The sequence below is a fragment of the Bradyrhizobium valentinum genome, from assembly GCF_001440405.1.
Classification (GTDB): Bacteria; Pseudomonadota; Alphaproteobacteria; order Rhizobiales; family Xanthobacteraceae; genus Bradyrhizobium; species Bradyrhizobium valentinum.
The window spans coordinates 6,623-64,293 of the sequence record NZ_LLXX01000153.1 but is presented as its reverse complement, the minus strand read 5'-3'; the positions used below and the strand labels follow the sequence as shown (position 1 = coordinate 64,293).

The 57,671-nt window shown below is 59.4% G+C and carries 43 protein-coding genes and 6 pseudogenes; 21 read left to right on the top strand and 28 right to left on the bottom strand.

Features of this window, described 5'->3' with window-relative positions:
- The first annotated feature begins 97 nt into the window (after positions 1-97).
- Positions 98-2,155, top strand: a complete 2,058-nt coding sequence (locus CP49_RS27240; protein ID WP_156438683.1) for a hypothetical protein — start codon at positions 98-100, stop codon at positions 2,153-2,155.
- Positions 2,156-2,309: 154 nt separating this feature from the next.
- On the opposite strand, the gene CP49_RS27235 is transcribed toward CP49_RS27240, so the two are convergent.
- Complete coding sequence (locus tag CP49_RS27235) at positions 2,310-2,642, bottom strand: pPIWI-associating nuclease domain-containing protein (protein ID WP_057853240.1); 333 nt, start codon at positions 2,640-2,642, stop codon at positions 2,310-2,312.
- A 10-nt stretch (positions 2,643-2,652) separates the two neighbouring features.
- Positions 2,653-3,477 carry an FRG domain-containing protein gene (locus CP49_RS27230; RefSeq protein WP_245310884.1) on the bottom strand — a complete coding sequence of 275 codons (825 nt, stop codon included), beginning with the start codon at positions 3,475-3,477 and terminating at the stop codon, positions 2,653-2,655.
- Positions 3,478-3,682: 205 nt separating this feature from the next.
- Between CP49_RS27230 and CP49_RS43490 the strand changes: the two are divergent.
- Positions 3,683-3,826 (top strand): annotated as a pseudogene (locus tag CP49_RS43490) (IS3 family transposase); the annotation flags it as partial.
- Positions 3,827-4,078: 252 nt separating this feature from the next.
- On the opposite strand, the gene CP49_RS27225 reads toward CP49_RS43490, so the two are convergent.
- The gene (locus CP49_RS27225; protein ID WP_057853239.1) at positions 4,079-4,315 is read right to left on the bottom strand and encodes a hypothetical protein; all 237 of its coding nucleotides are present in this window, start codon (positions 4,313-4,315) and stop codon (positions 4,079-4,081) included.
- A 36-nt stretch (positions 4,316-4,351) separates the two neighbouring features.
- On the opposite strand from CP49_RS27225, the gene CP49_RS27220 reads away from it, so the two are divergent.
- From CP49_RS27220 to CP49_RS27205, 5 genes and pseudogenes are all read left to right on the top strand, one after another.
- Entirely contained in the window at positions 4,352-4,954 is a 603-nt protein-coding gene (locus tag CP49_RS27220; RefSeq protein WP_245310883.1) for an outer membrane protein, read from the top strand.
- A gap of 664 nt (positions 4,955-5,618) precedes the next feature.
- Entirely contained in the window at positions 5,619-7,142 is a 1,524-nt protein-coding gene (istA, locus tag CP49_RS27215) for an IS21 family transposase (RefSeq protein ID WP_082646277.1), read from the top strand.
- A gap of 9 nt (positions 7,143-7,151) precedes the next feature.
- A pseudogene (istB, locus tag CP49_RS43485) lies at positions 7,152-7,891 on the top strand (IS21-like element helper ATPase IstB).
- A gap of 197 nt (positions 7,892-8,088) precedes the next feature.
- A complete protein-coding gene (locus CP49_RS43480; RefSeq protein WP_082646275.1) occupies positions 8,089-9,045 on the top strand; it encodes a type III polyketide synthase in 957 nt (318 codons plus the stop codon).
- 24 nt (positions 9,046-9,069) lie between these two features.
- The gene (locus CP49_RS27205; RefSeq protein ID WP_057853236.1) at positions 9,070-9,273 is read left to right on the top strand and encodes a hypothetical protein; all 204 of its coding nucleotides are present in this window, start codon (positions 9,070-9,072) and stop codon (positions 9,271-9,273) included.
- A gap of 460 nt (positions 9,274-9,733) precedes the next feature.
- Here the strand turns inward: CP49_RS27205 and CP49_RS27200 are convergent.
- Positions 9,734-11,119 (bottom strand): annotated as a pseudogene (locus tag CP49_RS27200) (alpha,alpha-trehalose-phosphate synthase (UDP-forming)); the annotation flags it as partial.
- A gap of 329 nt (positions 11,120-11,448) precedes the next feature.
- A complete protein-coding gene (locus CP49_RS45230; protein WP_108522811.1) occupies positions 11,449-11,694 on the bottom strand; it encodes a hypothetical protein in 246 nt (81 codons plus the stop codon).
- Positions 11,695-11,828: 134 nt separating this feature from the next.
- On the opposite strand from CP49_RS45230, the gene CP49_RS27190 reads away from it, so the two are divergent.
- From CP49_RS27190 to tnpA, 7 genes are all read left to right on the top strand, one after another.
- Positions 11,829-14,981, top strand: a complete 3,153-nt coding sequence (locus CP49_RS27190; RefSeq protein WP_057853234.1) for a DUF2169 family type VI secretion system accessory protein — start codon at positions 11,829-11,831, stop codon at positions 14,979-14,981.
- Complete coding sequence (locus CP49_RS27185; RefSeq protein WP_057853233.1) at positions 14,971-16,047, top strand: pentapeptide repeat-containing protein; 1,077 nt, start codon at positions 14,971-14,973, stop codon at positions 16,045-16,047. The genes CP49_RS27190 and CP49_RS27185 overlap by 11 nt, the downstream gene beginning before the upstream one ends.
- A gap of 4 nt (positions 16,048-16,051) precedes the next feature.
- Positions 16,052-16,459 carry a DUF4150 domain-containing protein gene (locus tag CP49_RS49420; protein ID WP_197423250.1) on the top strand — a complete coding sequence of 136 codons (408 nt, stop codon included), beginning with the start codon at positions 16,052-16,054 and terminating at the stop codon, positions 16,457-16,459.
- Between the two features lie 34 nt (positions 16,460-16,493).
- A complete protein-coding gene (locus CP49_RS27175) occupies positions 16,494-17,450 on the top strand; it encodes a hypothetical protein (protein WP_057853231.1) in 957 nt (318 codons plus the stop codon).
- A 17-nt stretch (positions 17,451-17,467) separates the two neighbouring features.
- Positions 17,468-18,124, top strand: coding sequence for a DUF3540 domain-containing protein (locus tag CP49_RS27170; protein ID WP_057853230.1), 657 nt, complete (start codon positions 17,468-17,470; stop codon positions 18,122-18,124).
- 5 nt (positions 18,125-18,129) lie between these two features.
- A complete protein-coding gene (locus tag CP49_RS27165; RefSeq protein WP_057853229.1) occupies positions 18,130-19,902 on the top strand; it encodes a tetratricopeptide repeat protein in 1,773 nt (590 codons plus the stop codon).
- Positions 19,903-20,780: 878 nt separating this feature from the next.
- On the top strand, positions 20,781-21,245 hold the full coding sequence (tnpA, locus tag CP49_RS27160; RefSeq protein WP_057853322.1) for an IS200/IS605 family transposase: 465 nt from the start codon (positions 20,781-20,783) through the stop codon (positions 21,243-21,245).
- Positions 21,246-21,370: 125 nt separating this feature from the next.
- On the opposite strand, the gene xopAG is transcribed toward tnpA, so the two are convergent.
- The 4 genes from xopAG to CP49_RS27140 all read right to left on the bottom strand — a co-directional run bounded on the left by xopAG (position 21,371) and on the right by CP49_RS27140 (position 26,194).
- Positions 21,371-22,759 carry a XopAG/AvrGf1 family type III secretion system effector gene (gene xopAG, locus CP49_RS27155; RefSeq protein ID WP_197423249.1) on the bottom strand — a complete coding sequence of 463 codons (1,389 nt, stop codon included), beginning with the start codon at positions 22,757-22,759 and terminating at the stop codon, positions 21,371-21,373.
- 863 nt (positions 22,760-23,622) lie between these two features.
- A complete protein-coding gene (locus CP49_RS27150; protein WP_063791791.1) occupies positions 23,623-24,135 on the bottom strand; it encodes an Hcp family type VI secretion system effector in 513 nt (170 codons plus the stop codon).
- Between the two features lie 195 nt (positions 24,136-24,330).
- Entirely contained in the window at positions 24,331-24,690 is a 360-nt protein-coding gene (locus CP49_RS27145; protein WP_057853227.1) for a hypothetical protein, read from the bottom strand.
- Positions 24,691-24,712: 22 nt separating this feature from the next.
- Entirely contained in the window at positions 24,713-26,194 is a 1,482-nt protein-coding gene (locus tag CP49_RS27140) for a type VI secretion system Vgr family protein (protein ID WP_057853226.1), read from the bottom strand.
- An 88-nt stretch (positions 26,195-26,282) separates the two neighbouring features.
- Here CP49_RS27140 and CP49_RS46355 point away from each other — a divergent pair, with 88 nt between their 5' ends.
- From CP49_RS46355 to CP49_RS45225, 4 genes are all read left to right on the top strand, one after another.
- Entirely contained in the window at positions 26,283-26,423 is a 141-nt protein-coding gene (locus CP49_RS46355) for a hypothetical protein (RefSeq protein ID WP_156439760.1), read from the top strand.
- A gap of 1,142 nt (positions 26,424-27,565) precedes the next feature.
- Positions 27,566-27,757, top strand: coding sequence for a hypothetical protein (locus tag CP49_RS27130; protein WP_057853224.1), 192 nt, complete (start codon positions 27,566-27,568; stop codon positions 27,755-27,757).
- A 153-nt stretch (positions 27,758-27,910) separates the two neighbouring features.
- Positions 27,911-29,275 carry a hypothetical protein gene (locus CP49_RS27125; RefSeq protein ID WP_156438682.1) on the top strand — a complete coding sequence of 455 codons (1,365 nt, stop codon included), beginning with the start codon at positions 27,911-27,913 and terminating at the stop codon, positions 29,273-29,275.
- A 1,269-nt stretch (positions 29,276-30,544) separates the two neighbouring features.
- The gene (locus CP49_RS45225) at positions 30,545-30,709 is read left to right on the top strand and encodes a hypothetical protein (RefSeq protein WP_156434009.1); all 165 of its coding nucleotides are present in this window, start codon (positions 30,545-30,547) and stop codon (positions 30,707-30,709) included.
- A gap of 257 nt (positions 30,710-30,966) precedes the next feature.
- Here CP49_RS45225 and CP49_RS45220 read toward each other — a convergent pair.
- From CP49_RS45220 to CP49_RS45215, 16 genes and pseudogenes are all read right to left on the bottom strand, one after another.
- A pseudogene (locus CP49_RS45220) lies at positions 30,967-31,138 on the bottom strand (transposase); the annotation flags it as partial.
- Between the two features lie 781 nt (positions 31,139-31,919).
- Positions 31,920-32,783, bottom strand: a complete 864-nt coding sequence (locus tag CP49_RS27105; protein WP_245310901.1) for a serine/threonine-protein kinase — start codon at positions 32,781-32,783, stop codon at positions 31,920-31,922.
- A 330-nt stretch (positions 32,784-33,113) separates the two neighbouring features.
- Entirely contained in the window at positions 33,114-36,668 is a 3,555-nt protein-coding gene (gene tssM / locus CP49_RS27100; protein ID WP_057853218.1) for a type VI secretion system membrane subunit TssM, read from the bottom strand.
- Between the two features lie 12 nt (positions 36,669-36,680).
- The gene (gene icmH, locus CP49_RS27095; RefSeq protein ID WP_276326585.1) at positions 36,681-37,562 is read right to left on the bottom strand and encodes a type IVB secretion system protein IcmH/DotU; all 882 of its coding nucleotides are present in this window, start codon (positions 37,560-37,562) and stop codon (positions 36,681-36,683) included.
- 14 nt (positions 37,563-37,576) lie between these two features.
- Complete coding sequence (gene tssK / locus CP49_RS27090) at positions 37,577-38,917, bottom strand: type VI secretion system baseplate subunit TssK (RefSeq protein WP_057853216.1); 1,341 nt, start codon at positions 38,915-38,917, stop codon at positions 37,577-37,579.
- Positions 38,918-38,991: 74 nt separating this feature from the next.
- Entirely contained in the window at positions 38,992-39,495 is a 504-nt protein-coding gene (gene tssJ / locus CP49_RS27085; RefSeq protein WP_057853215.1) for a type VI secretion system lipoprotein TssJ, read from the bottom strand.
- Positions 39,495-41,222: a type VI secretion system-associated FHA domain protein TagH gene (gene tagH, locus CP49_RS27080; RefSeq protein WP_057853214.1), complete on the bottom strand. Its 1,728-nt coding sequence runs from the start codon at positions 41,220-41,222 to the stop codon at positions 39,495-39,497. Before tagH ends, tssJ begins: the two co-directional genes overlap by 1 nt.
- Before the next feature lie 1,414 nt (positions 41,223-42,636).
- The gene (locus CP49_RS46350) at positions 42,637-43,104 is read right to left on the bottom strand and encodes a hypothetical protein (RefSeq protein ID WP_197423246.1); all 468 of its coding nucleotides are present in this window, start codon (positions 43,102-43,104) and stop codon (positions 42,637-42,639) included.
- A gap of 213 nt (positions 43,105-43,317) precedes the next feature.
- Positions 43,318-43,764 carry a papain-like cysteine protease family protein gene (locus tag CP49_RS49415; protein ID WP_420807655.1) on the bottom strand — a complete coding sequence of 149 codons (447 nt, stop codon included), beginning with the start codon at positions 43,762-43,764 and terminating at the stop codon, positions 43,318-43,320.
- A 506-nt stretch (positions 43,765-44,270) separates the two neighbouring features.
- Entirely contained in the window at positions 44,271-45,257 is a 987-nt protein-coding gene (gene tssG, locus CP49_RS27055; RefSeq protein ID WP_082646282.1) for a type VI secretion system baseplate subunit TssG, read from the bottom strand.
- Positions 45,221-46,969 (bottom strand): type VI secretion system baseplate subunit TssF, encoded by a 1,749-nt coding sequence (tssF, locus tag CP49_RS27050; protein ID WP_057853209.1) that lies wholly within the window; start codon positions 46,967-46,969, stop codon positions 45,221-45,223. Before tssF ends, tssG begins: the two co-directional genes overlap by 37 nt.
- 4 nt (positions 46,970-46,973) lie before the next feature.
- On the bottom strand, positions 46,974-47,369 hold the full coding sequence (gene tssE / locus CP49_RS27045; protein ID WP_057853208.1) for a type VI secretion system baseplate subunit TssE: 396 nt from the start codon (positions 47,367-47,369) through the stop codon (positions 46,974-46,976).
- A 12-nt stretch (positions 47,370-47,381) separates the two neighbouring features.
- Entirely contained in the window at positions 47,382-48,866 is a 1,485-nt protein-coding gene (gene tssC / locus CP49_RS27040) for a type VI secretion system contractile sheath large subunit (RefSeq protein ID WP_057853207.1), read from the bottom strand.
- Between the two features lie 36 nt (positions 48,867-48,902).
- Positions 48,903-49,394, bottom strand: coding sequence for a type VI secretion system contractile sheath small subunit (gene tssB, locus CP49_RS27035; protein ID WP_057853206.1), 492 nt, complete (start codon positions 49,392-49,394; stop codon positions 48,903-48,905).
- 38 nt (positions 49,395-49,432) lie between these two features.
- Positions 49,433-51,019, bottom strand: a complete 1,587-nt coding sequence (gene tssA, locus CP49_RS27030; RefSeq protein WP_276326858.1) for a type VI secretion system protein TssA — start codon at positions 51,017-51,019, stop codon at positions 49,433-49,435.
- 693 nt (positions 51,020-51,712) lie between these two features.
- The gene (locus tag CP49_RS45215; RefSeq protein ID WP_156438681.1) at positions 51,713-52,051 is read right to left on the bottom strand and encodes a hypothetical protein; all 339 of its coding nucleotides are present in this window, start codon (positions 52,049-52,051) and stop codon (positions 51,713-51,715) included.
- Positions 52,052-52,220: 169 nt separating this feature from the next.
- On the opposite strand from CP49_RS45215, the gene CP49_RS27020 reads away from it, so the two are divergent.
- Positions 52,221-52,442 carry a hypothetical protein gene (locus tag CP49_RS27020; RefSeq protein WP_057853203.1) on the top strand — a complete coding sequence of 74 codons (222 nt, stop codon included), beginning with the start codon at positions 52,221-52,223 and terminating at the stop codon, positions 52,440-52,442.
- A 533-nt stretch (positions 52,443-52,975) separates the two neighbouring features.
- Here CP49_RS27020 and CP49_RS45210 read toward each other — a convergent pair.
- From CP49_RS45210 to CP49_RS45205, 3 genes are all read right to left on the bottom strand, one after another.
- Entirely contained in the window at positions 52,976-53,509 is a 534-nt protein-coding gene (locus tag CP49_RS45210; RefSeq protein ID WP_156438680.1) for a hypothetical protein, read from the bottom strand.
- A 190-nt stretch (positions 53,510-53,699) separates the two neighbouring features.
- Positions 53,700-53,885, bottom strand: coding sequence for a hypothetical protein (locus CP49_RS27005; RefSeq protein ID WP_057853200.1), 186 nt, complete (start codon positions 53,883-53,885; stop codon positions 53,700-53,702).
- 84 nt (positions 53,886-53,969) lie between these two features.
- On the bottom strand, positions 53,970-55,124 hold the full coding sequence (locus CP49_RS45205) for a Ulp1 family isopeptidase (RefSeq protein WP_156438679.1): 1,155 nt from the start codon (positions 55,122-55,124) through the stop codon (positions 53,970-53,972).
- Between the two features lie 861 nt (positions 55,125-55,985).
- Between CP49_RS45205 and CP49_RS49410 the strand changes: the two are divergent.
- Together CP49_RS49410 and CP49_RS48730 are read left to right on the top strand one after the other, a co-directional pair.
- A pseudogene (locus CP49_RS49410) lies at positions 55,986-56,810 on the top strand (isocitrate lyase/phosphoenolpyruvate mutase family protein).
- Between the two features lie 226 nt (positions 56,811-57,036).
- Positions 57,037-57,462 (top strand): annotated as a pseudogene (locus CP49_RS48730) (phosphocholine cytidylyltransferase family protein); the annotation flags it as partial.
- Positions 57,463-57,671 lie beyond the last annotated feature (209 nt).

Here is a 57,671-nt window from a genome sequence, read left to right as displayed (position 1 = left end):
ACCTTCTCAATATCCATAAGCCGCCCCATGTGATTGGGGCGCAATTCTTAGGTGCCAAATGCGACGCGTAGCTTGGGCTGCCTTGAGTGTGGTGGGGTTGGCGGCTGCCGGAGCGGCAACGCTCTATACCACTTATCAGCGCGAATACATTCTGACAGAGACGGCTAAAGCCGAATTTGTCGGCCTGCAGCAAAGCCTTCATGGCCTTCAGAATTTTACGCAGTCGAGCGGCGATGGCGCCTTTATCGCGCTCGACAAGTCGATGTTCGACAAGATGGGCGCTGCACTCACGGGACAGACGGTCACCGTCCATTCGAAGGAGCTCGATGACGATATCCGGCTGACTGTGAGGTCCGTCACGCTTCGTACTGAACCGGGCCGCATGGTGGCTCGGCTCGATCTGACTGCCGCAGATACCAAACGTGGTCTCGCCGCAGGCCTGGATGTCGAGGGCTTCCTGATCTATGCCGGCACGACAGAGGAGAATTCTGTCGCACAGGACAGCCCGACGGACGCTGCCAACTTCAAGTTCATCCCGGTCAAGGTTGCCCCTCAGCTTCAATATGGCTTTCTGAACCTGCGCGGCCGGCAGTTGACCAGCGAGACCATCACCGCCGGCACCCTGTCCTTCCTGTTCGACAAGCTGGCATTGAAGGCAACTTATCGTCCGCATTTCAGCTTCTCGGTCGGCTCGCCCGAGACGATTACGCAGCATTTCGGCGACAACAATTCTGGTACGGTCGAGCTCACGGCAATGCCCTCGCCTTTCCACTTCGATCAATGGCTGACGGTCGTAGCGCCGGTGTTCACTCCCAAGGGAGTTGTCCTCACTGCGACGCTCGCACCGACGCGCCAGGCGCCAAGCGCCGTCGGCGTCGCGCTACCTGACACGGTCAACGCAGACGACCTTTCCCGCGCACGCCAAGAGGTTCAAGCGAAGGCTGGCGTCCTGGACGGGCTTTTCTCGCGCGATGTTGCCGTTACGATCGGGCGTACGGCCTTCACGAAGCTGACCGACCAGCTTGCCAATACCTTGGCTGGCTTTAGCATTTCGGTCCAGGGCAAGGCGATCTCGGGCCGCTTGTTCGACAAAAAGTGGCGCGACAATATCCTGGGTGAAGGCGGCGTCTTTGCCGAGATTCGGGATGCTGGATGGATCAAAGGGCGCGTGAATTTCGCAAAACCGAGCGTTGTGCTCGATCAGGCGCAAGGCCCCTCGCTGTCGCTGCCCGTCAGCGCCTCCTTTATCGCACCCGTGCATGTCCATTTCGACCCGCTGATCGGCGGCGGCATCGGGACGTCGATTGGCATGCAGGGCTCTGCCAGCACGACGCTTCGCGCGTGGTTTGGCACGACGAAATTCCCCTTCGAGGGCCGGACTGTAGCAGTTGCTGGTCCTGTCATGAGCTGCGGACTACTCGATATCGATGCTCGGACGGATGGTAAACTCAAGATCGGCGACGGTGTGGCAACAGTCCCGCAGTTCGGCGCCAAGGTAGGCGTGCTCGTCGGTTCGAAGCCACTTGCGCCCTCCTTCATTGCAGGCGCCCCTATTACGATGACGATTCTGCCGCCGGCCAAACAGGATGAGCGCTCGACGGCGCGTCTGTCGGTTGTCGACGGTCTTTACGCGTCTCTCTCGCTGGATGACTTCGCGGCCGAGCCTAGCTCGGACGGATATCGCCTGTCCTCGAGCTTTAGTGTCGTACTCGGCAATCACCCGTTCCAGCAGCCGTCGTCAGAGTACATGGAGCGGATGCGGAAGGCGGCAATTGATCATTGGAATGCGACCATGCGCCAGTCCTGCCCTAACCTTCCCAGCATTCGGATCGAAGTTGGCGACCTGGAAATTGGTCCGAATGGCGAGATCATGAAGTTCCTGCGAAACGCTTGGAACGACATCACTAAGGGTCCCGGTAAAAACAATGAAGTCGTCAAGCTTCTCGGTCGCATCCAAGCTGCGGCGGGCAGCTACGACGAAGCGACGAAGAAGGCGGCGAACGACGTGGGCGACATGGCCAGGCGAGCATTCCCGACCGACAGCGGGATTGGACACGCGGCCGGTGAGTTGGGCAAGAGCGTCACAATTGCTGTCACCAACCCCGTTGCTGCGGTCACCGGGTTCTTCCGCCAAGCCGGTCGCCTGTGGAGGTAACAGCTGAGCGCCGCGACCACGGATCGCAAATAGCCCTCCCAGGAGTGGCGAAACGTGACTTATAGCGACGATCTTCGGATAGTCGACCGCTCGGGCACGTCAAGCCTCGCCCCCTCCAACAAGCGTCTGTATTCTGCGATTGTCGTCGTGCGTATCAACGCGTGAAGGAACTCGTATCGACGAGCACCCGATCAATCGACGGTGCATCTCCTTCCCACCTCGCCTCGAATCGCCCTGGAAATGTCTCGGAAAGCGTTACGTCTTTGGCGTACTGCAAAGTGACGTGCACATTGATCGGGCCCTCGAATCGAGTACCATCAAAACGTATCTCGTCTCCGAACACTTCGACCGCCTCAACCAGTGTATTGGAAGAAAGCGAATCGAGATCTCGCCACGCTTCGGTGTCCGCGATTTCGACGTTTCTCACCGCTTCGGCTATCTCGTGAGACTGCTTCGACGCAGCCGATGAAGCTCTCTCTTTAGCCATGGCATTTGTCCTAAAGGCCTGCCGCACTTATTCCTAGGCGCCTGTCGTACTGCCATCTCAGCGAGCCGCACACGCCTTCCAGATTTGCCCAAATGTGCGCTGCATCCACGCCCATACGAAACAGCTTTCGTTGAAAAGTATACCGGAATTCTGCTGGAATGATGAACTTATGCTCTTCGATCTCCTTCGGGCGCCAAGGCTCGTCCGGTCGAGGATGGATAGAAAACAATCCACGTTGATTCGAAATCCGCGGAGCAAGGCTAGACGGAAGCATGAACCCCACCTCCTTGAGCTTGAAGGGTGAAGGCCAGGTCTCTGCATCGCTGGGATCGACGATCTGCTTTTCGTTTAATGGATAGGCGTAGACGACCGCACTTTCCTTGTCGTACGACTCGTCCATCAATGCGAAGAAACAAGCCACGAGGGGATTTGTACTCCAATCCAGTAGCCTCGTAGGTAACCCGAAATGCTGGCCTAGGGCGAGCCAATCCCAATCGTTTGTTTCGGGCATATGGGTATGCAGCCGCGCATCCTTCTTGAAGACTCGAAATACGCGCTCTTCGAACAACGGATCATAGCCTGGCTTCCGACCAGCCGATGGACGGAGATCCCAGGCTTCCGAAGACTGCCCTCTGAATATCCATCGGGACGGCATGTGCTGATCTAGAAAGGATAGGAACTCGTGCCACTTCTCCTGAGAACGAACAACTTTGTCGCTCATATCGATCTTCCGGGAGGGCGCAGCGGTAGGTTTGCGATTTCGCAAGCACACGGCAAGGCGCATGGTCGCGCTCTCTATCAGTCGCTGGCGGTCGATGCAGAATTTCGCGCCCATGGCAGGAACCTCACGATTCTGCACGGCCCTGTCGAGAGCCGCCTGCGCCTTTGCGACCGCCTTCTCGCGTCGCTCACGTTCCTGGCCGCCGCGGCCTCTTCGCGCCGGCGCTCGACATCACGCCGTTTCGGCTCTTTGTTTAGCTCCGCTACCGCTGTCCGGGCAGCTTTGTCACTGATCGTCGGCGCCGTACGCTTCTTCGGTCTATCGCCGCGTTCACGTCCTGCTTCGTCGTGAAGGATGGCGCCACGGCCAGAACAAGACCCGGCGCGTCTACCGCGAGTTGGGCCTGCAACTGCGCAACAAAACGCCCAAGCGGCGCGTCAAAGCTAAGCTGCGCGATGACCGCTGAACTGCACCCGGCAGCAAGGTTGAGAATGCCTTTTAGTGTGCGCCTTCGGGGCCGGCGCCGAGCGCCGCCGCGATGGCGTTGCGGATGACTTGCTCCTCGGAGGCCGCGAACTCGACGCCCTTGGGCGGGCCGCGACATGAAGGCGAAGAGCTGGTAGTGCAACTCGCAGTTCGGTGAGCGCGTCACCGACGGCAGTCACGGCCGCGCCGACTTCAGTCAGGTCGCGGCCGGGACACCGTCATGTGACGCTCACTCATAGCTCGCCTCGGAGGCGAGAAGCTCGTTGCGGACATCGCCGAGATGCTCGGCGACGACCGAGCCAGCTTCGTCCGACATGTCGACCTGCCGCGAGACCCAGTCGATGTGTCTGGCGGCGTCAGGCCTATCGACGATGGCAAAACGTCTGGGGCGCGACGAACTCGCGCGGCCCGCGTCGAAGAAGGCGAGCGATTCATTGGCAGAGGCGGGCACGATCTTACCAGTCAACTACCAACCCTATCAATTGACGGAGAAGACAGGTACATGGCAACCGTGATCCATGGACACCGTCAAGAAAGTTGCATCGGAATTGGGTCAAGAAGGATGAAAAGAATCCTGCTGGGCACGGTAGCCCTGGTGGTGCTGGCCGCCTCTGCCGCTGATCTGGCCGCGCGGCTCTCCGAGCGAAGCGGTTCCTACATCGGTATCAATAGCGGTGGCGGCCCCGCGCGTCGATGCTGGCATCTCGTCAACGCTGGCGTTGTGGTCCGCGCTCCGCCCCTTGCCATCAGGGGCCATAGTGCGACAGGAGGCCCGCTCGGCGGCGAAATCCGCTTCCGCTGGCAGATAGCCAACTCGGTGTTCGGCATCCGGGCGAACGGCAACTGCGCTGATTTCAAGGACTCCAACGCTAACCTCACTTTCGTAGGCCTCCAGGATGAAACCAGGGTTGATGCATTCGGCCTGCTCACGGGCCTGCGTGGCTACGCCTGGACTGACGTGCTGCTGTATGTGAAAGGCGGCGCTGCGGTCGCCCGCGATAAATATCAACTCTCCGAATTTGCGACTGGGCTGCCCCTCACCGACGGTAGCGAAACCCGGCGGGGCGGTACAGTAGGGGCGGACCTTGAGCGCTTTTTTCAATAACCGTCGGCGCTGAGTACGATTGCCTGTTCATGGGCCCTCGGAACGTGGACTTCCTTTCAACCGGGATCGCGGGCTTTTCCAGCGAGCTGCCTCGCAGGAACTGCCCGCATTGGGCAGGACATCGGCATCGGTTTGGTCCACGTGAACTAACGCTGGGACGTCGCGGACGTCTTTGATCGTCGCTTTGGTTCGAGGCGAACAACAAGAGGAACTGATGTCCAGAATTTTGGCTGTTGGGACGGCTTTGCCACCATTCCGATTTTCGCAAACCGAGGCCAAGGTACTAGCGGGTCGCCGCTTCGGATCTAGAATGGAGAAGCTGAAGAGGTATCTTACAGTATTCGATAATACGCTAGTCGATCAGCGTTTCTTTTGTGTAGCGCCCGAATGGCTTCTCAGCGAGCATCGCATAAGTGAGGACAAACCAGATATACTTGGAATGTGCAAAGGAGCTCGCATGCGGATTCCGAGACGATGGCGCGCACCGTACCGATTTGATGGCGCGCAGGGTTCCGAAATGATCACGCGCAGCATTCCGAGCATTCTCCGCGCAGCATTCCGATTTGATCGCGCGCAGTTTCGGATGGTGTGAGGCCTGATCGTTGGGGCCATTTCTCCGGCTGGAAACAGCTTGGAGAATTGGATGCCGACGAGGAGGGTTATCATGCGCCAGGTGCGCGAGATTGTGAGGTTGAGCCTTGAGGCTGTGCTCTCGACGCGCGTGGTTGGCGAGCGTGTCGGCGTCGGGCCGACGACGGTACGTGACACGCTGAAGCGGTTTGCGCGCGCGGGTCTGGCATGGCCAGTCCCGGAAGCGATAAGCGACGCCGAGCTGGAGCAGCTGCTGTACGGGGTGCCTGGCGTGAAGCCGGGCCGCCGCAAGGTGGCCGAGCCTGATTGGTCCGTTATTGCCCGCGAGCTCAAGCGCAAGCACGTGACCTTGCAGGTGCTGTGGGACGAGTACATTGCAGAGCATCCGGACGGCTATCGGTACAGCCGGTTCTGTGACTTGTTCCGCAACTGGGAAGGCTGGCTGCCGCTCGTGATGCGCCAGCACCACGGCGGGGGCGAGAAATTGTTTGTCGACTATGCCGGCGACACGGTGCCGGTGGTTGACCGTAAGACTGGCGAGGTGCGTGACGCGCACATCTTCGTCGCGGTCATGGGCGCATCCAGCTTGTCGTTCGCGCTGGCGACGTGGACCGAGCAACTCGGCGACTGGATCGCGGGACATAACGCGGCCTTCAGCTTTTTTGGCGGCGCGACGCAACTGCTGGTGCCCGACAACGCCAAGGTCGCGGTGATCAAGGCCTGCCTCTATGACCCTATGGTCAACCGCAGCTATAGCGATATGGCGCAGCATTACGGCACGGCGATTTTGCCGGCACGGCCACGTCGCCCGAGAGATAAGGCTAAGGTTGAGGCCTGCGTCGGAATCGTCGAGCGTTGGCTGCTGGGGCGGCTGCGCAACCGAACTTTTTACAGCCTGGCCGAACTCAACGGTGCGATCGCCGAGTGGCTGGCCAAGCTCAATGACGGACGGGTGCTGCGCCAGTATGGCCGCACACGGCGCCAGTTGTTCGAGGAAATTGACGCGCCGAATCTTAAACCGCTTCCCGGTGAGCCGTGGGTCCATGCCGAATGGCGCCGATGCCGGGTCGGGCTCGACTATCACGTCGAGATCGAACGACACTACTACTCGGTGCCCTATCGCTTCGCCCGTCGCGAGGTAGAAGCGCGGATCTGTGCGCGAACGGTTGAAATCTTCCTGGGGGGCGAGCGTATCGCCGCGCACATGCGCGGCAGCGGCAACGGGCGGCATACCACGATCAGCGCCCACATGCCTTCCAGCCACCGGCGCTACGGCGAGTGGACGCCGGCAAAGATCCGCAGCGAGGCAAGCCGGATCGGCCCGATGCTGCGCCTGCTGATCGACCGGATCATCGAGGATCGGCCGCATCCCGAACAGGGCTATCGTTCGTGCCTGGGGATCATCCGTCTTGAGAAGCGCTTTGGCGCCGAGCGCTTCGAGGCGGCCGCGCTGCGCGCGATTGAGATCCAGGCTCGCAACTACCCAAGCGTCAAATCGATCCTCGAGAAGGGGCTCGATCGCGTTGCAACGCCCGCGTCCACCGAGTGCGAGCCGATCATACACACCAACATCAGAGGCTCGGACTATTACCACTAAGGAGAGAAAATGCTGACACACCCCACACTCCACTTGCTTACCCGGCTCGGCTTACTGGCATGGCCGAGGCCTTCACGAGCCTCGCCGAGAACGAGGAGGTCCGGGGTCTCGCTCACGCCGAATGGCTGGCGTTGCTGCTGGACCATGAAGCGACTTGGCGAAACAACCGGCGCCTGGCGCTTCGTCTTCGTAAGGCAAAGCTGCGTCATCATGCCGTGCCCGAGGATATCGACTATCGCGCCCCCCGTGGGCTCGACCGCCGTTTGTTCGACATGCTGCTCAAGGGAGACTGGGTCAAAAACCATGAGAATTGCGCCATTGTCGGGCCAACCGGCGTCGGGAAAAGCTGGCTTGGCTGTGCGCTTGGTCACAAGGCCTGCCGGGACAACCACTCTGTACTTTACACTCGGCTGCCGCGGTTGTTCGAAGAACTGGACCTTGCCCGGGGCGACGGCCGACTCACTTCGCGGATGAAGAGCATCGCCGCCGTCGAGCTCCTGATTTTGGACGATTGGGGCCTCCAAGCCATCGACGCCAATGCCCGTCATTATCTGCTCGAAATCCTTGAAGACCGTTACGGCCGTCGATCAACACTCGTCACCAGCCAGCTTCCAATTGCCAAATGGCATGAGCTCATAAATGACCCAACTTACGCTGATGCCATACTTGATCGCCTGCTTCACAACGCTCACAGGCTCGAACTGAACGGTGACTCCATACGTCGCCCGCCGGTTCTTCCTCGGCCTTGATTACATCGTCGGCCGATGAAGACTGAGACTGCAGCCCGCGAAGCTGACCGGCCGCTACGGCACTGTTGGGGGTGCGCGTCCAGTCAGCTTCGCTCCGTCGAGCGACACCATCAAACATGAGACGTGATCTCTTCGGCAGCCGCTTGACCACGGGCTGACGATAGTGCCAATTGCCTTTAACGATCGGGGGCTTCCACATGCGCGCGATCAGATTGGAACGCTGCGCGGCATCAGATTGGAATAACTGCGCGCGATCATTGGAATCCGCACTCGCATGCAAAGCGACCGTGCTCTGTCTCAACAGGGCCGGCGTGAAGCCCGAACACGTCGATCGGATTATATTTGTCTCGTCGAGCGGAATAACTACCCCCAGTCTCGATGTGGATGTGATCTCGAAGGTCGGACTGCGAACAAATGCACGACGGACGCCCATATTCGGCCTCGGATGTGCCGGAGGAGCATCGGGAGTTAGCTTGGCAGGAGCGATTTGCCGCGCAACGAGCGAACGCGTTCTCCTCATTGCTGTAGAGCTGACATCCCTTACATTCCAGCCGAATGATCTCACCCCGAAGAACGTTGTTGCTTCAAGCCTCTTTGGGGATGGCGCTGCCGCGCTCCTAATCGGCCCAGCTGAAAGCGGCTCTGGCAGACTGGATATCGTAAGAAATACGAGTTTGCTTTACCCCGACTCGACTTCTTTAATGGGCTGGCATTTTGGCGACTCCGGATTTGAAGTCGTAGTCTCTGAGCGCATTCCATCAATGATTAGCGAATTGATGCCACATGCACTGCGGTCGTTGCTAGCGGAGGATGGCATCCATTCTAACCAAGCGAAGAGCTTAATCTTTCATCCCGGCGGGAGAAAAGTATTGGAGGTTTGTGAGCAGGGCCTTGGGAGATCGTCTGAAAATTTCTTTTCCAGCTATGAAACTCTTCGACGTCATGGAAATATGTCGAGCGCAACCGTACTATTCGCTTTGGATCACGTGCGTGAGCATGAGGAGCAGGCGCCAGGATCATACGGAATCCTAGCTGCGTTCGGACCAGGGTTCTCGGCCGAACTGTCGTTACTGAAATGGGTTGACAGCGAAGCGGCTCAGCGAGGGTCTGCACATCTTGAGTCAGTCGGTGACGGATTGGCGCGGATCGCGTAGTAGTGGCCGGCATCAACAAATTCGTTGCCGGTGCTGCTGAGCGCCAGCGTGCCCGAGATGCGCACTCTGCCGCCGGTCTGCTCGGCCACCGCGTTAATGCCGCCGCACTGGAGGTGCCGATTTATGAAGGATGGCGGCGCGATGCATTACAATGTTCTCAACGACGATGACGGCCTCGATCCGGTGACCGTCCTCAACTTGGACCTCGGCAGGCGGCGGCAAATATGACGACATCTATGACCGAAGGCCTTTGATAATCGACGGTTCGAGCAAGAGGTGCCGATTACAACCAACGCGCGTTTGTTCAGCCGCCCTTAAGCCGAGGTATGAGAATAACGTTGACGCCCAGCGGATTGTTAGGGGTCACCTCCCTCAACCCTGCAGCCAACTGCGCCATGTAGGGATGACCATGGATGTAAAAATGTGTCGTCGGCTGGAACGGCCTCGGGAAGGCGTCTACTCTATTCAGCACGCCGAGCAGGACGTCCGGGGCCAGTTGGGGACCGTGGTTCCAGCCCGAGCCTACGATGTGCGTGAAATCATCATCTAATCTCCTAGCCCGTACATCGAACGCTGGACGTGACAACCGCCGCGGCAGGTCCAAATGGCTTGCCCCGCCGGCTAATTTCCCCTCGACTTTCCCTTTCGAGCCGCTAGGCTCCCCCACATTCGGCGGACTGAACTGTCCCGCGAGTTTCTCGGTCCGAATTTTCTCCAACTCCGCAACGAAGTCCGCGGTCCATTGCTGGATGGGATACGCTAGAAGCGTCCTCATCATGTCTTGCCAGCGCGAGATGCGCTCGGCAGGCGACATCGAAATTGCGGCCGAAATCTTGTCTGCTATGTCATCAATGTTGTTCGGGTCGACGAGCAGCGCCTCCTCCAGCTCTTTGGCCGCGCCGGCAAATTTAGACAATATCAGCACACCGGGATCGTTCGGATCTTGCGCAGCGACATATTCTTTCGCCACCAGATTCATGCCGTCACGCAACGGCGTTACCACGGCAACTTTCGCTGCGCGGTAAAGAATTGCGAGGTCGGCCTGACTGAAGCCCTCCTCGAAATGACTAATCGGGGTCCGGTCGCCCCTACGATGGCGGTTGTTGATATCGCAGACAAGGCGGGCGACATCTTTCTGCAGATTGCTGTAGACCTCAATGCCGCTGCGCGACGGGGTGGCGATCTGCAATAGCGAGATGCTGTGCGCGAGATGCGGCCGTTCGGTCCACAGGCGGTTTAAAGCGTGGAGGCGTTTGTCGATACCCTTGGTGTAATCGATCCGATCGACGCTGATAGCAATCTTCTCGCTATTAAGACCGCGCCGTATCCACGAGATCCAGGGCTCCGAGGCCGCGTCGGCGCTCAATTCCGCGAACTTGACCGGATCGATGCCGATCGGAAACACTTGGGATCGCGTTTGGCCATGACCCGAGGTTACAACACAGTCCTCGATGGTAAGCCTGAGATGCCTGAGATCGGTGCTGACATAGGCGATGAAATTCCTCCGGTCCTCCTCGGTCTGAAAGCCGATCAGGTCGTAAGCCAACATCGCCTCGATCAGTTCGCGATGATGCGGCACACTCCGCATCATGGCTGGCAGCGGCCATGGCGTGTGCAGGAAGAAACCGATCGGCTGCTCGATGCCGACCTTACGCAGCTCAGTGCCGAGCGGGAGGAAATGATAATCATGCACCCAGAACGCGGTCGGCTCATCGAACCGGAGCAGTCTTTTTGCCATCACCGTGTTGATCTCGCGATAGCTGAGATAGTCTAACGCCGAGGCGTCGATCAGGTCGGTGCGCGAATGCAAGGCCGGCCACAGTGCCGAGTTGGCAAAGCCCTCATAGTAACGCCGATAATGCGCGGCAGGCAGATTCAGCGTCACAAGCTTGCCTGCGCCGAGCGTCTCGACAAGCGGCGCTTTACGACAACCATCGCCCAATTGGTCCGAGGATCCCACCCAGATTGCTCCGGATTGTTCGACCACAGGGAGTAGCGCAGCCGCAAGGCCGCCTATCTTGGGTTGATTGGCGTCGCCGCTGTCAACCCGGTTCGACACGACGATGAGATTCACAAGTCATCCTTGCCCGTCTGATCTGCCGTCACCCGGCGTTCAATCAATATGGCTTGATTATCGCTTCAACCAAGACGAACCCAAATCACGCGCGCAGGCATTCAGTCTTGCTACTGGAAACAAGAAATTTAATGCAAAGATATTCTTGCACGCAGTTGCGCGGTGTGGAACCGCGGAGACACACTAAGGCTCTCGCGTGGTCCCATTCGCACGGTCTATTTATCGATGATTCCATACGCGCTTCGTCGGCTGCCACCAATCACAGCAGGTCGGCTCGAATGACGGGCGGGCCACGCACATCCCCTCGCCGACCCGCAAGACAAATGTGGTCATTCCGGAGCCATTGCACCAACAGCTCCGCCTCGCGAGAGCAGCTTTCCAAAGGACTGCGAAGCACGGGTTTTGTGCAGACGGAAGAGCTTGTACCGTTCGGCAATCGCCGCAAGCCCCCTTATGATGCTGTCTTCTATCTGGTCGCTCAAGCGGAATCCGAGCCGATGAAGGCGCCGCGCAAGCAAGTCGCGGTTCTCCACGACACGATCGACGACCAAAGTCTTGCAGTTCGGATCGGCCATGTACGCAACGCTGGCTGATCTTCTTGCCCACCTAATCTGGTATGTGACACATAGACGCGTCCGCATAGGCGGAACGCAAGTCCGTCACGCTCGAGAAATATAGCGAAGAAGCGACAATTGTCTCGGCGGGTCTCATGCCCATTCTTGTAAAGCCACGCACACTGGGTCTGTTGACCAAATGCGAGCGCCGTCCTCCCGGGGCAAGCCTTGTCATTTCCGTTTTCGCGATGTTCGACCTCGCCAACCCGAGTGCGGACCGTCTGGAAGGCGAGCAGGAACTTTGGATGATGGCCGCGAAGGAGCTTCCGCCCGGCAACCCTCTCGACATCGGCATGCCCAAGCCGCAAGCGGAAGTGCTCATCGGCGGACATGCGGCAGCGCCTGAGGGACGGCCGACGGAGCGCATGATGTTGGGCTGGACGCTCGGACCGATGCAGAAGCACCTTCTCGTGACCGGCGACCGTTATTGGCAGATGACCGCCTCCGGCTGGCGACCGACAGCCGCGCAACCATTCCGGCAAATGCAGCTAACGCGGCAACGCGCGTTCGGCGGGCCCGGCTACGCCGCGAACCCCGTCGGCGCCGGCCACGGGGCTCTTCGCCGCAGCATGGCCGGCGAACTGGTGGCGCTGCCCAACGTGGAAAACCCCGAGCACGCGATTCAGTTCATCGAAACGATCGCACCGCCCGCAGCCTTTGGACCAATGGCGCTCGATGATAAGGAGCGCCTGCGATACGCGGGGACCTATGACGCCGCGTGGCTGAAATCGGTTGCTCCCGCTCTGGCGAGCGATGCCGATCCGCGCCTTTTCCTGTTTGCGCCGCCAGACCAGCGCATGGCCGGCTTCATCGCGGGCGGAGAACCCTACGCGCTGCAGAACTTCTCCGCGGAGCATCCGTTGATCGAAGGCCGCCTGCCGGCCTTTCGCGTGCGCTGCTTCGTCGGCTGGAGCGATGCGACGCGTGGCGTCACGGAACTGCCGACGCGCATCGATACCCTGTGGCTGTTCGCGGGAGCCCGCCGCGGCGTCATGATCTACCGCACCGCGACCGCTGTGCAGGAATTGGACGGCAGTGACGTTGGCGACATTATGGTCGCTTACGAACAACAAGGCGAGCCCGCGCGGCCGTTCGATCATTATCTGAATGTCCGGCAGCTGCGGCTCGACCCGACGAGCGCCGCACGGTATGCCTTTTCGGAACATCAACTTGCCCCTGAGATTTCGGCTGCCGAACGCGAACGCCGCGCGGCGCGGCGTCGCTATTTGGCCGAACAGCGCGCAGCGCGGCAGCTGGCCTCCATGCGCTGGGCGCTCGAGCAGGAGTTCGCGGGCATTGAGCTTCCGCCTTCGCTGCGCCCGACGATCGAGATACCGTCGATTGAACCGTCAAGCATTCCGGAATTGTTGCCGGAGGAACTCGAGAGTGGCGAGATCGAATTGGCCGAGATCCTCGACGCCTTGGAGACGGTACAGGCCAAGGCAGAATCCGATCTCGACAAGCTTGACGCTCAATATCAACCCGTGCGCGCGGCCTATGAAAAGATTGCCAGTCGAAACGCCGCATCAAGCGATATCGACGCCTTGCTTGCCGCGATCGGTTCCACGGACGCTGCGCAGTCGATGGACGCAAGCTTTGAGCAAGCTCCGCCATTCCCTGCGCTGCCGGATACTGATCCGGCCCTCATAGGCGATATCGAAGACAAGCTCGCGCGGGCGAAAAACTGGCGTCGCGAAATCCTTGGCGCAGCAGCGCAACCGCTCGACGAGCAAAAACAATCCGAACTTGCACATGCTCGTTTCTTTAACTTGGCGGCTGGACGACCGCTCGAGCCGATACGCAACGCCATATCGGACGGCGCCTTTTCGCTTCCCGATATTCCCGCGCTTGTACTTCCGGAAGAAACGCGGAGCCTCACGCCAGAGGCGCCGCCGCGCCTGACCATTGACGACATACTGGCGCAGATCGAGGCCTCCGGTACACCGCCTGATGTCGCCCAACGAGCGCATACGGCCCTCGCCGATGCTGAAGCGGCGCTCAGGAGGGCCCTTCCTGCGTTACCGTCCTATGACCGCCCGCCGTTCGAGGCATTGAATGCGCCGCATCAAACCGCAAGCGCTGATGAGCCCGAAGGAAGGATCGCCGCGGCTAAAACGGAAGCTACGAAAGCATTGACCGTCCTGCGGACCGAGATCGATAAAGCCGAGGGCCAGTTGGCAGCCGGCATGGCCGCAGCAAGGCTCGCCTCACCCAAGCCGCTCAGGCCTGAAACGATGCTGGCACCAGCTGTCGCACGCACGCTGGGGGATCTGGTGGAAGAGGAGTTCCGGCGCGGCGGCACGGTTGCTGGTCGCGATCTAGCCGGCGCCGACCTCTCCGGGCGGCGATTCGTGAACGCGGACTTCTCCGGCGCCTTTCTTGAGCGCGCGAAGCTGAGCGGGACCAACCTGGCCGGCGCAAAACTGATGAAAGCCGCACTGTCCGGCGCAACGCTCATCAACGCTGATTTAAGCGCGACCGATCTCACCGAAGCCAATCTCGGTGAGGCCGACTGCCGCGGAACGCGTTTCGCAGGCAGCCAGCTTGTGCGCACCAATCTTCTCGGCGCGCGCATGGTGGGCGCATCCTTCGACCAAGCACGGCTTGGCGAGCTCCAGTTTTTGCGGGTACCGATGATCGGGGCAACCTTCCGCTCTGCGCAAATACATCAATGCTCCTTCATCAAAGCCGCCCTCGAGAACAGCGTTTGGGGGGACGCCGTCCTCGAGCGCGGACAATTCATGGATTTATCGCTGTCTGGTGCGAGCTTTGCTGGCGCGCGACTTAAGCAAACCTGCTTTCTCAAAGTGGCAGCGCCCCAACTCGATCTCAGCAGCTCGCAATTTGACCAAGTCAGCTTCATCGGCGACATCGATCTGCGCGACGCCCGCTTCGGCCGCAGCAGCGCCGAGGCGCTCTCTTTTCAGGCGGCCGACCTCACCGGCACCGACTTCACCATGGCTCGACTGAACGGTGTCTATTTCGGCAAGTCGACGCTGGCGCGCGCCATCTTCCGAATGACATCGCTGAAACGCGCGGTCTTCACTGGCAACGATCTGCGCGGCACCGACTTCTATGCCGCTAACCTGCTCGAGGCACATCTCAATGAAGCCGACCTCACCGGCGCCAGTCTACGCCATGCAAATCTCTATGGCGCCGACCTGATGGATGCTTCTTTGGTCGCGACCGATTTGAGCAACGCAAATATCGACCGCACCGTCCTGATGGTCACGCGCCATGTCAATTGATCTCTTATTGCAGTCGGTCGACCATAAGTTCCCCGTACGCGAAGCCAACCTCGATGGCCAGATGCTGTCTGGACTGAGCCTGAACGATGGCGTTGTGCTGAGTTCTTCTTTTCGCGGCAGCCAGTTCACGCGTACCCGCCTGACCGGCATGACGTTTCAGGACTGCGACTTCAGCGGCGCTTCCTTCGCCGACGGTTGCCTTGAAAAATGCATATTCGTCGGTTGCCGCGCTGGCAGATCCGACTGGCGGCGGGCGCGCTTCACCCAGTCGACGTTCATGTCATCAGATTTCAGCCATAGCAACTTCAGCGAGACGCGGTTCAGCCAGACGACAGCCATGCGTTGCGTATTGGACCAGACCACCCTGCGCGGCGCCACCCTATCTCAAAGCGCGCTCATGGATTGTGGGCTCGCCGATGTCGTACTCGACAACGCCACGCTTACGAACGCCGCGATAACGCAGGCCGATTTGCGCAGTGCACAGCTCACGGGATTACGTTGCGACACGATCCATTTCTCGGAATGCGATCTGTCGGAACGGGATCTCTCCGGGCTGATGCTTGCGCGAGCGAACCTGAGCGGCGCCAAGCTGAACCGCACAAATCTCTCCGGCGCCGACCTCTCCGGTGCGGTGTTGGCGGGCGCGAGCCTCGTTGGTGCCGACCTCTCCTGCGCGACCGCCCCGAACACGCTGTTTGTCAGGGCTGACCTGCGAGCCGCAACGCTGCGTGATGCCGATTTGACGCAATGCATCTTCGTAGAGGCGGGCCTCGACGGCTGCGATCTTTCGGGCACAAAACTGGGGATGGCCGTTTTCACACGTGCATCGGCCAAGTTCGCCTTGTTTGCCGGCGCCGACATGTCCTATGCGCTGATGCACCACGCCAAGGTTGATGGCAGCGATTTTTCCGGCTCGCGCTTTCTGCGCACTGACTTTCACTGCGCGTCGACCGAAGGCAGTCTGTTCGTGACCCAGCGTGGGAGTGCCCTGCATACTATGCCGGAACGCGCCGTCGCTGAACTCTACGATGCAAGCCGCGTCATCCCTCTCAACGGAGTGAGCTAAACAAATGACTTTTGTCAATTCAAGTGGCCCGATGTCGGCGGAGGATCAAGCGTTTCCCGACGTCTGCAACACGCCATCCGGTCCCGCCGTTGTGCCTACCCCCTATACAAACGTCGCTATGAACACGACGGCTATTCCTACGCAGTCTCGGTGCCTGATCATGTGTATGCCTGCACACAACATGACGACCGAGCGCGCGACATCGATGGGTGATAGCGCAGGTGTGGCCCTCGGCGTCATCTCTGGCCTTGTCATGGGTCCAGGCCGCGCCAAAGCGGGATCGGACAATTTGTCAATCGGCGGGTCACCGGCAACCAAAATGGGGATGCCGACTAAGCAGAATGGTGCCAACCCGAACGCGTTCGGACTTTCGATATCGCCCTCTCAAACCCGCTTGATGGCGCAGCGCTGAGGTGCCCACAGCCACACGATTAGGGAAGCCTACTATGCCAAATGCCTATACCCGACTGGTCGTTCCAGAAACACCGTCTTCTCCCCTGACCAAGTCGAGTTATCTGCGCCTCGGTTCTTATTCGGACGAAGAAGAAAAACTTGTCACGGGTCTCACAGCGACTATTGGCGAAAGTCCAGCTGCGATCAGCAAACATGAAAGCGACAATGCCGGCTTACTTGCCTTCACCAACAAGGACTTCCAGGCAAATATCGAAGGCGCTGCACTGCTCAAAATCGCTCGCGGTCAGACCACGGAGGTCACGAACGGCAACTCCCAACATCAGGTCTCGAAAGGCACTTATGAGATCTCCGCCGAGAATGGCGTGTCAATCAGTGCTGGCGCTAATGGGACGCCTGCGGACATCATCCTGACGGCCTCGAACCGCGTCAAGCTCATCAACAACGGCCACAAGCTGGAAACGACCGTTGGCAACTCGGAAAAGCAGACGATGGGCGACACCAAGGAATTCTTTCAAGGCACTAAATTCACCTGCATGAGAGGCGCAGCTACCACGCTGGCGATGGCCAATAACGTATGCATGTTCTTTGGGGAAGCGTTCACCTTCAAGATCTCAAGAGAATGTTCATTCAATCTGAGCGATATGAACTCTGTCACGATCGGCAACAAACTTGACATTGTCGAAGGAAACGACGTCAAGCAAGTGATCGGCAATTCGGCCAAGTGTGTTTTTGGACCCGACTTCAAGTCGGCCGATAGTGATACCAAGATTCTCAGGACAAGCAATTTCAAGCTCGCGCCCGTTGACGACTTGAAGGTGGTCGGCCGCGACGGCAAGGTCTGCAAGATGAGCGTGTCCGTAACGGAAGAAGAATTGAGTCAGGGAAAGTCAAGCACGGAACAGTACGAGCTTGTGACCCGAGCAGCTGAGATCATGTCCAGCACCGGCAATGAGGAAGTCATACAAAAGAAGTCGATAAATTTCATGTAGCCGGCTGGAGAGCAGGAATGACGATGACGATCCGTGCCACAAACATCGACATCTTGGCGATGGCCGAGCGCTTGCTTGAACCTGGACATCACACAGCCCGTGTAGTGTCAGTCAGCGATGATGGCACTGCGACGGAGGTCGAAGTCGCTGGCGCTCGTCACACGGCGACGGTGGCTGTTGGCTGCCTGGTCCGGCCTATACCACGGGACATGGTGCTGCTCTTCGCTAACGTGGAGCAAGCCTTCGTCGTGACCGTGCTCGAGCGGGCGGCTTCCAATGGTGGCATGGTCGGCCTACCAGGAGGTCGCAACATGTCGATTGAGGGCGAGACCATCACCATCGCCGCGCGCCAGCGCATATCCTTGCGCGCCGATAGTATCGATCTGCAGGCTAAGTTGTTTGCGGTGCTCGCGAACAAAGGCACCTGGATCGGCAAGCTCTACACGTTAGTCGCGGACCGTGTCCGATGCTCGGCGCGGATCCAGGAAGCGAGCGCCGAGTTGCTTACGGTGAAGGCGGTCGAGCGTGTCGCGGTGATCGAGCGTATTGACTCATTGCAGACCGAAACCCAGGCCATTAGGGTCACCGGCATTGCCTCCGAGATAGCCCACAGCAAAGTCATCGCGGTGAGCGAGGATCTCCGCCTCGACGGCAAACGCGTCACGGTTGCATAGCACAGATGCTGTCCACTGGCATGCCGGCTCCGACCCGGCAGGAGAGGGTTAGAACGGTCCAGGAGTTTATCGCGGCCGGCCGTCTCGAGGAGGCGGAGGCGCTACTGGAGGAGGTCGCCACCACAAGTGATCCCGATACGCTCAATGCGAGGGCCACACTGGCACTTGCGCGGCGGCGGATCGAGTTTGCCTTCGACATGCTGTCGGAAGCGGCGACCATCTACCCCGAACACGCCGGCCTCACCACCAATCTCGGCATCGCCCACGGATTGCTCGGCCGCGCTGAGGAGGCGGTGATTTGCCTCGAACGCGCGGCGGCTCTCGCTCCGCGCAACGCGGAGATCAAGCTGGCGCTCGCTCATGCCCTACTGAGCCGCGGCAACGTTGCGGAAGCCCGCGCGATGACGGAGACCGTTGTCCGACACGAGCCAGGGAATGCGCGTGCCTTCCTTCAACTCGGCGCCATCGAGTTCGCCTTGGGCCACAGCTCGTCGGCTGAGGCCGTCCTGCTTCGTGCGCTTGAGATTGCTCCGGACGATCCCGATGCGCTGGTCAATTTATCGGTGCTCATGCTCGAACGCAGCCGCTTCGACGAGGCGCTCAACCTTGCGGAACGCGCGCATCTGCGCGCCCCGCTCGATACAGCCGGGCTCTTTCATCTGGCTTATTGCCGCGCCGCAACCGGACTCTGGCCGCAAGCGGAGGCCACCTGCAAGAAACTGCTCGCCTATGCGCCGGCTCATGTTGGTGCGCGCGAGATCGTGGCCCGCGTTACAATTGCCAAGGGTGAGGTGGACCGAGGCATTGCGCAACTGACGGAATTCGTTCGCGCTCGCAAATCGGATCCTTCCGCCGCGCTTGCTCTGGCGCGTGTCCTGCATCTCGTTGGCCGGTTCGATGAATCCCTCAAGCTTGTCAGCCACGTCGTGCACACGCGACCAGAGAGCGAAGCAGCGAAGTCTCTACAGACGATGCTTGAACTGACGCTCGGTCACTTCCCGACACCTGATCCGGCCGCCTTGGCGCTTGTGCCGCAGATAGTCGTGCCGCCGACGACGGGCGCCCTCGAATTCGTAGCACTCGTTCGTCTCTTGCGTCAGCTGACGAGCCAGCAAAATGTGCATGTGGTCGCGGAGCCACGTTACCAGGCTCTTCTTGCCGGCCTCGCTGAGCAGGTCATTTCGGACGAGCCGAGGCCCGAGCTCTCAGCTATGCCGTTGCAATCGTTATTGCGCGTTCTGTCGACCGACGCCCGCAACATTGCCGATGGCATTCCCTACCTAAGCCCCGAAGCCGAACTGTTCGCGAAATGGCGGGATGCTCTGGCCGCGTTCGCAAGGCCTTTGGTGGGCATCGTGTGGGAGGATTGCGCTCTCGGCCTCTCGATGGAGCAGGTCGCCGCGGTGATCTCTCACTCCGTCACCCCGGTCAGTTTGATGAGCGGGGCGCAACGGCATGACATGAAGCGATGGAGTCGCCCGATCGATGCTGGTGTGCATATCGAGTGTCCTGCGGAATTGATCGCAGCGATCGCCAATCTCGACGCCGTGGTTGGGCCCGACAGCTTCGCCGTCCATATCGCCGGAGCGCTCGGCGTTCCCGGCGTGGTCTTCGTGCCGCGCGGTTATCCCTGGTATTGGGCTCAGGCCGACGGCAAGCCATTGTGGTATCCTTCATTCGAGGTTGTCGTGCAGGAACGGTTCGGCCATTGGTCCGGCGCGATCGACGAAGGTCGGCGCCGGCTCGAGACCCTGCTGCGCACACGAACGATTGACTGAGCGGCGCTCCCACAGCATCGCGGCAAGCCCAAGTCGCTGGTTGCTGAAGCTGCGATTGCCTGCTTCCTTTCTCCAGATTGCGATTGGCGGCTGGGCTGCGATAGCCAAAGGGGCGAACGCATCGCGCACGTGCTCGAGCGGCTTGAACGCAATGAAAGTGTCACGTTCGAGACAATCACGTTGTTCATCCGCTTTTGGATGACGGTAACATCCGAAGGGCGTTACGCGAGACTTGCCGCCCATGAGAACGTCTCTATCTAGGAGTCACCGGTCCGGCTTGATCTGGTCAGATTTGGAGGTGAATGTGATGAATCCCGTCAACAATATCAACAGAGTCGACGGCCGCAGATTTCGTGCAGACGTACTACGTCCGGCTGCAACTGTTCGGCCGGTCCTTGATCGCTGCTTCATCAATCGTCGGTGATCACCATCCGTGGTGACGGCTATCGGCTTCGAGAAGAGCCGTTCCGGCGCACTTGCTTGCCGGAGAAGACGGCATTGATGAAGACAGAACAAGCCCAGCGAGGCGCTGGCATGACTTTGATCATGTTCCGCGCAGTCGATCACTGCGCCATTCTGGGTGACTGCGGCATCGTCATGGCCAACTTCTCGTTCTTAAGAGCGCGACCGAACCCGTCTTTGAAGTCGCGACATGCGGTCGCGTCCCCGCCTTATCATTCCCTCGAACGAGCCGCTTTTTTCATCCTATCGGATTCGACGTCCAGCTTCTCGGGAAGCATGCGTGCAATGAGATCGGACCTAACCAAACCTGCTAAGCCCCCGCCTATGGCGGGGCGAAAACCGGCAGTTCTACAGCTGCGGGAATGAAGTCATGGAGTCTCCTTGGGGAACCGCCAAGAACCCTCAAGGAGACCATGATGGAAGCAGAGTACAATCATCTTAATCACGCGACCTGGGAGTGCAAGTACCACGTCGTGTTCACGCCGAAGTACCGCAAGAAGCTGCTGTTCGGGAAGATCAAGCGGCACTTGGGCCAGGTATTTCACGATCTGGCGCGACGGAAGGAGTGCCGGATCGAGGAGGGCCACTTGATGCCCGATCATGTTCACATGCTGATATCGATACCTCCGAAGTATTCGGTGGCGCAGATCATCGGATATATGAAGGGGAAGAGTTCGATATGGATCGCGCAGAATGTCGAACGCAAGATGCGAAATTTCCTGGGCCACAAATTTTGGGCCCGCGGATATTTTGTCACGACGGTCGGCCGCGATGAGGAAATGATCCGGGCCTACATCAAGAGCCAGGAAATGGCAGACCAGCAGCTGGATCAGTTGGAGCTCAAGATCTCAGCTGCCCCAAAATCCAATCAATCGTCCTAATATCCCTTAAAACCGCCTTTGGCGGTTCCCCATCAAACCTCCAGCTCTGCTGGAGGTTATTGGCTCGTGTTCCAGCTCAGACCGCCTCGAGAGCGTCGCTCGCTAATACACCACTCCTTACGGCGTCAACGCTGCTTCGAGAGATATCTGCCGCCGTAATACTCTCGCGCGGCCTTCCGACACACCCCCATGTAGAACTCATCCGCGTCTTCGGTGGTGTAACCAGCGCCGGCGAAGCAGCCGCGTGCCACCTCGTGGAGCGTATGCCGTATTGACGTCGTATCCTCGTATACGGCGTTAAGGCACGCGACGATGACTATAACGTCCTCCTTTGAGAGGCGGGGCAGGCCACTCATCAAGCGCGCGTGATTGATGCAGGCGACGGCATTGGCGCACGTGAACGAATCGCCCAACCCTGAGCAATCCTCGAACCCATTGCCCTGCTCGTTCAACTTGAAGTGCGCGATGGGCAGATCTTTCATGATATCGATCTCCTTGTGGTTCAACTCCTCACCTATCACGGGATCATGACCCGATCGCCTCTCCTGAAGCCAGACGTCGAGTTGGTGTAGTCCCGGCCCAACCCAGCTTTTGTTGCGTTTGAGCGGGTTCTTATTTGGATCTTCGAACATAAGCGTCGCATCGAGCTTGTCGGTTTCCGCCCGTGATAGCCAGCCGTGCTCGTACATGGCCTGCATCACGACGTTCTCAGCGTGTCCCCAATGCTCGTCCGCAGCGTAGACCTGCCTGAAGTTCAGGATGGCTTGGCCAGCCGCGAACTGGGCCTCCTCTCTGAGACCGCCGTCCTTGTCGAGCAGCGCCTCCAGCCTCTCGATGCATCGCTTGAAAGTTAGTCCCTTCTCGCTCTGGAAGGTGGCGTCCCGGAAGTGCTGAACGCCCTTGTTCACGAAAGGTTGGGTGATCGACCTCGAGGTGTAGCCATAAGCACCAGTTTCATCGTTGAGCACGCCCGTCAATGCGTACTTGTTCTTTCTGTCGTATAGCGGGCTGTTCGTCAGGTCCGGATCCTTCGGCACTTTGGATGGCCTGTACTTGGCCACGCACTCGTCCTTCACGAGATGACCCTTCATGCAGCTCAGGTTCAGCACAAGAGAAGTGTGCGAAGCTATGGAATCCACCAGGCGACCAACGTGTACATAGGTCGCCGCCCGGTAATCGATCATCGTTACGAACAGGTTGTTACCGCAGGTACAAATTGGATTGAGGGGACGTTCATTGAGGCGCCGAGTGTCAGGGTCGGCAGCGTGATACGACGTATAATACTCCCTCGCCTTCGCCTGAGCCAACCTAAGCCGTTCGTTACTGGTGAAGCCTTTCTTCCCGTCGTGCAGTGATGTGGTAGAAAGGAAAAAGTCGTTTGCGACCTCATTATAGGCGTAGCCCGCGCCCGCGAGATACAATCCGTATTTCACTGCGCGCGCAAAGTTTGGCCCGTCTCCCCTCCCGCCTTTCGCTCCGTCTCCATTATTCGTTCCCTTCCCGACCTGCCGCACTACAGAGCTCCTCCCAGTTGGAGTTGCCACAGTCCGGGCACTGACCGCAGCAAGTGAATGCCCCTCGCCATTGAGCGCAGTCATCGCACTCGGGGCCTCAGCCTGTCCGCCGACGATTTGCCCAACCTGGGAGCGAAGCGCAGCAAGTGAATGACCCGCCTGGTGAAACGCACTGAGCATACTTGGGGCCTCAGCCTGGCCGCCAACGATCCGCCAAACCCGGGAACGTAGAGAAGCAAGGGAATTGCCCATTTCGTGGAACGCGGTCATCGCGCTAAGCTGTCAGGCAGTCCACAAACGATCCGCCGGTTGAGTCTCGAACGCCGTGAAGGCTGGTTGTTCCCAATTCGCATCTCATGCTCGTCAATCACTACCCATGACGCTGGATCAACAGTACGATTCCGGCACCCTGTTCGGCTACACGCGCGATATTTCGGTCCGAACACGACCCACTTGATGCACCGCGAGGCCCTAAAGCCACCAAATGAATCGGACGTATCTTTGCCGCATGTCTACGTTGTTCGTCCGACAATTCGTCCGATCAGCAGGCATATGAACCCGGCTTGCTCAATCGGGCCAGCCTCAATGCACCAATCGGCAATGGCAGCCAATGCTCCCGGCCTATCCAACATTCTGTTGAGCAAGGCTGGACCGATCTACCTACTCTTAGCATTGTCTGCACACTGCCGTGAAGCAGACCCGGCATGGCCACTTCCAAGTCCTGCGACGCGTCGAATGTGCGCAATGTATCCACCATGTACCGGACGGTGCCTGGAACCAAGTCACCGTCCTTGGCTTGGCGGGGGGTGCATAGCGCTTCGTAGACGCCGCAAAACGGCGACAGCGCAAATGTCGCGGCGTTGTCACCATTTATCCTCGCCGCTGGTGCTGCCGGGCACGTGCTCCCATTTCACTTCTTTGTAGGTGAACGACCAGTCTTCCATGTTCTGAAAGAAGTTGTTCTGCGGATTGATCGTCAGCGGCACATAAGCCTTGCCCTCGACTAACGTCGCGTTCTTCCAGCTTGTTTTGAAGAAGTTCTGCGGCTGCGGCACGCCTCCTGGATCGGTGCGGTAGAACTCGCAGACCACCTCTTCGAGCACCTCGTTGGTGGCCAGCGCCTGCCATAGCAGCGGCGAGGCCCTATCGAAGAACTTGGTGAAGAGCACCGGCTGGTGGTTGCGAGCACCCGTGGCGACACCGCTCGTCGCATCGCGAGGAACGATGATACCGCTGGTGAAGGCGACCACGGTGATCTTCCTTTGCTTACCCGCATCACCCTTGGCGACCTGCCCGATGCTGTCCGGCTTGGAGGCATCCTTGGAGATGTCGCCCTGCTTCTTTCCCTTGATTGTCATGTAGGCTTCAAGTGACACGTTCGTCTCCCAGTCTCTGGCATACGCCGGCACGCACCGGCACAATGGACATCGCAACATCCGTGCCAGAAGCCGTGCGCACCCGACACTGATATTTGTCGGGCCTTCCGGACGTGATGGTCAATAGGACTGGGCAGATTTCCAGGCACCGGCACCATCAAGCGAAGACCTCGTCGCGATCGAGACAGCAATTCGTCACGGCATGACTGGGCCGACCTGTTTCAATTGACACTCGACCTCGAGAAATGCACGTGTGGCAACGTCGAGGACAGCCTGCCCCGTCACACGGTAACCCATGCGGTTATCAACAACGGCATTGCCCTGCAGGGCGTAGACGAGCACCGTGCAAGGACCGCGTCGTTCCTGCTCGAGATAGTGCGCGGATAATTTGAGGCGCAATTCTCGTCCGTCACGAAGCCGTTGCGAGCAAATGCCATCGGCCGACGGCGGTGGTATGTTGATCGATGCTGTTGGCAGGATGGTCGCGCGTGCCGTATTGGCGACCGCTTCCAATAGCGGGTCGATCTCGTGAGTCGCTGGGCGCCAGACGGCCATAAGGTTCCATGAGGTGAAGAAATCACGGAGATCCGTCGTACATCACGATCGAGGCGCCAGATTGCGACATAAGGCGATTGGACAAGTGCGTGTCCGAGGTCACTCCTCCCTTCATATCTGGATTGTGGACCGCTCCGACAACGACCGGCCGGTCAATGTCGCCGTTGATGTAGCCGACCAGAACTTCCGTTCCGGGGACCAACGGACAATGCAAGCCGGTTTGATTCGGACCTGCATAAGGTTCGAGCTTGCGCACGTAGTCGCTGCCAGGGCCCTCGGCCGGTTCGTCGGCGAATGTAAGCTGCAGCTTGTAGCGGCCCTGGTCGTCGATCTCGGCCCGCCCGTTCCAGGCTTCTCCATCGACTGTGGCGGTGTGGAGGCCGACGCCAAGAGGCACGGGCGTCATCGCAACCGGTCGATAAGGCACGTCCGAGCGGATGCAATGGACCATGTTCTGGTAGGCTCGCCCATTTTGCCCGAATGCGCCGAATCCGGTTGGCGCCGGGCGATAGGCCGAGTGATCCGCGGCGATGACGAGATATTCACCATCGAAGCGGGGATGGCCCTCCAGTTCGAAAATGACGCCAGCGCGCAGCTCCGGTGCGTCGCTGTGGGCGATGTACATTGTCTGGCCGGCGCAGATCTGCTCGGCACGGATCCGGGCCAGCGTGGCCGCTTCTGCTTCGGTCGCAAAATGCCCGCCGAAGCGCGAGGCTTTGCCCAAGAAGCCGCTGCCTTGTCCGACCTGCTTATCGACGGACACGACGGAAGGCACCGTTTCGTTGTAATCGCGGAGCGCGATGGTCTTTGTCGAGAGAACCCGGCGCTGCCGGAATGACCGGACGGCGCTTTCGTCGACGCCTCGCGATGTCTTGCGCTCGTGCTGGCGCGCATAAAGAATCGCCGACTTAACGCCGAACCCGATCTTGGGGAAGGCCAGATTCTTGTCGCCGAAGACGACGGTTTCACCCTCGTCTTCTTGCTTGAAGAAGTAGAAAATTCCGTCCCGTTCGCAAAGGCGCGAAATGAACGTCAAATCACTTTCATTGTATTGCACAACATAATTTCGCTTGGGATAGCGATCAAGATTGTATTCGGTGGGAATGTTGATGCTCACCTTGTTCAACTGCTGTTTAATGATGTCATCGACGCCCATGGGTTGGCCAGGGCCATAAATGCGGCTCGCGATGGAGAGCTCGGCGACCGCAAAACGCGGCCGCAGGACGAACTGGAGCACCCGCAGGTCAGTCACCGTTGGATCGAGTTCCTCAACTTGGGCGCACAGGCCCGAGGCAAGCCATCGCCCGCATGCGGTTTTGACAGAAAGCTTGGCGCGCTCGCCTATCAAAGAGCCGGTATCGACATTGCTCGATGTCGTGGCATAGATCACGTAGCTGAACGGCAGGGAAATGCACTCTGTGCCCTCGAACCCTTGCACGTCGAGTTCAATGTTGGGCTTGCTGCAAATGTGCAGGTCAATACTGAGATTGGAGTCGTTGGTCATCGGTGCACCAAGTCAAACTGTGGCAGTGTTAGGCATGCTCGTCACAGGTGCCGCGGAGCGCGGGTCGATTGGGAGCCCGAAGCACTCAATGCTAACGATATCTCACCTTCCTTACGCGTTTTACGACAGCAGCATGTCGCCGACAGCAGAACTTAGTAAAGCCAGGCACGGGACGGTCGAGACGCCGGACGAACTCACCGACAGGCTCGATACGGTCGCGGCGGTTTAGGGCCTGAAGCGAGCCCCCGCCATTCCGCTGGCGAGATGGTAGCTTCTCGTTGCCATGCATAGTGTATCGCGATCGGCTAGCGGCGCCGTGATGCACGTCCAAACGGCGCATCTGGCGACATTGGTTCTGAAGAGTTCATCGCTCTCTCCAACAGCTCCGAGCGCAAGCTGCATCTCACACGGTGAGCCTTGCCCATCAGCACGGATTCGACACCCGGGTGTGCATTCGAACTGCCTGCGGTGCTAGCATTGGCCGCCTCTTTCGCGCCATTGTTGTGAAGCCGATCGACTGGCCCACGCGCCTGTTGTGTGCGCTCTCAGGTGCGGCGGTAGATACGCTGGGTTTCCTTCTCAAAACGATGCACACGGGTTCAAGGGAAAGAGAGCATCATTCGTCTTGCGCTTCGTGTACTCAGCCAATCGGGGTCGCTGCATCTCAATAGCAACAGCCGTGCCAATGACGTCTCCTCATTTGATCTCTGATTAGATTTTGAAAAACTGAGGTTTGCCAAATAAGTGTTCTCAACCTGACAGAGGCGGCGCGACTGTCAGACACTGGACAAGAGTCAAGCTGGTCGAACCCTGACATGAGGCCGTTTCGCGGCATCCCATGATTTGTCGCTCGAAAAGGTTATATTTTTAAAACCGACCTCCAGAGGGACGGTCCAAGATGATCAGCAAGTGACGTGCCGCGCGAGGCTGCCAAAGAGAGGCCTTCGACGGCTGATGGCGAGCCTGTTTGGTGGGCCACAACATTGAAGACGGTACTTCGATTCTAAGACTGCCCAGCAAACAGACATGTCGATCATTGAACAGAAAGTGTTTGTGACCGAACAGACAGTGCAGATTGGTCTGTTTCACTTTCTGGCATCGCGATCTCTTGTTCTAGCCTGAGCACCTCAGAAAAGCACGACGCGCCTTGCGCTCCTAAGAGGTGGCGCGTTATGACCGCTTCAGGCTAGACGCGGCACTGAAGATTGTGGCTCCTGTCTTCGAACCGCCTTGGATGCGAGGCCGAGATAACCCCGGAGCTATCGAGGGCGCCGACATTGCGACGCGACAGGACAACCATGGCTCCGGTCCGTGCGCAGACAAGGAAGGGGATCCGAGGAGCAGAGCGTGAGGCGCAGATGAGCCGGCGGTTTGAGCTTCTCGTCGCTCAGGATTATACGGCAGCCGATCGATCTCGTTATTGCTCCGGTGGAATTGCCTTTTATGGGCGAACGCGAGAACGAGTCTCGAGATGTTCAGATGGTCGACGTCGTCGGATTCCTCATGGTCATCGCAGCACATATGGCGCTACCGAACGCGGAGTGTGGGCTGTTGGAAGATTGATCGCGAACAAGCTGGAGCGGCGGCGAATCGTGCTGCTTTTCAATTCGAAAACATCGGGCAAGACGGCCCCCAACCGAACTCACGCGACGTGCGCGCTTCGGATCGAGCGAGCATGCCTTACCGCTGCAGTTGCACCTTTTACCGGAGGTTCGCGTGAGTGACAGCAGTAGCGGCTCCAATCAGTGGCCCCGCCCCTATGCGGTGGATACGCAGCTTTATGACCAATTCTGGAACTGGCTTGCTGCGAAGCTTCCGCGCCGCCGCTCCTACGGTGCCGCCGTTGCCGCAGGCGATATGTACGACTTCCTCGCGTGGATCCGCGAGACCAACAGACCCCCAATGGCCGACCGGATTGCGCAGTCGTCGTTGGACGCCGACGTGCAAGCCTATGCAGCTGACTATATAGGGCGCGATGTACCGCCGATTGGTAGATTTCGTGACCGCCTCCTGAACTTGCGAGATATGCTTCGGGACCTGCAATTTGAGAACTGGGCTCGTGAAAGGCATTTGATGTTTGAGGGCTTTGAGGGAGCCAGGCCATCGTCATCGAGCGGCAGTAGCAGCCATAACACCGACAGCAGCGGCTCCAATCAGGGACCCGGCCCTTATGATGTGGATTTACCGCTCTATGAGGACTTTTGGAATTGGCTTACTGAGAAGCTCCCGAACCGCCGCTCGCGCGGCGCCAATCATGCCGCAGACGATATGAGCGATTTCCTCAAGTGGATCCGCGAGACCAACAGACCCCCAATGGCTGACCGGATTGCACTGCCGTCGTTGGATACGGACATACAAGCCTATGCAGGCGACTATATAGGGCGCGACTCACCCACGATTGGCGGGTTTCGTAACCGTCTCCTGAATTTGCGAGATATGCTTCGGGATTTCCACCACGAGGTTCAACTCGAGAACTGGGCCCGTACGCGCGGTGCGATGTTTCAGGGCTTCGAAGTCGCCGGGCCATCGTCATCACCGCTGGCGCCCACAATGCCGTCGGATCGCCCGACCATTGCAGCCGGCGCAGGGGCCAGGCAGGCAGAGCGTGACTTCGGAGCTTATGTCCTCCCCGGTTGGAGGGGCGGCCTTGCCCCGGACCCACTGATCGCGGAATTGCGAGAAAGCAGCCTCCTTCCGGCGCTGTTGCGGCCACAAAGTGTGCTTATCAACGGTATGCGCTATGCTGCGGTATTGTGGCCAGGGCGGGCGCCCGTGACCCCAAATAATCCGGAAGGCGAAAACTTTATTCTGACCCCTGGATACAGGGAGTTAGGGCTACAGTCCCATTCTCGAGTTGAGCAGATGAATGAAATCGGGCAATTCCCCGATATCGGAGAGAGACTGGACCCAGGCTGGATCCACGGCCCCCGAGAGGCCGACGACTCCCTGATCAGCGTACTGGGAGACTTCAGACTTCTGCCGACCCCGGAGGTCCCAATGACGCGTTTCTACATCCTGCGTGAGCGGTACACAGCCGAATCGGGACCAGACGGCCGCATCCTTGTCATCCATCGCCCCTAACTTTGCTGAAGGAACGCGTTTGGGCTGCAAACCCACCTTCGAGTGGAGCAGATGAATGAAGCGGGGCCCCATCGTCTGCTAAGCGTGACGAGACCAGGTTGGATGGCCTGCATTTACGAACTGGTTGACCATACCTCGTGAACAACTCGCGCGGCCTTGCCGATTGTGGCGCGGTACCGCAGCGGTGGTTTGCGCGGCAGCTCATGGCGCGAGGCCGCCAGGAAGATGATGGTGTCGAGTGGCCGTGGGAACTTGGTCCTGAGTCTGCGCCCCGAAGAGATCCTGGTCCCATCGATAAAACTAGCCGCTCGCTTCGATGCGATCTTGGTGTTTGTCCACTGGACAACCCGCGGCGCGATCTCGGGAAAATCGCGTTCGCCAGCCAACACGCGTTTTTTGAAGCTGAGCTTACTGTCGTGGACGAACTCCCATGCCGAGCGATAGTCGAAATTCAGGCAGCGTCAGGCAAGCTCGGCAATGAGTGATCTTGTCCCGATGTATGGGCGTGTTGGGCTCGCGGCTCATTCTGGGATTGGTGAATTTCCATTCGCGGAATGAAGCGTGGTTCAATTGTAGAAACATGCGGTGAGGGCGAATATGTCGCGCGCCGCGGCGTCGCGATTTTGGTATGGGCGGTGACGGACATGGTCTGCCTTGAGGATGTGGAAGAGGCGCTCCGTCGGAGCCTTGTGGAAGCAGTCGGCATTACGGCCCGCCGACGCTTGATGCCGGCGGGCGAGAGAACTGCGCGATAATCGTTTCATGCATGCTGTACGCTTTCGATCGGAGTGATCCGGCAGTGGGGGTGTTCCCGCTGGCGCTTCATCGTCAATGCACAAGGAGGCAACTTCAGTCCAGAGATGATCGCGCACGACCGCCGACGAGGTCGGACGTACGGTCCGTCCGTTAGGGATGCCCTGATCGCGTTGTGGGACGCTTCCGACCAGCCTTGCAGCAAGCGGCTGGTTGTGATGATCCCATTGTTGCTCCCGGCGCTCGAACGGCATGTCAGATTGGAGCTCTCTGCGGGTGAGCGACTGCTAATCTTGACGGTAAGCGCGGCGACGATCGACCGCCTGTCAAGCGCCGCGAAGATCGGGGCAGTTGGCGAGCGAAGACGACAGGCAGGTTTTTCCACTGCCGTGCGGCGGCAAGCCCTGGTGCGCGCGTTCAATGACTGGGGGTCACCTCCGCCGCGTTACTGCGAAGCGGATCTAGTTGCGCACGGCGGCATGCTCGTATGCCGGCGCCTTCATTGAGACGCTAATAATGGTGGACGTCGCAGCGGGGTGGACCGAAAGCTTTCCGCTCATCGTGCGTGAGGCGGCTGTTATCGTCGAGGCTCTCGAACGCGAGCAGAACCTATTTCCATGGCTCGTTCGTGGGCTCGACTTCAAGCCCGATCCAGAAAGAAACCACGATCCGCTTCGGTAACATTGTCACCTGAGGCAATATGCCACCCACGTCCATGTCGCCCGACACCAGAGCGCCGATTTAGTCCGTCCTTTTTCCCCAATGCGCGTCGGCGAATCGAATTGGAGCAGAGCACGCCCAGATCTTCGGCTACTCAGTTCCTAGATCTGCAAGGACGGTATTCAGCCTCCTTTAAGTCGAGGGATCAGAATAATATTCAAGCCTAGGAGCCTGTCCAGTTAGCTTTGGGAAGGCAGTTTTATCTTGATAATGGCGGCTCAGGCGGCCCTTGCGAGCTTGACGAGGTTGTGAGCGGTGCAGATGAGCGCCCATTCTGCGCAGACCTTTTCGATGCCGCGCAGCAGGGCCTGAACCCTCTTCCTGTTTGATCTGTCCGAAGACGGCTTCGACGATCTGCTTGCGCAAGCGGTAGCGACTTCGGTAGCCGGCGTTCTCCTGGTTGACGCTTTGCGCCGGCAAGTGGGTGCCTGGCCGCGAGGAAAACTTGGTCTCGATGTTGCCTTCCGCGCAAGCCAGAGAACCGCGGTCATAGCAACGTCTAAGGCCACCAATGAGTGGCGCTATTGGCGCGTCGAGCGACGTTGATCGCGATAGCAGGATTGCCGGCAGTGCCAAGTACCAATGCGGTTCGCCGATGATCGCGGGCCTCGTGAAAACATAGCGAGCAATGTAGACGTCGCCTTCTTTGAACTGCTCGGGGTGGCGCGTTTTCTGGCGGCTCAGGCGGGTGGGAAATGGACTTGATCGGCGTAGAGGTGCCACACCCCAAAAAGAAGGAATGAAAGAACCGGCGTTGGCATTTTATAAAATATCCGCATGGCCGGGCTCGCGATTTCCCGGCGCGACGAGCGGTCGGGCGGCCTCCCTGGCGCCGGTCTCCAAATTCGGCCGAGACCGCTCGTCGTACAGGGTGCGTTCTGGCAGCGGAGGTGTTCGCCTCGTCCCAGTCGGCCGTATGCAAAGATTGCTTGATCTGGCCGTCAATCCGAAACGGGTGAGCCGCGCCGTAATCCGGCGACGAAACCACCAAATCTCGTTCCGCGGATCTATCGATACAATTTGAATTGCGGCGCTTCGGGCGAATTCTGGCGGAGAGGAGAGATCCTCTCTCGCGTTGCCGATGAGCACTCAAAAAGAGAGCCTGTCCGCTCTCATTCTGGCTTTTTTGCTTCCTACAGAGAAAGTAGCTTCGAGGGCGCCTGCTCTCGCTTTACGACAGCGGCGCGCGTTGACCGCACAATCGGTAGAACCAGGGCGGGCGGCCAAGGCGCTGGACGAACTCACCGACGGTTTCGATACGGTCACGGCGGTTGAGGGCAAGCCCGGAAGCGAGGACCCGCCATTGCGCTGGCGAAATAGTCGGCGGCGGCGCCGGTGTGAGATTTGCGTTGAGCGCCTCGTTGGCTGGCCACTGCGCATACGGGTGGATGCCGGTCAGGGTCAGGTAGGCGACCACCGCGAGAGAATAGACATCGTCGCTTTCTGCCCGTGGCTCACCCATCAGCATCTCCGGCGACGCATAAGCCGGCGTCAACAGTCCAATCTGATCGAGCAGAGCCGCAGCCCTTTCGTGGTGCCGCGGACCGTCCAGCATGAGGACTGTCCCAAAGTCCACAATTTTGATTTCGCCGGTCGAGGTCATGAAGATGTTTCCCGGTTTGAGGTCACCATGGACGATCCCTAGACTATGCATGTGGACGAGGCCCTGCCCGGCGGCGCGGACGATCTGAAAGGACACAGAGGGTGACAGCGGCCGTCCCTGACGATCGGCCAGGATCTGCGCCAGCGAGCGGCCTTTTAAGAACTCCATTACCAGGTAATGGTACTTGCCGTCGTAATCGGAATCGTAGATCCGCACCAAATTCCGGTGTACGCAGTCGCGCAAAAGACGCGCCTCGCGGTGCAACAACTCCACTAATTTCTGGCGGATCTTCGCATGTGGTTGGATGACCTTCACTGCGACTTCTGGACTTTGTTCGCGCGCCCACAGGCCGATGCGATCAATCGCACGATAGACGGTGCTGGTGCTGCCCTCGCTAATGACCTCCGCCAGGTCGAAACGGCCGCCGAGCACGTATCCCAAGGGGGCCGTACTCACAATGCAGCCTCGGCCAGGCATTCGACGATCGCACTCGTGTCGTTGATAGCCTGTTGCGCAAGAGCGCAAGGCAGGACCCTGCCCGTCGGAACGTCGACCGCCAATAATCCGTTGAGCTCGTGATACGGTGTTGCCGTTACGATCTGGTTGCGGCCTACCTGGCACGTGTCGCGTAGCTTACTCGTCGCCACCAGGGGACGGCGTACCAGCGTTGCGGCCGAACCAACCCCTCGGGCCAAGGTGCCGCCAGCGGCATGTGCCCGCCTCCTCCCGAAAAAGCTAAAAAGAACTCTCACGGCGCGCCTATCAAAGGTGATCCGGACATCGGAACGAACGAAGGGCACCCAAGCTGAACGGATTGCTTACACTTTCCGCCCGCAGTTCATAGGTCACGTCGGGCCGATCAGGTCGACCGATCGTGATCGTGAAACGGTCGGGAACGCCACGCGAGGAGGGCCGCGAGGCGTCGACGAGACGGAACAGAGCCCAAGGGCCTGAGCGCTCAATCTTCTCCTCAGTTCCATCCACGGAGACAAGTGTGACGGAGGCCGTGCTTGCATCGGTTCGACTCGGCCATTCAAGGTCGTAGGCACGGGGCGCCTCGTGACGATAGACGATCTCCTTGCCATCCATGACAAAAGTCGCGCGCAGCAGTTTGGAGGCGAGATAGACCGGCTTGATGCTGAACTTCACGGCCGGTGCAGAGCCCGAGCCGCTGAAAAAGGACCTGCGAATCTCTCGCGCGCGCTGAAATTGAGTCAGGGCATCGGCATGGATCGGCGCCGCCGCACCGTCGATGGTCGCCAGCTCAACGCCGGTTCTGCCCTCGATGACGAATGGCGACAGGTATTTCTGAAAAAAATCATCGAGGATTCCGCCGGGGCGAAAGAGATCGCTGAAGTCCTTTAAAGTTACGTCCTCGGTCGCGGCCGCAAACAATGGATAACGCTGGTAGACGCCAGCTTGGCAGATCGGCGCCACTCCCCGCGTCCACACAGCATTGACATGACCGTGTGCCTGTCGAAGCAAGACGCTCCATGTCGAGAGCGCGATGTCGTTCATGATGGCACGGACCAACTCGGGTCGTAGCGCCGAGTCAGCGCGCAAGGTGCCGAAGGCATCGTTGCTCGGATCCTTGACGCGCCGCTGAAAGAGCTGAAATGCGGCCTGGTCGGGATCGGGCGCGGTCGCGATATTGGCCATCGTTGCATACAGGCCGCCGAAAAGATCGCGGATGCGATCCATGCTGGCCCCCTGTCCCGAGGCTCCGCCTATGCTCAATTGGACCAGAGGCTCGAAGGCTTCGGTGATCCGTGTTCCCGGCCAGGGGGCGTCGCCGAATGCCGCCGAGAACACGGCGGCCGTTGTCTCCCCCGCCTTGGCCGCGGTCTGCTCTCCGGGCGGCGACAGGTTCGTATTGTCGCGTACGAGGGAAATGATCTGCTGCAGTGCGCTTTGCGGGCCGGCCAGCCCGCGCAGGATCGCCAAGGCGCGCTGCATATCGTCGAACTTGACGACGCCGACGCTGCTCAGCGCGTTTGTCCAAATGCGAATGTAATCGTCAACATAGCGATCGATGACCTTGCTCACGACCTGTTGTGTATCCGCCGCGAAGGAGCTGCCGGCAAGGACCCAGTCGTTGCTTTGCTCGTCTTGGATGATGAGTGGAAGGCGCGGCAGCAGGAAATCGAACAAACCATCCCGTGTGAAGATGCCCGGGATGATCGCAGTACCACCCGAAGAAGCTAGCTCCTGCTGGCCAATTGTTGGGAAAACAGCCTGGGACTTTATCTCCAGCTGGCCGGCTCCCAGCAGACCCAGGTCGATTGGCCGGAGCCGCGTGTTCTGAGCGCCTTCGCGCAAAAGCCGGGCGTAGACCTGCTCGACGAGCGGACGTTCCATCAGCCGCGAGCCCACGGCAAAGACGAATTTCTGGTCATTCGTGATGGGCTTCGGCAGCAACTCGATGAGGCGCGAAAAATGCTCCTGCAGTTCACCCGCTGATGTCGTCTCGAGCGCAAACGCACGCGCCACTTCCCTGCGCATAGCCTGCTCGACGTTGCCGCGATCGAAATGCCTCGGATCGCTCAGCATCAAATAGGTGCGGAACATTTCCTTGGCTTGGTCCAGCCGAGTATCATCGCCAGTACGCAATCGCGCCTCGATGTGATCGGCAAGCCTTCCGGCAAAAACCGGCAGCAGGCGGTCGACCAGAATCTGATCATAAGCTTGTTGCGCGGCTGGCGCGAGCACCGGGGTCGCCGAAATCCCGAGGCCACCGAGCCACGCAACCCAAGTGTTCTCGCCAGCTGCCAGGCGCAGCCGGCGCGCGGCATTGAGGGTCGGCAGGAGCTTTATCAGGTTCAGCGGCTCGCGCGCTTCCTTGAGGCGCACTTGCGTCGTCTGTGCGGCCATTCTGGTTTCAGCGATGCGTGTTTCGCTGCGGGCGAAAGCGTCGTACCACTGAGTCAATGCGGCTAGCGCCAGTATGACCGCCGCGAGATAGCCACTGCAGTGCACCATCGCGAGCTTGCGTTCGAGTTTGAGATTGCGGCCGACCAGCCCCTGCTCAGCGAAGATCACATCGGTCAGCAACTTCTTGATGAAGAATGTCTTTCCCGGCCCGACTGACGGCGTGGGTGGGTTTGCGTGCAGACCGAAATTCCTTCTGATCGCACCGCTCATCCTCTCGATCGGCACTCCTTCCTGGGCAGCGCTAGTCAAGTAGACGCCGCGCAGCATCGGTTGCACTTCGAATCGGCTCGGCCGGAAGACCTCGCTAACGAAGGCACTGACCGCGGTCCGGATGCTCAACAATTCTTTCGGGAACATATACATCATCGCACGACGGTTAGGATTGCGTTCGTCATGCATGCGAAACGCCAAGTTGCCCTCGAGCCGCTCGGCAAGTTGCTGGATCTCGAGTGTTACGGCGTCGTCGATGTGATCGCCTGGTCCTTCGAGAGGAAAGGTCTTGCCCCAGACCTGGGCACGACCTTCATGGTCGAGATCGTCGAAATACTCGGTGAAGCCAGGTACCAGATCGCATTTGGTTACCAGAACATAGACCGGAATGCGCATGCCAAACGTCTTGACCAGCTCCTGTATCCGCGAACGAATCGACTGGACGAGCCTGCGCCGGTTATCATCGCTCGATAAGAGATCGCACAGGCTGATCGCAACCAAGATCCCGTTGATCGGTCGCCGGCGCCTATGCATCGTAAGAAGATTGAGAAAGCCGTGCCAGGCCGCGCGATCGACCTCGGCATCCGTATCCTGTGTCGTGTAACGGCTTGCCGTGTCGATAAAGACTGCCTCTTCAGTAAACCACCAGTCGCAGTTTCGCGTGCCGCCGACGCCCGCCACCGGATCGACGCCGAGCCGTTCAGCCAGCGGAAACTCGAGGCCCGAGTTGCGCAGGATCGTTGTCTTGCCGGCGCCCGATGGCCCAATGATGATGTACCAGGGCAATTCGAACAGATAGCTCGGCCCGGGCTTGCCGGCGAACACCGTATCGCGCAGGACCTTCAGCGCGTCCTCGAAACGTCTACGGATGAGATCGACCTCCTCCTGGCCACGATTTCTGGCGGTCGTGACGAGGCCCTCGCTCTCCATCAGCGACTTGATAACACGCCGGTTAGCGCGGCGCGCCAGCCAGTAACGGACAAGGATGATGACGACGACCGCCAGGAAGAGATAGCCGATTGTGGCGGCGCGAACAGTCACCGAATCGAACGGATGCTGACCGAAGAGGTCAAGGTTGGGGCCGCCGAACCAGATCAACGCGTCGACCAGCAACAAAGTGATCAGCGTGATGATGCCTCGAACCGAAAAGAGTGCCGCCAATTGAGCGCCAAACACCTGCGCCTCCCTTTAGCGTGGTCCAGACTGGCCGATCACGACGAGCAGCTGCTCGACGGGCGCGAGTTCGTCCGATAGGCGCAAATGGAAGACACCGTAGCCGATCAGCATAGTGACGGCCGCGGCGGTGAAGATGATCCATAATGGCACGTAGCGACGCACCCGCGTACGCACTTTGGCGCCGCGCCATCGGATCGATAGTTCGGCCGGTGGTTCGCTCGCATAATCCCGCAACGAACGCTGAACGTCGGAACGCAAGTCTTCAAGCCGCTCGCGGCCCCCTTCCACCACGCGATATTTGCCCTCGAACCCCATCAACAAGCAGATGTTGATAAGCTTCAGCAACGCGAGGTATTTGGCCGGCTTTGCCTGCACGTGTTCGAGCATCTGGAAGACCTTCTCGCCACTCCACGTCTCGTTATGGAACTGGTTGAGCAAGCTGTTGTCACTCCAGGCGCTTTCACTGCCCCAACGTGTGGTCATCACCGCCTCGTCCAGCAACGCGCATATCACGTAACGGGCGGCTCTTATATCGCCGCCGCCCGCTTGATCTTTGGCGGCACGCTCCTCGAAGCGGCGGATTTGTTCGACCATCCCGCGACGCAGCGCGCCGATATCGGCATTGTTGACGACGCGAAGCTGCGCGACGACCAAAAGGAGCGGTGTCGCGGCCGCGACCAAGGCGTCCTCTACTGCCTTTGGCTCGAAGAGATTTTGCACAACGATCTCGGTATGGTTGGCTGCCCGTACCTCGTCGGATTCAGATACAGGCGACGGCGCGTGAGGACCCGTCGGGGCGGCGACCTTCGGTGGAACGCAAGCGGAAGGTTGCCCGCTTTGAGTGTTACGGGTCGGACCGACTGGCCTGCGTCCAATGACTGTCGGTTCATCCATGTGTTTCGGGCCCATCACGCACGTTTCCCTCGGATAGCCCAGAACTCGAGATGGAGATCGGAGTAGTCACCGCTGACGTGGAAAGCAAAGGCCGCCGAGCGCGGCAGGATACGCCACAGCTCCACCGACTGGTCCAGCTCGAAATAGACGGCATTCTGGATGTAGGGCAACTCGCGAGGCGCCACAGCGAGCGCGTGAATCGGAACACCCGGAAGCTGAAGATTGACGAGATCGCGAATCTGCTCGACCGAGCCTACTTTCATCTGCGCCGGAAGCTGGTTGCGCAACGTCTCAGTCGGTACGCTTGCCACAGCGACGAGAACGAACCGAGAGCCCTGGAACAAGGTGCGGTCGGTGATCAGGCCGATCAGGATGCCGTAGCCCCGGTCCTGCAACGGGAGCGATATTGCGGCGCTCTCGATCACGACAGACAGCAGCCGACGCAGAATATCAGCCAGCGGCGTGAAGCAGCTCTCGAGATCCTCATGCCGATAGAGAGGTATTTCTTGCGGTTTGCGGCGATCGCCAACGAAACTCGACAGCTGCCCGGTAAGGCTCAGCAACGCGCGAAAGAAGGCTTCAGGATGATGCCCACGTGTTGCGGCGAAGTGGTCGAACACGGCTTCTGCACCATTCACGATCGACAAAGTAACAAGATCAATCAAGCCGGCTCCGTCTGCCCTCGTGCGCGAGGGATCCGCGCGCGCAGCGAGTGCCTCTGCGCGTGTCCGCAGCAGCGATCTGACCTCGTTCAACAGCGCAATCAGCGGCTTGGCTGCGTGAATGTCGATGGCGGGCGGAACGTAGGTGTCGGATAAAGTAATCGCGCGAGCCGGATCGATATCACGGAAGCGGCCAATAGGCAGCGTGATCAGATCACCCTGCTCCTCGCCGTCGAACATGAGATGTGTTGTTAGCGACGCAACCCTGATATCGACCGGAGCCTTTTCAGGCGCGCTCGCATTCCGGAACTGCAAGACCTCCGGATCGTGGCGGCGCGATAGTGCATCCCCGGAACAGACGTCGCTGCCGGCCTGTCGGCGCGTGCCTACTGCGATCTTGACCAGCAGGTTTTTCGCAGCCGGCGGAGGGATTCGTGCGATCGGAAGGCGGACATGCTCCGGCATGCGAAGGGCCGTGCCGTCGGGCATAATGGCTTCAAGTTCGGCAAGGGCGACTTGGCCAAGCGCCAGAAGATTGCGATCAAAGGCAATTTTTCGAACACCCCAGCCGTCGCCGACCAGACCAGCAACGCGGTTCTCGACCAGTTGCTCGATCCAGCGGTCGTATTGCTGAAAGTGCTGCGGCCGCACCAACATGCCTTCGGACCAGATCGGTTTGCTTGTCGCAGACATTATTTCAGGCGCCCCTTCGCTGACTTTCCAAAAGATGCATTTGCCCGGCGGCCGTTGCGATCACGACGGACTGGTCAGAAGATTTTCCACCAGTTTCGGCTCGTCTCCTCCTCAATGCTGACAGCCTGCGCAGTCAGCTTTACCGAGATCCTGTTGTCGCGATCGGGCTTGATTTCGGCAGTTGAGCGCCATTGCGCATCATTGCCCGAGCGGAAGCCGGCGATCACGCCGACATTTCGAGTCTCGATCGGCGTGTTGCGCTCGAAATCGCGTTTTTCGCCAGGCGTCAGCTCGATCTCGTGCTTAGCCACCAGATCCGGCCCGAGGCGTTTCACGTCATCGTCGAACAGCTCGAAGAACTGCGCTTGCGTGAAACTGGCCGTCGACTTCAGCTCATAGATACGGACGACAACCGGCGACGGCTTGCCGTGCGCGTTTGGATTGACGAGCTCATCGGCCTCGATCACGAATTTGATCGGCGTCGTCTTAGCGCTCTTGTCAGTCGAACAACTGTTGGCTGCAGCGGCCACCAGCAACGCACCGCCAACAATGAACAACCGCCTGTTCGGAGGCGCCATTACGCCGTTTTCCCTTCATTCTGGCCACGTGCTGAGAGTTGCGACTCGTAGCTTCGGGTAAACTCTTTTGCGATATAGGAGCGAGCCGTTCGATCAATGTCACCGACCATCGATGCGTGCAGTTCCACAAATCTGTCCCACAACTTGGCCTTATTGATGCGAGCACCGAAAAGCCCGCTATTTGCACCGCCGCTCTCGATACGCTGGGGGCTCATGTGCGTTAGCACATTGCTGACCGCGCCTCTCATTGCCGCGATCGCGGCGACCTCATGGGCCTTGATGTCGTCGAAGCCTGCGCGCACCGATCGCGAGAGCAACAGGAATCCGCGATCCTTTGCAAGCGCCTCGCGCAGGGCATGACTGCTATTGGTAAACTGTACTGCGTTGTCGTTTCCAGCGCGTGTCTGCGTCGGCCCGATCTGGCACTCATTCTTGAGCATGGCCCACGCCGCCAGTATCGAATGTAGGCCGTTCGTCATCTCGGCGATCGCACGGCCGAGTTCCGCAAAGAACTCTCGACGCTGTGCTGGTGGCACAAGTTTCGGATTGAACCCAAGCGCATTCCAGAACGCCTGCAGTTCGTCTGCGTCGGATGGAGGGTCCGCGGGCAACGGCGGAGCACCGCTCGTTGTTGCGGTTCTCACCTGGGGAGCGCCGACCGCGCGCTGCGCAGCAGTTTCCTTCAGGCTCAGCAGCAGCCGATCGAGCTCCCGCTCATCGGGCGGCGGCGACCTTGAACCAGAATCCCGCAATTTCCCGAGGTGATTCGTCGGACGAGAGGCGATCGGCTTAGGCGCGATCCGGAGCGCTTCGTTCGGCTCATTGAGGCGCGCTTCTGTTCGCTGCGATGACACCGATGGCATGCGGCGCGAGGCCGGTCCCGGCAACAGATCGCCAAGATGGAGATCCTCAGGGATGATTGGCGCAGGGTGGCCATTCGACAGTACACTTCTGCCATTGGAGGGTGCAGAGGGCAGCAGCGGTCGGGATGGCTCGACAAATGGCGCGTCGACCGACGACAACGGAATTGATCGGATATTTCCCGATTGCGCGTGCGAGGACGGCCTCTCGGTCGTGGCAGCGCTCGACGGTCGCCGGGGAAGATCTGCCAGTGTCGGATCCACAGCCTCGATGTCGTTGCTGAGCGCCTTGTCTCCAGGCAAGGATGGCGGATGAGGTGCCTGCGGCTCCCACTGTGCAGCTGAATAGAAGATCTGGCGCGGGCCGGTCACCATTGAGGGATCGGGAGGAAGGTGCGCATCGCTTCCCAACGGTCCGGCAGTCGGAACAGCTGCAGTTGCGAACTCTTGGTTGAGTGTAGGAGACGGCAACGTCGGCGTTGTACGGCCGAGGCGCACCGCTTTCGACCCCGTCAAGCCGAGGCGTTGACGTTCCTCGACAGGATCGGCCTCGATCATCACCGAGATGATGTAATTCGCCAAGTATAGCGTATCGCCATCAGCTAGCGGCGCGGTATTGCCGCGTCCCAGCGGTGCGTCCACCGTGTTAATGTAGACACCATTGGTGCTTGTATCGGTGATCGTGAAACCGATGCCATTGAATGCGATCAACGCGTGGTGTCCTGACAGCGTGTTGGTTGGATCTGGAAGCCGCCAGTTGCAACCGCGCCCGCGACCGATGGAGCCCCCTTCCGGTCCAAACGCCTGCCTTGCGTTGCGGCCCAAGGGCTCGGCGTTCTCTCCCAGGATTCCGAGTGTGAAATGCATCCCGCACCTTCAGGCTTGCTCGCCGGCACAAGCGGTCATCCGAGCGTCCCATTGGAATTGCCGTGGCAGCAGCATTGCTTCCTACTGAGCAGCATTGTTGTTGGGCCGATCGATTGTCTCATGCGCCGGTTGCGCAGGGTGAAAAGGAAGGTCTCTTCGTGCGCTCAGCTGCATCGGAGGCCGCGCGGGCTTTCTCTCTCAGAAACAAGGCATGCGAACTCAAGCAAAGGAGCGCATCGGTCGTTTTACGCATCTACGTGCACTCCGCCAGTTAATGTTGCCAGATTTCGGTAGCAACGATCGTGCCAATGGCATCTCCAATCTAAGCCACTGATTGGACATAATAATCTGTGGTCCGGCGAATGACGCAGGTGTTCTCAAACTGACAGAGGCTCGTGCAGCCGTCAGACACCGGACAAGGTGAACCCTCAGACGACTTTTTTGGCTACAACCGGGCCCAGTGTCGTCTAGCTATCCTTGACCAAACCGGACAGCGGCAGCTTGTCGAGCGAATATGGCGTCGACTTGGGGCCGCAGAGATGCACACGGGTCGTCGCTTGCGGTAGGCAGTGGGGCGCAACCTTGCAATTCGCGCCCGGTCCGTCCGCCCACGACGATCGGTCAATAGTTCAGGATGCCTTGCAGGGATATCACGACCTGCTGCCAGCTAAGTTCGTAACGCGGCCTCCTGAAAACCCGTCGGGTTGACTGTGCCGGTCAACCACTTATCCCATACTGATGCTGAAGCTGGGTGGGATAACCGTGCCGCTTGAGCCAGGAGGAATACACGATGAGCCCCTCGGGAAGGACCTTGTCGAGTTGGTTTAGGAGTTGGCTCGTTTGTCTATCCATGATTGATATAATAACACATTTTCAAACCGAGTTTGAGATCATTGCCATTTATCGAGTAGACCACGCTCCAGCGCCGCGATCAGGCGAGCGAGCCGGGGCTTCGCCGCGAGGTTAGCTACCGTTTCGATGGCACCCACAAATATCTTGTCTGTTTTGTCTACTTCCATGGCAATCGGGCGCGGTCAGCTCGCTGATCCGGAATCGTTCGAGAATGAATGCCGCTCGCTCAATTTTCGTGACTTCGTTTGACGTTGATTAGGAGAATTCATTATCGCGGTCGCACTTTGGGATCCCCCTCCATTCTGTTGTAAGAATTCACGGAGGTTGTTTGAGGGGCCGCTCCGGCATATCGATCATGCTTTCGGCACCTGTACGGAAGGTGTCGGAGCTCTGCAGAAATTGAATTTCCTTTGGGAGATCCTGTTCGATAGTTCTCTTCGCGCGTTGGCGTAGAAACTCCGCGTGCGGCGTTGCATCGAAGAACCGATAGAAGTCAGCGGTATCATTTATCACCTTGGCGTTGCCGTGTGGCGTCGGCCCCCATTCGACGCATGGAAGCAATCTACTCGAATAGATTTCCAACGCATCCTTGTATTAGCCGACCCGGCAGTGCTTGCGTCTTGAAAACGAGCGAGCAGAAGTCCGGTATCCCCGGCAAGTTATTGCGGACGCGATGCCGCACCGAATTCTGCCAGGAGCTCGCATATTGGAGATCGATATCGACGGCATCAACATAGGAGACCTTCTTTGCCGCGGGCAGATTGAGTTTGTCGCTCCAACAGCCATCCATAGAGAAAGCAGATGCGGTGCGCGTGTAGAGCCCGGTCGGCTTCTGCTTCACGAGCTCCGCAATCTCGTCCTCTTTCACGGCGAGGAAAAGCCGCTTTAGGATGACAAGGTCTAGGCCTGGCGGACTGCACGACGCCGCGATATAGGCGACGGCGCCGAACGCACAATAGTTGCGCGGACGGCTGGAAGAACCGCCCGAGGAAGTGTTGAGCGAGGCCTTGGCTGTCTCGCCGGGCGTCATGACCAAGCAACCAAGCCATCACACGGTCGCGGCAACCAGCTTGGCAGACAATCGTATGCGATGAAGGGAGGCAAAAGCAGCGCGCTTTCACGCCATGCCCGGCCAACCACTCGAGCCTCAGCGGCGGCTTCCGGACTTATATTACATGTCGCCAATCGGACACGAAAGCAGGAGTGAGGTGTCTTCGCTCGGGCGTTCGCAGCGGAGGGGTGTTCACAGCCAATCGCGATTCTTGACGAAAAGGTCGTCGAACAAAAGATTATAGAAGTAGATCACTCTACGCGCCGAGTAAAACGGATCATTGTAGCACAACGTGTTTTCTATCAGACCAGTCAACACTATTATATGCCCATCCCATAGTATTTCGTTCCCGGGGCATGACGGCAGACGCAGCGCAGCCCAGATTGGCCCTCGTGTGGTCAACGTCTCGGCAATAAAATCACGCGTAAATCCGTCATCTGGCTCTTCGAGCCTCTCTAATCCTTCGGTGCGCGCCAACCAGTTAAACTGGTAATTGTTGATGCCTACGTCGGCCCGCCAAACGGAAGGCAGACCCAACCGAGGCCCCGGGCGAAAGTAGTACGACAGCATACAAGCGCAAGCATACCAACAATTGTTATTCCCATGCGATCGTATATCTCCGGCATAGTTTCGTCGCATGTTCAATTGGCCGTCATAGCCATGTTGTTGGCTGACAAGCGGAACATCCAGCTCTACATTCAGCACCCTACAGCTCCCCCAAATTTACCAGCGAGCTGGGCAAATAGCGTGCCGAACGGCTTCAGCACCAACCGCCGGTAGCCATCCTACTCACACACTTGGCGCGAACGAGATGGCTCTCATGGGTCCGGCGGGCGCGCACCGGCTCCTGGCTGGGATCGATGCGATCTCCGCGACCTCGCGCCAGTCCGCGCCCTCTGCATCTGCATCCAAGAGGCGCATGCAGGTGACGGCGAGCTCGCGGTCGTAAGGAGTCAGGGTCGGCTCGGTGCGGTGGCATAGCAGTCTCCCGGTCATGGAAGCCATTGGAGCGCGCAGCCGGCACGCTATGGCAACGTCTAACCGGGTTGACCGCGACTCCGGCCCGTGATCCATGACGCGCCATGATGGTCCAGTGTCCCGGCATCGCGGATGATCTTCACCATACGAGAATAACTCGAAAACGATCACAACAGAACAAGGCTTCCGGTTCCCTTGGGCGGGTCGATCCATGTCGTCCAGCCTAATTCTCCTTCGCCCAGAGTCCATTCCGGCGTCTGCCCGAGCGCTAGTTCTAGCTGGAGATCCCATGCCAAGGGCTCGCGCAGAATAAAGTTAATGAGACGGCAAAGGATGGTATGGCTCTCGCAACCGGGTAGCAGCGACCGAAACTGCAGCTGGTTGAGCGGGCCGAGGCAAAGCCGGAATTTGCCTACGATGTCTGGCATGGTTTCACCAGCAAGGGTATCAACGCCGAGCTCAAGACCAGGCCGGCCAAGGCGCCACTGCGCCTCTTGTGGAATGTCGATCTCGCGCCAGATGAATTCCTCGACCCGGGCCGAAATATTTAGATGGCTGGAAAGCACACCGGTCACGAGCTCGGCCGACCGGCTGCACAAGGCAAGGACGCCGGCATGCGGCAGCAGCCGCGCCCGCCATTCCCGTTGGTTGGCTGTGTCATCCCCGGGCACGAGTCCAAAGAGCGTACCAATCAGCACCGAGATCGCGTCGGTTGCTCCCTCCTCGAACCGCAAATGGTGGCGGTAGTACCGCCAGATCCGCAGCAGCAGGCTGATCAGACGGTGATTGAAGAAATCAAAGAAATCGCCGAGCGAACCCATGCCGTCCGCGTGCATGACCCGTTCGGTGTAGAAGGGCGGCAGCGGGGAGGAAGGACCGTGCAGCCCGAGGAAGTTGACGTCTACCTCCACGCGCTCGCTGGCGGCCTTGACCTGTCTGATTTCCGCGATCTCTTCGGCAGGAAAGCCAAGCGTCGGCGCCGCACGGAAGCGCACCGCCTCCCGCGCGGGATCGTCGGTGGATCCGATCGGGGGAGCGTCGCTGAAGCGCCGCTCGAGATGCACAACGAGCGAGAAGAACCCGAACGCCGAAAGCTCATCGCGTTCGTCGGGCGCCGTCAGAGCGGCGTGATCAATCCGCTTCTCGCTGGCCATAGGTAGTGTGCGTTGCTTTCCGTGCCGCGAACCGAAAACCGGTGCAGCATGTTGATGCCGGCGAAGGTCGCGAAGAAGGCGTCAAGCACCGAACCGAACAGGAACAATTCGCCCTCACCACCGATCTTGCTGTCGACCACAGCCAGTTCGATATTTCGCATTCGGATCGCCGCGCCACGCACCACGTGATCGGTGTCGGTGGTCACGAACTGGTCGAGGCCTTCGAGCAGCAACTCCAGGCGGCGACGCGCCTGAACGTCGTAGACCGCACGGAACTCGTAGCTGGCAAGAACGGTCCGCAGCGTATCTACGTTGACCATGGCCCCGTAATTGCGCGCCAGATTGGCCGTCAGCCGCCGCAACAAGCCGTCACTGACCGGTGGCGGCACTTCTGCAACGACCGCCGTGATGTTGGAGAAGGTGACCGCGCGAGGCGTATCAGAGGTCGGCAGATCCACTGCACCGACCGGCAACCGGTCGGCGATGGGTCCGTTGGAGCAAGTCAATTGCAGGGATGCGACGTCGATCGGCGGATGCTGGCCGATGTCGAGCCGGTCAACGAAACCCACATAGTGATCGACGCCCCGACCGACCACCGCCGGCCGGATGCGCTCGCGAAAGTAAGCGCGGTTGCGCTCGGCGCCTGGCAGGTCGTGGCGCAACAGGTCGAATGGCTCGAACTCGATGCGTTCGGGGCGGCCTTGCACATAGCCGGTCACACGATCAACGGAACGGATGGAGAAGTTCGGCCCTCCAGAGGCAAGCACGCGGTATTCGGTCTTCGCCCGCGTCAAGCGAATCGGCGAGGCCTCGTGGCTGAAGACGTTGATTGCTGGCGTGCAGTTCAAGCAAATCTGGCCCTTGCCCACACGCAACTGCGCGGGGAACGGGCGCCGAAACTCGAGGCTGAGCCTGCAATCGGTCTCCGTGTGGGCCGCGAGCGGCTCGAGACCAGACAGTTCGACATAGAGAAATTTCGACGGGTAACTCAGATACTCCTGAATGATCCGGAATCCTGAGAAGGCGTTGCGCGGCCAGGGCAAGACCGCCTCGTCATCGCTGAAGCCGATTGGTGCGATCTGTGCCGAGCCGATTGCGGCGACCTGTCGATCCGCCATGGTGACGGTTGCCTGCGTGACGTGACGGCACAGCCACGTCAACAGATAGCGCCCCACTTGCGGCTCTCGCTCCGTCGAGAAGAAGAGGCGGAGCCGACCATTCTTAAGACATGACAGGTTTTGCTGGCCGGTCGCTTTGATACCCAAAATAAGTCGAGCCGAATTTGTCCGGTTCTCGAGCTGAACGTCGTTAATCTCCAGCGGCAGCACGTCAATTGGGTAGCAGGTGACGAACGTGCAGTTCGTTCCCTCAATTGGACGCGAGCGAACGCTCGTGCCGGCCGGTACGTTCGGGCTCGCGGCGCTCGCCGATGGCTTCGCGGCAAAGGCCAGAGTCGTAACGGGCGGCAGAGGTTGAAGATATTGCGGCCATACCATCCGCAACAGGCCGTGGACGAATTCGGGAAACTCGTTGTCGAGCTTCTGGCGCAGCCGCGCGACAAGGAAGGCGAAGCCTTCCAATAGCCGCTCTACGTCGGGATCAGTGGCGTCACGCCCGAGAAATGGCGCAAGCTTCGGATTGGCTAAAGCGAAGTCAGTGCCGAGCTCGCGCAAATAGGACAGCTCATCCTCGTAATAGGGATTAAGGGCCACCGCTTCAGCCCCTCACCTGGATGTGCTTCTCGAAGATCGCATCGAAGGCAACCGGCTCCACCTGGTCGTTATAATTGAGCGTCGCGTTGACGTGGAAACTCAGCTGCAGCGGGTTGTCGGGATCGGCATGAAAGCGGATCAAAACATTCTTCAAGCGCGGCTCAAATGTCTCGATCTGCTGCTTGAGCGAACGTGCGAGCGCGCGCACCGCGTCGGCTCCCTGCCCGATCGCATCGTTGAGGTCGGGCATGCCGAAGTCCGGCCGTGTTTCGCAGCAGCCCTGGCGCGAGTTCAGAACCCGACGTAAGTTTTCCAGGACGTTTGCCCGGAAACGGTCGAACGAGGGCTGATTGTTCGCCTCACCGTCCTCCAAGCGCTCCATAAGGCTGCGGTCGAACATCGCCTACCACCTCTACTGCTTGTCGAGCTTACCCTTGAGGGTCAAAGCAAAATCCGCGCCCATGTACTTCAAGTGTGGAACGACGCCGATGCCGACGCGATACCAGCCCGGTTCACCTTCGACGTCCTCGACGATGATCTCCGCCTTTCGCAAAGGCCGCCGCGAGCGCACCTCTGCCGACGGATTCTCCTGGTCGGCGACATACTGGCGGATCCAGTTGTTCAGCTCGCCTTGCAGCTCTTGCCTGCTCTTCCACGAGCCGATGTTCTCGCGCTGCAGCACCTTGATGTAGTGCGCGAACCGATTGATGATGAACATGTAAGGCAGCTGGCTGCCGAGCTTGTAGTTGAGCTCGGCCGTCTTGCCTTCCTGGGTGTTACCGAAACATTTCCTCTTCTGCACAGAATTTGCCGAGAAGAAAGCGGCATTGTCAGAGCCCTTGCGCATGGTCAGCGCGATGAAGCCCTGCTCGGCAAGTTCGAACTCGCGCCGGTCCGAGATCAGAACCTCCGTCGGCACCTTCGTCTGCAATTGCCCCATCGCCTCATAGGCATGCAAATTGAGGTCCTCAACCGCCCCGCCCGACTGGGGGCCGATGATGTTCGGGCACCAGCGATATTTGGCGAAGCTTTCGGTTAAGCGCGTCGCGAAGGCAAAAGCAGCGTTCCCCCAGAGGTAATTGTCGGTTTCGCCGTCTGAGGCCTCCTCGTAATTAAAGGCCTTCACCGGAACCGTCTCTGGACCATAGGGCAAGCGCAATAGGAAGCGCGGTAGCGTCAGGCCGAAATAGCGAGCGTCCTCGCTTTCGCGGAATGATGTCCACTTGGCGTATTTTGGTCCCTCGAACACCGATTGCAGGTCCTTCAGACCCACGATCTCCTCATGATGTTCGACGCCGAACATTTCCGGTGCAGCAGAGGCAATGACTGGTGCATGCGACATGGCGGCCACCGCGCTCATGTACCGCATCAGCTTAACGTCCTGGGTGCCACTGCTGAACTCGTAGGCCGATATCATGGCCGCGACAGGCTGGCCGCCGAACTGGCCGTACTCTGCGGTGTAGACGTGCTTGTACAGGCCGGACTTGACGATCTCCGGGCTGTCCTCGAAGTCGGTGAGCAGTTCATCCTTGCTGACGCTGAGGATTTCTACCTTGATGTTCTGACGGAAATCGGTGCGATCGACCATGAACTTAAGCCCGCGCCAGGCCGACTCGAGCCCCTGGAACTCGTCCGTGTGCAGCACGGCGTCGAGCTGAGCCGAGATCTTGCGATCGATCTCCGCGATCATCCGGTCGACGAGCGCGTTGTTGACCTGCTCGTCGGCCCGGCTCGGTTTGATGAGCTCGGCGACGAAAGCTGCTACGCCCCGGCGGGCAAGGTCGTACCCCTCGTCGCGCGGGGTAATTCTGGTTTCGACGAGGACCTGATCCAGCAGCGAAAGATCAGTGGTCTTGGTGGCGACTTCGGCCGGCTGCTGCGCGCTTGTGTCGGTCATAGCGCCGTTTCTCCTCAAAACAGCTCGTTGATCCGCTCACTCGCTCTTGCTGGTGAGCTCGCTCAAGAGCCGCGGCCGTACGCCGTGGTCTTCGAGCAGATTCTGGATGGCTTTGCGGAAACTCGGCACGTTGCCGAGGGGACTCTTCAGGGCGATTAAGGCCGCGCGCAATTCGGTCAACGCATGCAGTTCGGGGATTTGCTGTGCGACACGCTCGGGTTCGAAGTCCTTCAGGCTCTCAAACTTCAGCGACACCGACAGCTTGCCGGCCTCGGGCTGGTCGTCGAGCCTATTCTCAGCGGAGATATGGAGAGTCAGTTCCTGGCTTTTGACAACCTCGTTGAAATTGTCCTTGTCGATATTGACGAGCTCTCGCTCCTCAATCGGGCTGTCATCGGCCCGTCCGGTGAAGTCGCCTAAAACCAACAATTTGAGCGGCAGCTCGACATCCTCCTTGAGGTTGCCGGTTGCCGGCTTGAAACGGATATTGATGCGCTCCTTCGGCGCGACCGAGCTTTCCTGTGCCATATCAGCTCCCTTTAAGACTTTGTCCCTGACAAGATCAGCTAGCGACCAAGTTGGCTCGCGCGTGCGATGTCGATGCCCGCGACCCGCGTTCGGATTTGCTCGAGCGCGGCGCGACGGCGAGGCTCGTCAATCATTTGCTGCGAGTCGGAATGGGTCATCGCGCGAAAGCGCAATTCGGCGACCGCGAGCGCAAGCGTGGGCTCCCAGCTTTCGAGGTTGCGCTCGGCGATCACTTCTTCCATGTGCTCCAGCAGCGGGATGGCGGTCGTGACGAATCCGGCTTCGATACAGAAACGTGCTTGCGCAAGCTGGCCCACGAACCGCGCTCGTTCTCCGGTCGCGCGGTCTAGCGCACGCGACAGCTTCTCGAGTGCGGCCTGCCGGTGCCCGCTGCCGATGAGCCTGTGTGCCTCGGCAACCGCTTCATCGATAGGATCACGGCCGGTCGACACGTCCGCTGCGCCCACCGCGGCCCAGGCACGCGTTTCCTCGTCCGCAAACGGCCGGCCGTCGTCGAATTGAAACGACAAGGTCCGCGGATAGCGTGTGGCCAGCAGAGCTACTGCCGCGCGCACCGCCGCGGCCGCCGGCTCAAAGAGCGGCCCCATTTGCTCCAGCGCCTTGGCGGCATGCCGGTGAGCATCGAGCCAGAACGGCGCTGTCCAGACGATCTCTTCGGCTAAATTCACGACATCGGCGTGCTGACCGGCCGCGAGCTTTGCTTCTAACGCAAAGATGTGATCGTCGGGCGGCGATATCATCGTGCGGCCCCCCGTATCAGGCGGCAGCGCATCAAAACGCAGCCATGAGCCAATGCGATTGAGCAGATAGGCCTTCGGGTCTGAAGGCGAGGCGACGCGCCGGACAGCCGCAGCCTGCCGCAACATATCAGGCAAGCGGTCGATAGAGCAGGTCCCGTCGCCATCACCGCCAGCCGGTAGCGATGCCTCCGCTGCTGCCGGTTGAGCCTCCTCAACCGGCGGAGTGGATACGGCCGGTGCGGCAGCGGCCTCTTCGGCAGCTTGGGCGGCCTCGGTCGCACGTTCAGCCGCCGCGGAGATCGCTCGCTTGGCCTGTTCGTAATGCGGTTGCAGGGCCCTCAATAACTCGCCCAAAGCGGCTTGCTCATTGACCAGCTTTTCGCGCAATTGGTGATCGAGATCATCGAGCACCTCATAGGCGGCGAGCACTGCCGCATAGTCGGCGTCGGTCGGCGCATTCTCGGCCACCTCCGGTCCAACGCGACGAACGAGCCAATCGATCGCTCCGACGCGCGCCCGTTCCCGCCTGATCGGCGGAAAGAGGCCCTCCCAATGGGCGTCCACCATGCCGCGCAAAACGCCTAAACCGACGGCAAGACCCTGGTATCCTCCAGTCCGAAACAAACCATAGGTCGCCCAGCAGGCGACCAAAATGTCCTTTGACTGGTTCGACAGGATATGGAGCGACAGTGTACTGACTTTGCTCCAATCAACTGCAGCTGGTCCGTCGGCATCCATGCGCCGCACCTCGGCTTCGAGCCGTTCGAATTCGGCCGCATCACGGACATTAATGCCGGTGGGCACGGGGCCCGGCACAGGGGCAGCGCCGTGGCGCGCACGCGCATCGATGTTGTCTCGAACCACCACCCAAGAGTCGATCACGGTGACAAAACCATACGCGGACGCGCATTGCGACGGATCGCGACATTGGGACAGTCAACGTCGTAACCGCCGCATACAATAAGCTGAGAGTGGACATTCTTGTAAGCCACCACTGCCCCTCCTTGCACAGGCGCTGCTGGATGCCATTCCTCTTTCAAGCCTTATGCCAATTGCAATGGCTTGATTTGTAAAGCGATTCTCTCAATCGAAGACGTCATGGCCCCGACAGCTTGTTGCAAACCCGACATCAGAGGCGTTGGTGGTGGCTCATGGGTCGGCTCAGTCATTGGCCTCCTGGAGCCTGGGCGCAGGCAAACGCGCCACGCGCGCTCGCGCCTGCGAAACTTGGAAAGACAATGAGACGAGGATTTTTCAACACGGTACGTCGATGTTTCGTCGTTGGAACATCCCAGTTCCTACGCGACAGCGGCGACTCGCCGCAGGCCCCGATGCAGCCCCATCGTGACGATAGGGAGCGCCTCAATGAGGTCCTCAATGACATCAAGAGGGCTGCGATTGCGGGCGAGCCTGCCGCGGGTCGACTCAAGCCGCAATCCGTTGCGAGTATTGCGGGCTCTATTCGCCGCTTCTCTTGCTGGCTCTCCGAGAAAAAAACAGGGCATTGTTGTTCGGCCTCACGACGCGTCGCTGGACGAAGATGCGAAGCTTTACAAACTAAAGTGTGGTGACAGAAAAATCTTCAATGGGCTGACTCATCTCCGGAACTTCATGTTGGGGACCAGAGCGCTGGAAGTCTTGCGCCCGCAGCTCGCTCCCTATTCCGAAGACGCGGCTCTCATCCAAAAGGCAGCCGAGGCGGCCAGAGCGGGCATTGCGAGCGGAACTCCATGGCAGGGATTCGAAAAGCCGTACAGTGTCAGCAGGGCCGCTACCATGCTTCGCAAGTTCAGTGAGTAGCTCCAGACGCAGCACATGAGCGCGATAGCAGGCCGCCTCGACGACCATTCGCTGCAGGAAGATGGCAAGGAATTCAGGCGCGTCAGAAATAGCCACTCGCTGCGCATCGAATTGAAGCTGCTTTGGACGTACAACTCGCTGCAGGCGTCTCCCGCGGCAGCCATCAACGACAACGACTTAAATCTGCTGGAGCTGCTATCGCGGGAGACGGAAATAGACGGATCACGGTCGCCCCCCGGGGAAAGGCACCTCGCAGCACACCTCGTTGCAGGCGTCTCCCGCGGCGGCGGCCATCAGCGGCAACTATTTTGAGCTGCTGGCGCTGCTGGAGCGGGAGATGGAAGTCGACGGGCCATTGTCGGCAGCGGGGGAAGACGGTCCGCAGTTCAACTCATTCCAGGAGTCGCTCGAACAACTGCTCGTTGTGCCGGAGACGCTGGAATTAAATTACCACTGTCGCCTCTACCGGACCCCGATGGCAGTTTGAATTTTGGCCTTACTTTACGAAATGCGAAACGATGCTCACGACAGCCGGGCTTCGTGCGAGTTGGTTCAGCCGCAACAGTCATCCTATCCGGCAGCCGCGATACCGGCTTGGGCGCCGACGGATGATTTCGGACACATTGTGCCCTTGGGCTGGAATCATGGGTTCCAACCGGCCCCCAACGTCCTGATCGGCGCACTGAACCGAACAGGCGTCCTCCCGGGGCCGTTCCAGGCGACAAATCTGTTTATTCGTGGTCAGCCCTACACGGCGCAGCTGGGGGCAGGGATACGGGAAGCGACCCCCAACAATCCGCTCGGCGCAAACATTAATCTGATCCCCGGAATTAAGGACGGCTAAAGTCCGCACTTCAAGCTGTGGGAACTGAGCAGGCAAGGTTCTGAATGTGCCGTCGCCAGTCGTCATCCCGCGTTGATCAAACCGCGATAATTTGCAGTCCCGCATCACGGATTGAACTTCAGCATCTTGACAAAATGCTCCGCGTCCAGCCCCGCCCAAGGCATCGTCGAGCAGGATCACTCCGAGCGAACCGTTTGTGGGATCGGGAGACGAAGCCTTCGAGGACACGGCGGCGGCCATGGCACGCCGAGATCTCGGGCCGAGCGATCGGCGTTCAAAAGCCGCGCGAGCTGCGGCATGGGCACGTCGGGAAATGACGTGACATCGGTTGCACAAGCCTCATGGTCGCGTTCTCGCGCCGCAAGGCTTTCATCCTCACGCGTCTTCGCGGTCTCGAGCCTCTGCTTGTGCTCGCGCCAGAAGTCCCGTGCATCGTTCAGGAAGCCGAGGACGCGCAAGCGCACCCCGTGCGCAACGTCATGCTCGGGCAGCGCCCTGGCATCCCGTTCGAGGACCGCGGCGGCCAGCACCTGCCGCGCGTCGGAAAGATCCCTCGCCGCGTCGGCCACTATCCTCCCGGCGTTGCGGGTCGCTTCGCGACGTTGCGACGACTTCTGTTCCAGCTTCGTCCGCTCGGCCTCCAGTTCCAATATCTGTTGCGCTTTCGCGCAATCTCGCTGGCCGCAGAGATCTTTTAGCGTCTTGCGCATGTCGGTTGCTGCAATTCGTCCTTGGCGGCCTCGACGGGCCTGCTCGCGTCCGCGCCGGCGGCCGAGCAGATGCCTCGGCGCCCTCACCTTGAAGGACGCATAGCGGGTCGCGCGCATCAGATCCGATGGGACGGCGTGGGACTCCCCTTCAATCTCAATTTCGGTCCGGGACACGCTTCACCTTGCCGAGCTACGCATTCACGAAGGCGCGGGCGGTGGCATTCTCGGCTTCGATCACCGCGGCCAGGGAATGCTCCGGTGCGAGCGGGTTGTCGTCCAATACTTTCGGCTTGACGATCTGGATTCCCGTGCTCTGGGAGGAGTTCCGCCTCATGCGGACGGCTTCGAGGTAGCGGCAGCCCTCCATGAGGATCATCGCCTCGCACGTGTTGCCTCGTAGCCGGCCAAGGTTCTGGTGTCGGCATGAGACGCTCCAGCCAGCTCCATCAGCCCAAGCGTGTCACCGCGTCGCAAAATGCGGACGACCCCTGAGTCGATCCCGAAGTGCCTGCCGATCGGCGACGAGGTTGTCGAGGTGAAGCGGCTCGTCGTCAGGCCGCTGTCGTTCCGCCAATCGCCCAACCAGCGTCCGTGTGGCGTCCAGGACAAAGACGCCGCAATCATAATTGTTCCCCTGTCGGGCCATGCGGGCTGGTTCAAGGCGAGTGCCCAGCCTTCCTGCGAGTTGGCTTGCCGCGGTGCTGTTAGATCTCCGGATGGAGTTGTAGTGATAGGCAACCCTCCCTTCCGGCTCGCGGCGATCAACGAGCAGCAGCGACCAATGCGTACCGCCGCCACCGACACCGCCATCGTTCACTGGCACGAACAGGAAGTTGGCGGTATCGTTACCATCCTCGTCGTTGACGATCCCCCGCAAGGTTTCCTGCCGGGTGTCCTCGTCCTTGGTCAAGCGCAGCAGATGAGCTTGCGCGGGCCGCAGGAACCGCGTCCGGGCGGCCAGATCCGAATTGTCCCTCTGCAACTCCCGCTCAAGCAGTGTGTAATCCGCCGTGATATGCTCGTCACCCAACAATTCCGTGGGACCGAGCACCAGCGGAGGCTGCAGCGGGATGCCCGATCCTGAGGCCTGTCCATCCGATTGATCCAGATGGCCGGACAACTTTTCGCAACGACTCCCTCGGAGGGCTTTGCCAACCCCTGACTTAAAACACGACCACAGCCCACAGCCTTTGGCATTCTTCGTCGACATCGCAGACGTCGCAGCCCTGGTTGATGACGATGTTTCTCCCATATATCCCGGGAAGCTTTCGATGCCCGCCCCTAACGGCTCGTGAGATTCGAGTCCATATCCAGGGATGAGCAGAACGCCAAGTCCTCCCAGATTGTTTGGGGTCGCCTCCCTTGTTCCTTGCCCCAACTTCGTCGTGTAAGGCCGACCATGGATGTAAAAATGTGCTCGCGACCGGAGCGGTGTCGTCGGCAGGAGGCCTTTTCTGTTCAGTGAACCGATCAGGGCATCGGGCGCTGATTGGCAACTATGGTCCCATCCCAAGCCGACGATATGTGTGAAGTCCTTCGCACGTGGGAAGTCCTCCGCCGGCACGATGGCCTGTATGTCAACCGGGGCGTGTGACAACTGGGCTGGCAGATCCAAGTGGCTCCAAGCGGCGCTAGACCCAGGAGGTGCCGGTCGCTCAAGATGGCCGAAGGTCGATGATGGCTCGGCCCTTGCAGACCGCGATGGCAACATTGGCTGCGTCCTCCCAAGGTCCCATCCCGGATTGGTTGGAATTGAAGGCGGCATAGTCTCCGCGGTAATCAACCTCGAACATCCGGCGCTGGAGCACCGAATCGGAGACCACGCCATGCGGAGCACTATCAGCGTCACTTACCGCGATCAAGTAACGGGCATCGTGGTCCGGCAGGTCCCTTGAATTCATCTCCACAAGAGGGACCAGGACTTCGCGTCCGTCCCGCGCAACCTTCCCCATGCTCATGATCAGCGAGCTGAACGGAGTTAGACACGTACGTGACACGATCGACTAGAGAGTTCCCGTACAATGCGACCGAGTCCGGATCGCGAGCCGCTCGGGCGTACTCCGAAACGCCAAACCCTTATGCGAGGGTCGCAGAACGCGAGCGAACTGAACCCTTATCGCGCGTCACGCAGTCTCAAAACCGCGCAAAATACAAGATCAACGATGCACGGGAAGGCAACTCGATTGGCGCATGGGATACACGTGCGTCTCTCAATTTCCGCTACCAACCATCGAACATCTTGTGATCGTTTTGGCTTAACTACGATTCCTGCTCGTCTGGCGCGAGACGCAACAATTTTGCGGCACGGTCAACTACTAACCTTCGTAATTGATCTCGATGACAGAAACATGTCACCTTCCATTGATGAACGTCGGCCGATCAAACGCACCGGCAAGGAATCGGCATGCAAAACCAATCACAACAATCTGTTCCCGCCAGTGGCTCTGATCCACGCGCTGATTCCTTACTCACTGAAATGCTGCGCGCTCAGGTCTGCTCCAGAGCGAACTCTCATTCCTCATGGAAGCGCATGACGGCCTCTCCGCCGCGATCGCCGAGCGCGCAGGTTTCAAAGGTCTCTGGGCGTCGGGTCTGTCGATTGCCTGCTCCCTCGGATACCGCGATGCCAACGAAGCGTCCTGGAGCCAACTCGTCGACGTAGTTGAGCGCATCGTGGACTCGACTGAGCTTCCTGTGCTTGTTGATGGTGACGGAGGCTTCGGGAACTTCAACAATGCTCGTCTGCTGGCTCGCAAACTCCGTCAGGTCGCACTGGAGGACAGTTGCTTCCCCAAGATGAACTCGCTTGTTGGCGATCGGCATCCCCTCGCCGATATCGATGAATTCTCCGGTCGCTTGCGTGCCGTGAAGGATACAGTCGCGGACGACTTGGTCCTTGTGGCCCGGATCGAAGCGCTAATCGGCGGCCATGGAATGGACGAAGCAATTTTGCGCGCTCATCGCTCTTGCGCGAGTGAATGAGGATCGCATCGGCTCCCGCGTCGGCGTAGCATTGGAGTGGTTGGCCCAGATCACTGTGGAGATGCGCGCATTGCGCTACGCAGAGACCGGCATTCGATAGTATTTTGTTGGAACGATCGCGACTGGCAACCGGTTCCGCCAGGCGCGTGCGAACGAAAGAATCTCGTCTGCAGCAATGCGGCAGGTCTGCGGTCGTATCATCGCTGAGGAGACCACTGCGAGCATTGAACCCAATATTGCGACGCTCGACGAGGCCTTCCAACTGTTGAGATACGACGAACTTGCCCGCGCGGACGCGCGATATCTCCCTTCACCCTGACCGACGGCAATAGCGTCTCATCCGCGCTGCAACATACGCCGATGTCGCATAGTTTCCGGCACCTCCTGTGGCATCGATCTCGAATTACTCGGCAAAGCCGTCCGGCGTCTGACCGCAACTCTGTATACGTGGAACTGAATTCTTGGATCGGCCTGAGCCGGCTTGTCTGAGTCCTTAACGCCTGGGTGTGTGGACGCGATATCGAGCAACGCTGAAAGGGACCGAAATGAGTACCAATGCGCCCAAGAAAGCCGTCATTCTGGCCGCCGGCTTCGGCTCTCGTCTAAGACCGTTGACGGATTTGCGGCCGAAGCCCCTGGTCGAGGTCAACGGCACACCAATCCTCTACAATGCCCTGCGAAACCTGGAGGCGGTGGGCGTCAAAGAGGTAACGATTGTCGTAGGCTACCGCAAAGACGACATTCAATATGCCTGCGGCAGCCGCTTTGGCGAGCTCGAAATCAAGTATGTCGAGTCGTCGGTCTTCGACCGTACCGGCAGCGCCTATTCCCTGTGGCTGGCGCGCGACACGCTTCGTTCCGGAAACTGCTTTCTTCTCGAAGGCGACGTCTTCTTCGAAGAGAACGCGTTGCGTTACCTGATGGTCAGCCAAGCAACCGACGTGGCTGCAGTCGCTCTAGCTACTTTCCGGCGCAAAAATCGCGGCTCTGAAGGGCGGGGTCAACCACGCAGACAACGAGAAGCCCCGCGGGGGCCGCGGGGCGATGAGAGGCCAAGATTGGCGCTGGAAGTGGACTACCTTTGGAGTGACTGCTCCTCCATCACGCGACCGATGCTCATGAGGTTATCGGCGACAACGCCGAGCCCGACCCAGCGCTTCATTCCAGTGCTGCCTTAGCG

What these genes read in the sequence shown, in the direction of transcription:
- tssC (WP_057853207.1), bottom strand. Translation starts at nt 48,866, where the DNA reads ATGACCGACACAAGCGCGCAGCAGCCGGCCGAAGTCGCCACCAAGACC.
- CP49_RS46350 (WP_197423246.1), bottom strand. Translation starts at nt 43,104, where the DNA reads ATGACGCCCGGCGAGACAGCCAAGGCCTCGCTCAACACTTCCTCGGGC.
- CP49_RS43480 (WP_082646275.1), top strand. Translation starts at nt 8,089, where the DNA reads ATGCGCGCGATCAGATTGGAACGCTGCGCGGCATCAGATTGGAATAAC.
- CP49_RS27165 (WP_057853229.1), top strand. Translation starts at nt 18,130, where the DNA reads ATGCTGTCCACTGGCATGCCGGCTCCGACCCGGCAGGAGAGGGTTAGA.
- CP49_RS27220 (WP_245310883.1), top strand. Translation starts at nt 4,352, where the DNA reads ATGGCAACCGTGATCCATGGACACCGTCAAGAAAGTTGCATCGGAATT.
- CP49_RS27235 (WP_057853240.1), bottom strand. Translation starts at nt 2,642, where the DNA reads ATGGCTAAAGAGAGAGCTTCATCGGCTGCGTCGAAGCAGTCTCACGAG.
- CP49_RS27185 (WP_057853233.1), top strand. Translation starts at nt 14,971, where the DNA reads ATGTCAATTGATCTCTTATTGCAGTCGGTCGACCATAAGTTCCCCGTA.
- CP49_RS27190 (WP_057853234.1), top strand. Translation starts at nt 11,829, where the DNA reads ATGCCCATTCTTGTAAAGCCACGCACACTGGGTCTGTTGACCAAATGC.
- CP49_RS45210 (WP_156438680.1), bottom strand. Translation starts at nt 53,509, where the DNA reads ATGCGCAAGACGCTAAAAGATCTCTGCGGCCAGCGAGATTGCGCGAAA.
- CP49_RS45230 (WP_108522811.1), bottom strand. Translation starts at nt 11,694, where the DNA reads ATGGCCGATCCGAACTGCAAGACTTTGGTCGTCGATCGTGTCGTGGAG.
- tssG (WP_082646282.1), bottom strand. Translation starts at nt 45,257, where the DNA reads ATGGCCAGCGAGAAGCGGATTGATCACGCCGCTCTGACGGCGCCCGAC.
- tssE (WP_057853208.1), bottom strand. Translation starts at nt 47,369, where the DNA reads ATGTTCGACCGCAGCCTTATGGAGCGCTTGGAGGACGGTGAGGCGAAC.
- istA (WP_082646277.1), top strand. Translation starts at nt 5,619, where the DNA reads ATGCGCCAGGTGCGCGAGATTGTGAGGTTGAGCCTTGAGGCTGTGCTC.
- icmH (WP_276326585.1), bottom strand. Translation starts at nt 37,562, where the DNA reads ATGGATGAACCGACAGTCATTGGACGCAGGCCAGTCGGTCCGACCCGT.
- CP49_RS27230 (WP_245310884.1), bottom strand. Translation starts at nt 3,477, where the DNA reads ATGGGCGCGAAATTCTGCATCGACCGCCAGCGACTGATAGAGAGCGCG.
- CP49_RS45225 (WP_156434009.1), top strand. Translation starts at nt 30,545, where the DNA reads ATGGTGGACGTCGCAGCGGGGTGGACCGAAAGCTTTCCGCTCATCGTG.
- CP49_RS27140 (WP_057853226.1), bottom strand. Translation starts at nt 26,194, where the DNA reads ATGACCAACGACTCCAATCTCAGTATTGACCTGCACATTTGCAGCAAG.
- tnpA (WP_057853322.1), top strand. Translation starts at nt 20,781, where the DNA reads ATGGAAGCAGAGTACAATCATCTTAATCACGCGACCTGGGAGTGCAAG.
- CP49_RS46355 (WP_156439760.1), top strand. Translation starts at nt 26,283, where the DNA reads ATGCTAACGATATCTCACCTTCCTTACGCGTTTTACGACAGCAGCATG.
- CP49_RS49415 (WP_420807655.1), bottom strand. Translation starts at nt 43,764, where the DNA reads ATGCGACGAAACTATGCCGGAGATATACGATCGCATGGGAATAACAAT.
- CP49_RS49420 (WP_197423250.1), top strand. Translation starts at nt 16,052, where the DNA reads ATGACTTTTGTCAATTCAAGTGGCCCGATGTCGGCGGAGGATCAAGCG.
- tssJ (WP_057853215.1), bottom strand. Translation starts at nt 39,495, where the DNA reads ATGGCGCCTCCGAACAGGCGGTTGTTCATTGTTGGCGGTGCGTTGCTG.
- CP49_RS27175 (WP_057853231.1), top strand. Translation starts at nt 16,494, where the DNA reads ATGCCAAATGCCTATACCCGACTGGTCGTTCCAGAAACACCGTCTTCT.
- tssK (WP_057853216.1), bottom strand. Translation starts at nt 38,917, where the DNA reads ATGTCTGCGACAAGCAAACCGATCTGGTCCGAAGGCATGTTGGTGCGG.
- CP49_RS27005 (WP_057853200.1), bottom strand. Translation starts at nt 53,885, where the DNA reads ATGATCCTCATGGAGGGCTGCCGCTACCTCGAAGCCGTCCGCATGAGG.
- CP49_RS27145 (WP_057853227.1), bottom strand. Translation starts at nt 24,690, where the DNA reads ATGGCCGTCTGGCGCCCAGCGACTCACGAGATCGACCCGCTATTGGAA.
- tagH (WP_057853214.1), bottom strand. Translation starts at nt 41,222, where the DNA reads ATGCATTTCACACTCGGAATCCTGGGAGAGAACGCCGAGCCCTTGGGC.
- CP49_RS27170 (WP_057853230.1), top strand. Translation starts at nt 17,468, where the DNA reads ATGACGATGACGATCCGTGCCACAAACATCGACATCTTGGCGATGGCC.
- tssB (WP_057853206.1), bottom strand. Translation starts at nt 49,394, where the DNA reads ATGGCACAGGAAAGCTCGGTCGCGCCGAAGGAGCGCATCAATATCCGT.